This is a genomic window from Nonomuraea sp. NPDC049141 (assembly GCF_040648415.1).
Lineage (GTDB): Bacteria > Actinomycetota > Actinomycetes > Streptosporangiales > Streptosporangiaceae > Nonomuraea.
This window is the reverse complement of sequence record NZ_JBEZDR010000004.1, coordinates 672,901-728,032: the sequence shown is the minus strand read 5'-3', so window position 1 is coordinate 728,032 and position 55,132 is coordinate 672,901. Positions and strand designations below refer to the sequence as shown.

Annotated in this window: 64 protein-coding genes and 1 pseudogene (2 of these 65 running past the window's edge); 24 read left to right on the top strand and 41 right to left on the bottom strand. The window is 66.7% G+C overall.

The window, feature by feature from the left end; translation table 11 throughout:
• Positions 1–1,101: the 3' portion of a pentapeptide repeat-containing protein gene (locus AB0B91_RS15855; protein WP_358319096.1), read on the top strand. 171 nt of this gene lie to the left of the window's left edge; only the last 1,101 of its 1,272 coding nucleotides appear in the window; its start codon lies off the left edge, out of view; its stop codon occupies positions 1,099–1,101.
• 13 nt (positions 1,102–1,114) lie between these two features.
• Here the strand turns inward: AB0B91_RS15855 and AB0B91_RS15850 are convergent, their stop codons facing one another.
• The 22 genes from AB0B91_RS15850 to AB0B91_RS15745 all read right to left on the bottom strand — a co-directional run bounded on the left by AB0B91_RS15850 (position 1,115) and on the right by AB0B91_RS15745 (position 20,583).
• Positions 1,115–2,266: a hypothetical protein gene (locus AB0B91_RS15850; RefSeq protein WP_358319093.1), complete on the bottom strand. Its 1,152-nt coding sequence runs from the start codon at positions 2,264–2,266 to the stop codon at positions 1,115–1,117.
• Positions 2,267–2,876: 610 nt separating this feature from the next.
• Complete coding sequence (locus tag AB0B91_RS15845; protein WP_358319090.1) at positions 2,877–3,758, bottom strand: hypothetical protein; 882 nt, start codon at positions 3,756–3,758, stop codon at positions 2,877–2,879.
• 2 nt (positions 3,759–3,760) lie between these two features.
• Positions 3,761–6,004: a hypothetical protein gene (locus AB0B91_RS15840; RefSeq protein WP_358319087.1), complete on the bottom strand. Its 2,244-nt coding sequence runs from the start codon at positions 6,002–6,004 to the stop codon at positions 3,761–3,763.
• 244 nt (positions 6,005–6,248) lie between these two features.
• Complete coding sequence (locus tag AB0B91_RS15835; protein ID WP_358319084.1) at positions 6,249–6,764, bottom strand: hypothetical protein; 516 nt, start codon at positions 6,762–6,764, stop codon at positions 6,249–6,251.
• Positions 6,764–7,243, bottom strand: coding sequence for a hypothetical protein (locus AB0B91_RS15830; protein ID WP_358319081.1), 480 nt, complete (start codon positions 7,241–7,243; stop codon positions 6,764–6,766). Before AB0B91_RS15830 ends, AB0B91_RS15835 begins: the two co-directional genes overlap by 1 nt.
• Before the next feature lie 76 nt (positions 7,244–7,319).
• Entirely contained in the window at positions 7,320–7,778 is a 459-nt protein-coding gene (locus tag AB0B91_RS15825) for a minor capsid protein (protein WP_358319078.1), read from the bottom strand.
• Complete coding sequence (locus AB0B91_RS15820; protein WP_358319075.1) at positions 7,775–8,149, bottom strand: hypothetical protein; 375 nt, start codon at positions 8,147–8,149, stop codon at positions 7,775–7,777. Before AB0B91_RS15820 ends, AB0B91_RS15825 begins: the two co-directional genes overlap by 4 nt.
• On the bottom strand, positions 8,146–8,457 hold the full coding sequence (locus AB0B91_RS15815; protein WP_358319072.1) for a hypothetical protein: 312 nt from the start codon (positions 8,455–8,457) through the stop codon (positions 8,146–8,148). Before AB0B91_RS15815 ends, AB0B91_RS15820 begins: the two co-directional genes overlap by 4 nt.
• A 1-nt stretch (position 8,458) precedes the next feature.
• On the bottom strand, positions 8,459–8,857 hold the full coding sequence (locus AB0B91_RS15810) for a hypothetical protein (protein WP_358319069.1): 399 nt from the start codon (positions 8,855–8,857) through the stop codon (positions 8,459–8,461).
• Positions 8,858–8,868: 11 nt separating this feature from the next.
• Positions 8,869–9,216, bottom strand: coding sequence for a hypothetical protein (locus AB0B91_RS15805; protein WP_358319066.1), 348 nt, complete (start codon positions 9,214–9,216; stop codon positions 8,869–8,871).
• The gene (locus AB0B91_RS15800) at positions 9,203–9,547 is read right to left on the bottom strand and encodes a hypothetical protein (protein ID WP_358319063.1); all 345 of its coding nucleotides are present in this window, start codon (positions 9,545–9,547) and stop codon (positions 9,203–9,205) included. Before AB0B91_RS15800 ends, AB0B91_RS15805 begins: the two co-directional genes overlap by 14 nt.
• Positions 9,544–10,482 carry a P22 phage major capsid protein family protein gene (locus AB0B91_RS15795; protein ID WP_358319061.1) on the bottom strand — a complete coding sequence of 313 codons (939 nt, stop codon included), beginning with the start codon at positions 10,480–10,482 and terminating at the stop codon, positions 9,544–9,546. Before AB0B91_RS15795 ends, AB0B91_RS15800 begins: the two co-directional genes overlap by 4 nt.
• Positions 10,483–10,531: 49 nt before the next feature.
• A complete protein-coding gene (locus AB0B91_RS15790; RefSeq protein ID WP_358319059.1) occupies positions 10,532–11,410 on the bottom strand; it encodes a hypothetical protein in 879 nt (292 codons plus the stop codon).
• 82 nt (positions 11,411–11,492) lie between these two features.
• Positions 11,493–11,663 (bottom strand): hypothetical protein, encoded by a 171-nt coding sequence (locus AB0B91_RS15785; RefSeq protein ID WP_358319056.1) that lies wholly within the window; start codon positions 11,661–11,663, stop codon positions 11,493–11,495.
• On the bottom strand, positions 11,660–13,537 hold the full coding sequence (locus AB0B91_RS15780; protein ID WP_358319053.1) for a phage minor capsid protein: 1,878 nt from the start codon (positions 13,535–13,537) through the stop codon (positions 11,660–11,662). Before AB0B91_RS15780 ends, AB0B91_RS15785 begins: the two co-directional genes overlap by 4 nt.
• Before the next feature lie 3 nt (positions 13,538–13,540).
• Positions 13,541–15,112, bottom strand: a complete 1,572-nt coding sequence (locus tag AB0B91_RS15775; protein WP_358319050.1) for a phage portal protein — start codon at positions 15,110–15,112, stop codon at positions 13,541–13,543.
• Between the two features lie 71 nt (positions 15,113–15,183).
• Positions 15,184–15,480 carry a hypothetical protein gene (locus AB0B91_RS15770; protein ID WP_358319047.1) on the bottom strand — a complete coding sequence of 99 codons (297 nt, stop codon included), beginning with the start codon at positions 15,478–15,480 and terminating at the stop codon, positions 15,184–15,186.
• Between the two features lie 10 nt (positions 15,481–15,490).
• A complete protein-coding gene (locus tag AB0B91_RS15765) occupies positions 15,491–16,783 on the bottom strand; it encodes a hypothetical protein (protein ID WP_358319044.1) in 1,293 nt (430 codons plus the stop codon).
• 9 nt (positions 16,784–16,792) lie between these two features.
• Positions 16,793–17,275 (bottom strand): hypothetical protein, encoded by a 483-nt coding sequence (locus AB0B91_RS15760; RefSeq protein ID WP_358319041.1) that lies wholly within the window; start codon positions 17,273–17,275, stop codon positions 16,793–16,795.
• Positions 17,276–18,445: 1,170 nt separating this feature from the next.
• Entirely contained in the window at positions 18,446–19,732 is a 1,287-nt protein-coding gene (locus tag AB0B91_RS15755) for a PBSX family phage terminase large subunit (protein WP_358319038.1), read from the bottom strand.
• The gene (locus tag AB0B91_RS15750) at positions 19,733–20,227 is read right to left on the bottom strand and encodes a hypothetical protein (protein ID WP_358319035.1); all 495 of its coding nucleotides are present in this window, start codon (positions 20,225–20,227) and stop codon (positions 19,733–19,735) included.
• A gap of 47 nt (positions 20,228–20,274) precedes the next feature.
• The gene (locus tag AB0B91_RS15745) at positions 20,275–20,583 is read right to left on the bottom strand and encodes a hypothetical protein (RefSeq protein WP_358319032.1); all 309 of its coding nucleotides are present in this window, start codon (positions 20,581–20,583) and stop codon (positions 20,275–20,277) included.
• A gap of 244 nt (positions 20,584–20,827) precedes the next feature.
• Here AB0B91_RS15745 and AB0B91_RS15740 point away from each other — a divergent pair, with 244 nt between their 5' ends.
• Together AB0B91_RS15740 and AB0B91_RS15735 are read left to right on the top strand one after the other, a co-directional pair.
• Positions 20,828–21,088, top strand: a complete 261-nt coding sequence (locus AB0B91_RS15740; protein WP_358319029.1) for a hypothetical protein — start codon at positions 20,828–20,830, stop codon at positions 21,086–21,088.
• An 8-nt stretch (positions 21,089–21,096) separates the two neighbouring features.
• A complete protein-coding gene (locus AB0B91_RS15735) occupies positions 21,097–22,131 on the top strand; it encodes a hypothetical protein (protein ID WP_358319027.1) in 1,035 nt (344 codons plus the stop codon).
• A 287-nt stretch (positions 22,132–22,418) separates the two neighbouring features.
• Here the strand turns inward: AB0B91_RS15735 and AB0B91_RS15730 are convergent, their stop codons facing one another.
• A complete protein-coding gene (locus AB0B91_RS15730; RefSeq protein ID WP_358319024.1) occupies positions 22,419–22,562 on the bottom strand; it encodes a hypothetical protein in 144 nt (47 codons plus the stop codon).
• A gap of 411 nt (positions 22,563–22,973) precedes the next feature.
• On the opposite strand from AB0B91_RS15730, the gene AB0B91_RS15725 reads away from it, so the two are divergent.
• Positions 22,974–23,708 carry an HNH endonuclease family protein gene (locus tag AB0B91_RS15725; RefSeq protein WP_358319021.1) on the top strand — a complete coding sequence of 245 codons (735 nt, stop codon included), beginning with the start codon at positions 22,974–22,976 and terminating at the stop codon, positions 23,706–23,708.
• A 111-nt stretch (positions 23,709–23,819) separates the two neighbouring features.
• Here the strand turns inward: AB0B91_RS15725 and AB0B91_RS15720 are convergent, their stop codons facing one another.
• The gene (locus AB0B91_RS15720) at positions 23,820–24,971 is read right to left on the bottom strand and encodes a GNAT family N-acetyltransferase (RefSeq protein ID WP_358319018.1); all 1,152 of its coding nucleotides are present in this window, start codon (positions 24,969–24,971) and stop codon (positions 23,820–23,822) included.
• An 81-nt stretch (positions 24,972–25,052) separates the two neighbouring features.
• Here AB0B91_RS15720 and AB0B91_RS15715 point away from each other — a divergent pair, with 81 nt between their 5' ends.
• Together AB0B91_RS15715 and AB0B91_RS15710 are read left to right on the top strand one after the other, a co-directional pair.
• Positions 25,053–26,054 carry a hypothetical protein gene (locus AB0B91_RS15715; RefSeq protein WP_358319015.1) on the top strand — a complete coding sequence of 334 codons (1,002 nt, stop codon included), beginning with the start codon at positions 25,053–25,055 and terminating at the stop codon, positions 26,052–26,054.
• A gap of 50 nt (positions 26,055–26,104) precedes the next feature.
• Positions 26,105–27,568 carry a pentapeptide repeat-containing protein gene (locus AB0B91_RS15710; protein ID WP_358319012.1) on the top strand — a complete coding sequence of 488 codons (1,464 nt, stop codon included), beginning with the start codon at positions 26,105–26,107 and terminating at the stop codon, positions 27,566–27,568.
• Between the two features lie 19 nt (positions 27,569–27,587).
• Here the strand turns inward: AB0B91_RS15710 and AB0B91_RS15705 are convergent, their stop codons facing one another.
• Entirely contained in the window at positions 27,588–28,211 is a 624-nt protein-coding gene (locus AB0B91_RS15705) for a hypothetical protein (RefSeq protein ID WP_358319010.1), read from the bottom strand.
• Positions 28,212–28,839: 628 nt separating this feature from the next.
• Between AB0B91_RS15705 and AB0B91_RS15700 the strand changes: the two genes are divergently transcribed.
• On the top strand, positions 28,840–29,388 hold the full coding sequence (locus AB0B91_RS15700) for a hypothetical protein (protein ID WP_358319008.1): 549 nt from the start codon (positions 28,840–28,842) through the stop codon (positions 29,386–29,388).
• A 142-nt stretch (positions 29,389–29,530) separates the two neighbouring features.
• On the opposite strand, the gene AB0B91_RS15695 is transcribed toward AB0B91_RS15700, so the two are convergent.
• From AB0B91_RS15695 to AB0B91_RS15685, 3 genes are read right to left on the bottom strand one after another with little or no spacing between them, the layout of a single operon-like run.
• Positions 29,531–30,190 carry a hypothetical protein gene (locus AB0B91_RS15695; protein ID WP_358319005.1) on the bottom strand — a complete coding sequence of 220 codons (660 nt, stop codon included), beginning with the start codon at positions 30,188–30,190 and terminating at the stop codon, positions 29,531–29,533.
• Positions 30,187–30,453 carry a hypothetical protein gene (locus AB0B91_RS15690; protein ID WP_358319002.1) on the bottom strand — a complete coding sequence of 89 codons (267 nt, stop codon included), beginning with the start codon at positions 30,451–30,453 and terminating at the stop codon, positions 30,187–30,189. Before AB0B91_RS15690 ends, AB0B91_RS15695 begins: the two co-directional genes overlap by 4 nt.
• Positions 30,450–30,683: a hypothetical protein gene (locus AB0B91_RS15685; protein WP_358318999.1), complete on the bottom strand. Its 234-nt coding sequence runs from the start codon at positions 30,681–30,683 to the stop codon at positions 30,450–30,452. Before AB0B91_RS15685 ends, AB0B91_RS15690 begins: the two co-directional genes overlap by 4 nt.
• A 150-nt stretch (positions 30,684–30,833) precedes the next feature.
• Between AB0B91_RS15685 and AB0B91_RS15680 the strand changes: the two genes are divergently transcribed.
• From AB0B91_RS15680 to AB0B91_RS15625, 12 genes are all read left to right on the top strand, one after another.
• A complete protein-coding gene (locus AB0B91_RS15680; protein WP_358318996.1) occupies positions 30,834–31,868 on the top strand; it encodes a tyrosine-type recombinase/integrase in 1,035 nt (344 codons plus the stop codon).
• A complete protein-coding gene (locus tag AB0B91_RS15675) occupies positions 31,865–32,614 on the top strand; it encodes an endonuclease domain-containing protein (RefSeq protein ID WP_358318993.1) in 750 nt (249 codons plus the stop codon). The genes AB0B91_RS15680 and AB0B91_RS15675 overlap by 4 nt, the downstream gene beginning before the upstream one ends.
• A 357-nt stretch (positions 32,615–32,971) precedes the next feature.
• On the top strand, positions 32,972–33,409 hold the full coding sequence (locus AB0B91_RS15670; RefSeq protein ID WP_358318990.1) for a hypothetical protein: 438 nt from the start codon (positions 32,972–32,974) through the stop codon (positions 33,407–33,409).
• A gap of 131 nt (positions 33,410–33,540) precedes the next feature.
• The gene (locus AB0B91_RS15665; protein ID WP_358318987.1) at positions 33,541–33,729 is read left to right on the top strand and encodes a hypothetical protein; all 189 of its coding nucleotides are present in this window, start codon (positions 33,541–33,543) and stop codon (positions 33,727–33,729) included.
• 136 nt (positions 33,730–33,865) lie between these two features.
• Complete coding sequence (locus AB0B91_RS15660; RefSeq protein ID WP_358318985.1) at positions 33,866–34,027, top strand: hypothetical protein; 162 nt, start codon at positions 33,866–33,868, stop codon at positions 34,025–34,027.
• Positions 34,020–34,403 (top strand): hypothetical protein, encoded by a 384-nt coding sequence (locus tag AB0B91_RS15655; RefSeq protein WP_358318982.1) that lies wholly within the window; start codon positions 34,020–34,022, stop codon positions 34,401–34,403. The genes AB0B91_RS15660 and AB0B91_RS15655 overlap by 8 nt, the downstream gene beginning before the upstream one ends.
• Positions 34,396–34,848 carry a hypothetical protein gene (locus tag AB0B91_RS15650; RefSeq protein WP_358318979.1) on the top strand — a complete coding sequence of 151 codons (453 nt, stop codon included), beginning with the start codon at positions 34,396–34,398 and terminating at the stop codon, positions 34,846–34,848. The genes AB0B91_RS15655 and AB0B91_RS15650 overlap by 8 nt, the downstream gene beginning before the upstream one ends.
• Positions 34,841–35,140 carry a hypothetical protein gene (locus AB0B91_RS15645; RefSeq protein ID WP_358318977.1) on the top strand — a complete coding sequence of 100 codons (300 nt, stop codon included), beginning with the start codon at positions 34,841–34,843 and terminating at the stop codon, positions 35,138–35,140. The genes AB0B91_RS15650 and AB0B91_RS15645 overlap by 8 nt, the downstream gene beginning before the upstream one ends.
• Entirely contained in the window at positions 35,133–35,477 is a 345-nt protein-coding gene (locus tag AB0B91_RS15640) for a hypothetical protein (protein WP_358318974.1), read from the top strand. Before AB0B91_RS15645 ends, AB0B91_RS15640 begins: the two co-directional genes overlap by 8 nt.
• Positions 35,470–35,850 carry a hypothetical protein gene (locus tag AB0B91_RS15635; protein ID WP_358318971.1) on the top strand — a complete coding sequence of 127 codons (381 nt, stop codon included), beginning with the start codon at positions 35,470–35,472 and terminating at the stop codon, positions 35,848–35,850. The genes AB0B91_RS15640 and AB0B91_RS15635 overlap by 8 nt, the downstream gene beginning before the upstream one ends.
• On the top strand, positions 35,847–36,143 hold the full coding sequence (locus tag AB0B91_RS15630; protein ID WP_358318968.1) for a hypothetical protein: 297 nt from the start codon (positions 35,847–35,849) through the stop codon (positions 36,141–36,143). Before AB0B91_RS15635 ends, AB0B91_RS15630 begins: the two co-directional genes overlap by 4 nt.
• The gene (locus tag AB0B91_RS15625; protein WP_358318966.1) at positions 36,140–36,379 is read left to right on the top strand and encodes a hypothetical protein; all 240 of its coding nucleotides are present in this window, start codon (positions 36,140–36,142) and stop codon (positions 36,377–36,379) included. Before AB0B91_RS15630 ends, AB0B91_RS15625 begins: the two co-directional genes overlap by 4 nt.
• Positions 36,380–36,476: 97 nt before the next feature.
• Here the strand turns inward: AB0B91_RS15625 and AB0B91_RS15620 are convergent, their stop codons facing one another.
• The 6 genes from AB0B91_RS15620 to AB0B91_RS15595 form a co-directional block, all read right to left on the bottom strand.
• Entirely contained in the window at positions 36,477–36,941 is a 465-nt protein-coding gene (locus AB0B91_RS15620; RefSeq protein ID WP_358318964.1) for a hypothetical protein, read from the bottom strand.
• A 119-nt stretch (positions 36,942–37,060) separates the two neighbouring features.
• Positions 37,061–37,285, bottom strand: coding sequence for a helix-turn-helix domain-containing protein (locus tag AB0B91_RS15615; RefSeq protein WP_358318962.1), 225 nt, complete (start codon positions 37,283–37,285; stop codon positions 37,061–37,063).
• Positions 37,286–37,502: 217 nt separating this feature from the next.
• Positions 37,503–38,063: a hypothetical protein gene (locus AB0B91_RS15610; RefSeq protein WP_358318960.1), complete on the bottom strand. Its 561-nt coding sequence runs from the start codon at positions 38,061–38,063 to the stop codon at positions 37,503–37,505.
• Between the two features lie 155 nt (positions 38,064–38,218).
• On the bottom strand, positions 38,219–38,443 hold the full coding sequence (locus tag AB0B91_RS15605; protein WP_358318959.1) for a hypothetical protein: 225 nt from the start codon (positions 38,441–38,443) through the stop codon (positions 38,219–38,221).
• 848 nt (positions 38,444–39,291) lie between these two features.
• On the bottom strand, positions 39,292–40,488 hold the full coding sequence (locus AB0B91_RS15600; RefSeq protein ID WP_358318957.1) for an IS4 family transposase: 1,197 nt from the start codon (positions 40,486–40,488) through the stop codon (positions 39,292–39,294).
• Between the two features lie 32 nt (positions 40,489–40,520).
• Positions 40,521–40,757: a hypothetical protein gene (locus AB0B91_RS15595; RefSeq protein ID WP_358318955.1), complete on the bottom strand. Its 237-nt coding sequence runs from the start codon at positions 40,755–40,757 to the stop codon at positions 40,521–40,523.
• Positions 40,758–40,993: 236 nt separating this feature from the next.
• Between AB0B91_RS15595 and AB0B91_RS15590 the strand changes: the two genes are divergently transcribed.
• On the top strand, positions 40,994–41,257 hold the full coding sequence (locus AB0B91_RS15590; RefSeq protein WP_358318954.1) for a hypothetical protein: 264 nt from the start codon (positions 40,994–40,996) through the stop codon (positions 41,255–41,257).
• 179 nt (positions 41,258–41,436) lie between these two features.
• Here AB0B91_RS15590 and AB0B91_RS15585 read toward each other — a convergent pair whose 3' ends face one another.
• The gene (locus tag AB0B91_RS15585) at positions 41,437–41,799 is read right to left on the bottom strand and encodes a peptidase inhibitor family I36 protein (protein ID WP_358318952.1); all 363 of its coding nucleotides are present in this window, start codon (positions 41,797–41,799) and stop codon (positions 41,437–41,439) included.
• 96 nt (positions 41,800–41,895) lie between these two features.
• The gene (locus AB0B91_RS15580) at positions 41,896–42,957 is read right to left on the bottom strand and encodes a helix-turn-helix domain-containing protein (protein WP_358318950.1); all 1,062 of its coding nucleotides are present in this window, start codon (positions 42,955–42,957) and stop codon (positions 41,896–41,898) included.
• Positions 42,958–43,028: 71 nt separating this feature from the next.
• Here AB0B91_RS15580 and AB0B91_RS15575 point away from each other — a divergent pair.
• From AB0B91_RS15575 to AB0B91_RS15560, 4 genes and pseudogenes are all read left to right on the top strand, one after another.
• Positions 43,029–43,223 (top strand): annotated as a pseudogene (locus AB0B91_RS15575) (DUF6221 family protein); the annotation flags it as partial.
• 105 nt (positions 43,224–43,328) lie between these two features.
• Positions 43,329–43,559, top strand: coding sequence for a hypothetical protein (locus tag AB0B91_RS15570; RefSeq protein ID WP_358318948.1), 231 nt, complete (start codon positions 43,329–43,331; stop codon positions 43,557–43,559).
• A gap of 161 nt (positions 43,560–43,720) precedes the next feature.
• Positions 43,721–43,984 (top strand): hypothetical protein, encoded by a 264-nt coding sequence (locus tag AB0B91_RS15565; protein ID WP_358318946.1) that lies wholly within the window; start codon positions 43,721–43,723, stop codon positions 43,982–43,984.
• A 158-nt stretch (positions 43,985–44,142) separates the two neighbouring features.
• On the top strand, positions 44,143–44,544 hold the full coding sequence (locus AB0B91_RS15560; protein ID WP_358318944.1) for a hypothetical protein: 402 nt from the start codon (positions 44,143–44,145) through the stop codon (positions 44,542–44,544).
• Between the two features lie 539 nt (positions 44,545–45,083).
• Here AB0B91_RS15560 and AB0B91_RS15555 read toward each other — a convergent pair.
• The 5 genes from AB0B91_RS15555 to AB0B91_RS15535 all read right to left on the bottom strand — a co-directional run.
• Positions 45,084–45,365, bottom strand: a complete 282-nt coding sequence (locus tag AB0B91_RS15555; protein WP_358319220.1) for a transposase — start codon at positions 45,363–45,365, stop codon at positions 45,084–45,086.
• A gap of 71 nt (positions 45,366–45,436) precedes the next feature.
• Positions 45,437–45,943: a hypothetical protein gene (locus tag AB0B91_RS15550; protein WP_358318942.1), complete on the bottom strand. Its 507-nt coding sequence runs from the start codon at positions 45,941–45,943 to the stop codon at positions 45,437–45,439.
• A 46-nt stretch (positions 45,944–45,989) separates the two neighbouring features.
• Complete coding sequence (locus AB0B91_RS15545) at positions 45,990–53,114, bottom strand: LamG-like jellyroll fold domain-containing protein (RefSeq protein ID WP_358318940.1); 7,125 nt, start codon at positions 53,112–53,114, stop codon at positions 45,990–45,992.
• 1,065 nt (positions 53,115–54,179) lie between these two features.
• Positions 54,180–54,875, bottom strand: coding sequence for a hypothetical protein (locus AB0B91_RS15540; RefSeq protein WP_358318938.1), 696 nt, complete (start codon positions 54,873–54,875; stop codon positions 54,180–54,182).
• A gap of 255 nt (positions 54,876–55,130) precedes the next feature.
• Positions 55,131–55,132, bottom strand: partial view of a hypothetical protein gene (locus tag AB0B91_RS15535; RefSeq protein WP_358318937.1) — a 2-nt sliver only. 694 nt of this gene lie beyond the right edge of the window; only 2 of the gene's 696 nt are visible here; its start codon lies off the right edge, out of view — the gene reads right to left on this strand; the stop codon is cut by the window's right edge — 2 of its three bases fall inside, at positions 55,131–55,132.

Below are 55,132 nucleotides of genomic sequence, written 5' to 3'. Positions count from 1 at the left end.
CGTCAGCAGATGACCGCGACCGAGCGTGTCGAGGCCGTCAACGCCGCCCGGCACACTCTAATCCAGGCCGCTACTGGTCTGGTCGTGATCGGCGGGGTCGTGTTCACGGGGCAAGGCTTGTGGTACACGGCGCAATCGCTCGACGCCTCACGTCAGGCTCAACGAACCGCCGAACAGGGCCAGATCGCCGACCGCTACACCAAGGCCGTGGAACAGATCGGCTCCGGCACACTGGACGTCCGATTGGGCGGCATGTATGCGCTCGAACGGCTCGCGCAAGACTCGCCGCGTGACCACCAGACTGTCTACGACGTACTGGCCGCATTCATCCGTGAGCACGACCCCAAACCCACCATCAAAGCGGCAAAGCTATCCGCTCAGCCTGCTACCGACGTTCAGGCCGCCCTCACCATCATCGGCCGCCGAAACACCCGGTTAGACGCCCACATGCCTGACCTGAGCAACATCCGTGCCCCCGGAGCGAACCTGACCCGCGCGACCCTGACCGACACGAACCTGAGCGACGCGACCCTGACCGACACGAACCTGACTGGCGCGAACCTGACCGGCGCGGACCTGTTCAGGGCGGACGTGCGCGACGCGAACCTGAGCGACGCGAACCTGTTCAGCGCGGACGTGCGCGGCGCGAACCTGAGCGACGCGTACCTGACCGGCGCGTACCTGAGCGACGCGAACCTGACCGGCGCGACCCTGACCGACACGAACCTGACCGGCGCGAACCTGACCGGCGCGGACCTGTTCAGGGCGGACCTGCGCGGCGCGACCCTGACCTACGCGAACGTGCGCGGCGCGAAGCTGACCTACGCGGACCTGACCGGCGCGAAGCTGACCGACACGAACCTGCGCGGCGCGGACCTGACCGACACGAACCTGAGCGACGCGACCCTGAGCGGCGCGGACCTGACCGGCGCGGACCTGAGCGGCGCGACTCTGACCGGCGCGTACCTGAGCGGCGCGAACCTGACTGGCGCGACCCTGACTGGCGCGACCCTGACCGGCGCGAACCTGACCGGCATAAGCGGAATGACACAGAAGGCGATCAGAGCTGTAGCCATCGTCGATGACAAGACCAAGTTCTGATGCATCCCTCTCGTCAGCGTGCCGCCAGAGCGGCGATCTTCCGCGCGATCCGTACATCCTGATCGGCCAGCCGATCATTCAAGATCAGGTTGCCGCCGATGACGCCCCGGTCGGTGCGGGTGAGGGTGATTTGCCGGACGCGCAGCGCCACTCGTCTCCCGGCCTCGCCCGGCGCGTAGATCCGGTCGCCGGGTAGGTAGTCTCGCAGCGGCAGCCATCGAGTGTTGGGCGCGAACAGGAGCTCCCGCGTGCGCTGCACCCGCTCCACCGCGCCGCGCACCAGCAGCGAGTCCCCCACGAGGGTCGCCGCGGTCGCCTCTGTCACCCCGACCTGGCGGACGCCGACTTCCCACCGCCCCCACGGCAGCGGCGTGCCGACGTTTACTCGCTCAGTGCGGAAGGAGTTGTCGCCGACGACGTAGGCGGCGCTGGCCAGGTCTTCTAGGGTGCCGACGTCGGGGGCGGCGCTGATGTCCCGGCCGCCGGCCAGTTCCACGGGCGTCGTCGTGGTGGTGAGGTCGCGCAAGGTGGCGGTGCCGGGTCGCCACGCCGACAGGGTGCGGGGGCCGGTCATGCGGATGTCGATGAGCCCGGCGTCCACGAGCGTGAGGAGGACGGCAAGTACGTCGGTGCCGAGCGGTATCCCCAGGCCGAGCGTCTGATTCCAGGAGAGCCCGGCGGTGTCGAGGCTGCCGGTGAACGTCCACGAGAACCCTGACAGGGCGCCGCGCGCCTGCGCTTCGGTCAGCAGTGAGTTCGTGATGAAGCCGCTGGTGGCGTTCGGGCTGGGCGATCCGTAGACGCGCTGGCCGTTGACGGGGGCGATGGTGGCGTGCGCGTACGTGACGGCCTTCTTGAGCACCCACAGGTAGGACGGGCAGTCGAACCGCCAGGTGCCGGACGGGTCGAGCTGGTCGCCCTCGCGGCGGGCAAGGAGGAACCGGCCGTCGCCGTTCTCCGTCCAGACCGCGCCGTCCGACGACCATTGGACGCCGATCTCGCACGGCTGGGCGATGAGTTCGGCGCCGACCGCGTGCGCCGAGTAGGCGAACTTCAGCGACGGCACGTCGTTGAGCGGCCAGGCGACCTGGATGGACAGAGGGTGGGGGAGGATGCCGAGACGGAGCCCGTTCGGCTGGTAGGCGACGAGGCGGAGGTCGAACATGACGCCCTCCGTCCGTCCCCCATATCACCGCGATTAGACGCGAAAAGCTCTCAGGCAATTACGCATTGTGGCGTGTTTCCCTCGAAAACATTATCCGAATATTGACTGAATTAACGGACATAACCGTCCCAAACGGCGCAAAAATCGTTCCGGAATGGGGCATAGAAAATCTCCGAGGTGACGCCATTGCCACTACGATTCAGAGTCATGGGAGTCACTGCACACTTTCGTCACCCAGTCGGTCAGCACATCCCGCGGGGTTGACCGACACGGACCGGGTCCACCCCTACGGTGCCGTCGGTCCGGGAATGGAGAGAAAAGTGTTGAGTGGCCTCCACGAGGGGCCAGGCGACAAGGAAGAGGCACTGTTGCTGCTGCAACTGGCGCTGATCCTCCTCGACTGGGCCCTCAAGCACGGAGGGCTCAGCTAGCCACCACGCCGTGATGGCCGAGCTGAGCCCTCGCACACGGGGCCCCGGTTCGAGTTTGCCGCGAGGATCGGGGCCTCGTTGTATTTCTCGTTCAGAGTAACCGACTCGTCGTCGCGTTTGTATGCCATCCGATGGCATTCTCTACACAGCACGTCATGGCATTCCCGCTACCACTCGCGTCACAAGTAGGAACGGCGAGCCCTGACCTCCAGTTTGGATACGGCGGTGACGCCGGAACCGGAGCAGGAGATGAGCACCGTGCGGGAGAACGGGTCGCCGACCGCGACGGCAGGCGTGAGGTGCAGCCAGCGGGACGCCGAGCCCGGCCCGAACACGGAGATGACGCCGGTCCGGTCAGCCCCGGCCGCGAGGTCCCACGTGTCCGTCGTGACGACGGCGGCGCGCATGGCAGCGGCGTCGAGGATCAGCCGCTCGGCGGCGGTCAGCGTGTTGAAGCCCGCGGTGAGCAGCCCGAGCTTGCCCTGAGTGGCCACGTCGGTCACGGTCATCGAGGAGATGGGGCCGGTGACGCGGATCAGCGCATCCGTGATGGGCGCGGTCGAGCCGGCCAGCGTGGTGATGGGCTGGTTGTCGAGGTTGACGTTCCCAGCCCACGTGCTGACCGCCTCGTCCCTCCAGTACACCGAGGGCACCTCGACGACCGCGGTCAGCTTGGCGCGGGCGGCGCCGACCCACAGCTCCGGCTCGGAGGCGGCGATAACGGTCACGTCGGCGACGCGCACGATGCCACCTGCCTGGTAGCGCATGGTCATGAGCCGGTGCCGCACCCCCAGCAGCGAAGACAGAGCCTCCAGGTTGGCTTCGAGCTGGGGGAAGCCACCGTCTCCTCCGCCGGGGGTGGCTCCGGACACGGTGAACACGAGCGAGAAGCTGGTGATCTCGTGGTCGAGGCCCGTGATCGGCAGTTCCCCCGCGCGGCCAGGCACGGTAACCCGAACGGCGCGAGCGCCCGGCAGCGGACGCCTCTGGGTGCCCTTCTTGAGTCGCCAGCAGCCTGCGGGGTGGTCGAGCGGCACACCGTCGAGCGTGTACTGCGGCACGGTTAGATCACCCCCAGGGCGCCCGCGAGCTGGAGCCCGCGGTTGACGGACGTCGAGGTCGGCTCACTTTGCGGGTAGTAGTTCGTCTGGTGGACGACCACCCGCGACATGCCGCCGAGCCCTCCGTTCGCGCCGCCTGACAGCGCGAGTCCGGGCGTGGGCATGTCGGGGATGCCCGCGCCGGCCACGATCCCGGCCATGCGTTGGACGGCGGTGCGGACCAGTCCTCCGGCTTGGGTGATGCCGAGGGCGAGTCCGGCGGGGACTTCGCGGCCCATCTTCGCGAACATCGTGCTGGGGCTGTGGATGCCAAGGAAGTCGAGCACGGGCTGTGGGAGGATGGATCGGAGGAAGCCGACGATCTTGGATTTGATCTGGTTTCCGGCGGCGACGATGCCGTTCCACAGGCCCTCCATGAGCGCGCGTCCGGCGCCCGTGATGGTGTCGCCGAAGCCCTTGATCGCTGAGATGATCGATTGGAAGGCGCCCTTGAAGTCGCCGTTGAGTAGCTTGACGACGGCGGTTATGATCTTGATCCAGAAGGGCAGGAGCACGGTCCCGATCTGCACCAACGGCCCGATGATCGGCTGGATCACGCCCAGGATCTTGGACAGCTCGCCAACCCAGGAAGTGATCATGGGAATGAGGGCTTTGACCAGCTCCAACGTGGGTGGCAGCAGGTCCATCGCGAGCTGGATCAAGGGTGGAAGGACCGTTTTTAGCGCTTGTGCGAGGAATTGCCCGAATTGGGCCGCCAGTGGGGCCGTCGCCGCCGCGAGCTGGGACACCGCGCTCGACAAAACCGGAAGAAGCGGCTGCAAACTGGACGAAAGCGCCTGAATGACCGGGGCGAGCAGCGCCGCCAGATTGCCGAGCGCGGCACCCAAGATCTGGCCCAGGATCCCGGCGAGTTGCCCGATCACCGGCAGCAGCGGAGCCGCCGCCGACAGCACCGCCGAGATCCCTTGACCAAGCGCGAGCAGCCCCGCCTGGAGCGCCGGGTCGGCGAACGCCTTGCTCAGCATCTGAGCGACGAGCGTCAGTCCAGGCCCGAGCGCGGCCAGGGCAGGACCGAGCGCCGAGGCGGCGGCGGCCAGTCCGGGCCCGAGCGCGACCGCGATGGCGGCCACATGGGGCGCGACGAGCGCCAGGGATCCGGCTAGCGCCGCGAAGATCGGGAACAGGGCGCTTCCGACCTGCGACAACGACCGGAAGATCGCGACGAGGACTTCCTGCCCCCGCGCGCTGTTCACGAACGCGTTCACCTGGCCGAGAAGTTGCCCGATCACGCCCAGCGCGCCGGACCCGCCGGTCTGCATCGCGGCGAAGACGCCGCGCACGATGCCGATGACGTTGCCCAGGATGCCGCCGAGCTGCCGGAACACCGCCAGCGCGCCCTGCATCCAGCCCAGCGCCTGGCCCGACCGGGCCGCGTTCGACAGGAACTCGCCGAACCGGGCCGCCGCGGCGGCGATGCCGGGAACGAGCCCGGCCGAGAAGCCGGCGCCGACGACGGCCAGGTCACGAAACCCGGCCAGCAGCGGCACGATGGCGGGCTGGATCGCGGCGACCGCTGACCGCACCGCCGCGAAGATCGCCGTCACGGCGGCGCTGGTCTGCGCCGATGCGGCGAACCGAGCCACCGCCGCCGCCGCCAGCCCCATCTGGGAGGCGACACCCGACATGCCCGCCGTCAGCGGCCCGGACAGGGCCGCCGACACGGCGGTGATGTGGCCGGCGAGCGGGGCGAAGAACGCGTCCTGAACGCTGCTCTTGAGGCCGTCGATGGTGGGCTTCGCGGCGCGCAGTTCCAGTGCGGCGGCCCGCGCCGCAGGTGACAGCCCCGCGAGCGACTTGGCGAACTTCGCTGGATCATCGCCGAGCGCGGCCCTGAAGGCGTCGCCCACCCCCATCAAGGCGAGCTTCAGCGTGACCAGCGCCCCGCCGCCGAGCGCGATAGCTCCGGGCAGCGCGGCGACGATGCCGATGGCCGGGGCGAGCGCGGCCACCAGGCCGATAGCGCTCTGCGCCGCCGCGGCCAGACCGGCGGCGGCGGTCGCGCCCGCCACGGCGGTCGCCGCCAGTCGGGCGCCCATCTGCACCGAGCTGGACGCGATCGATCCGGCGTGTGCGCAGAACTCCTCCGCCTTGGCGCGGAAGAAGGCGATCGCGCGGCCAGCCGGTTTCGTGAGCTGGTCGTGCAGTTTTATCTTGCCGACAAGTTCGCCGATGTTCACCGCTGCCACCGCCCTTCACCAGGCCCAAATGCGCTTCGTTGGCGGTAGCGACAACGAATAGGGAGTCAGTGTCGGCGCGGGGAAGGCTGGTCGTCGCCGGGGTCAAGAGCTCGGGCGATCCGCGTGTCCGCCACCAGCAGCCCCGCGATACGGGTCCGCAGCCACCGCCACGACCGGCCTCGCAGCGCCGACGACCGGTCGAGGTCGATGCCGTACGTCTGGTGCAGGTCCGCCTCGACGAGCTCCCAGCGGGTCAGGAGGTTGAGCCAGGAGACTCCCGCTCCGCCGAACCCGCCCCCGTCGTCCGGGTCGTACCACTCCGCGAGCCCCGTGACCGGGTCGATCGGGCCTGTGCCGCTGCCGCCCGGCGAGCCTTCCGGTTCGGGGCCTCTGCTTCCCCCGCGCCGGCCTCCCAGTGGCGGGCGGCGGCATCCACCCCGGCCGCGACCCACAGCAACGCGGTCTCGCCGACGTGCTGGATGATGGGCCAGTCCACCTTGTCGGCGAACAACTCGTCCCACACGCCGCCGAGCAGCCGCTGGTAGAGGTCGGTGTCCTTGCTCTCGTTGGTGAGCACGGACTCGGCCAGCTCGTTGAGCCCGGCCTGGTCCACCTCCTGCCCGGCTTCGGCTGCGATCCCGGCGTGCATGAGCCGCTGCACCAGCAATCCCACCTCCGCGTCCGGAGGCGGGATCACGTACGTCTTACCGCCGACCGGCAGGCGCAGCGACGGATCGAAGAACTCGTCCAGATCCCTGAATGTCGCCATCACGGTGCCACCAGCGGGTTGTCGATCTCCTCGTCTTCGCCCTGCCCGAGCAGCGTAAAAGAGAAGGGTTCGAGGTCGGTCTTCTCGCCGCCGACTGTGTACTCCGACACCTGGCACACACCTCGGTACGCCTCGTCGGAGCCGTCGCGCCGGTACCAGCGGAACTCGGCGTTGGCCGCGTACCCGACCTTCCGAGCCGCCTTCCGCACGTACTCCTGACCAGCGTCGGGGACGAACACGCCGCCGTCGTTCCGCTTACGGCGCCCCTCGGCCTCGATCTTCCACTTCCGTTCAGTGATGACGTCCCCGCCGTATCCGGCCTCGTCGTCGAAGTCTCCGTCGTCCTCCACGTTGTCGTCCGTGGACTTTTCGAACTTGGACAGGCCGTGCACGGGCGTCCACGTGGCCGTGGGAGCGCCCACCCCCGCAGTGTTCACGTCGAGTTTCCAGTCCTTGGCGAGCATGCTGCGCAGAGCCATGATCGTGTCTCCGTATTCGTGCGCACGCGACCGCCCCGGCCGCGCAGAGAAGAAGGAAGGGGAGGTTGGCCGGGAGCTACTCGTCCCGCAGGGCAGTGGGCCAGTGCACCATCAGCTCGTAGCTGTCGGCCCGCTCCCACCGGCCGGAAGAGTCGCGGCCCGGCGGCGCCACCACCGTCCGCCGCGCCAGCAGCACCAGCACCCCGGACGCGAGCCGCGTCTCCGACAGGCCGTGCAGCACCGAGAAGACGGCGTCGGCGTAGTCGCCGACGTCACGCGGGTCGCCTTTCGCCCGCATCCGCAGCTGCACCAGGACGGTGGAGTCGCCGCTGTCTAGGCCGTCGCCAGCCGTCCCATACACCGCCAACGAGATGGCCGTGTCCGGAGTCGCGGGCAGACCACCGATCGTCAACGCGAGCTGGTGCGCCGAGTACGCGCCCACCGGCGACCACACGCCGACCCCGCTCGAAGCGAGGAGCTCGGCCAGCCCGTTCAGCAGAGCGCGCGAGAACTGGCCGGGCATGGGTGTGGTCATCCTCCGAGCGCCTTCCGCACCGCCTTGGCCACGATCGCCCGGACGACCTCGGCCTCCTCGTACAGGGTGGTCTCCAGGAATTTCGGCTCGCCCTTGAGCGGGTGGTCCCAGTCGAGGTTTTCGTGCTGGGCGACCGCGTACGGCTGGTCGAACGAGATCACACCGTCCAGGTTCGACCGGTCTACCTGGGCGCTGCCCGACCGCTCCAGATCGCCGGTCTGCCACGGCACCTTCGGCTCGGTGCTGGTCAGCACGTGCTCGGCCGCCTGCTTGAGACCCCTCTCGATCGCCGCGCGTGCGCGGGCCTCCAGAGCGTCCGGGTTGACGTGCATGTCCAGGCGAACGTCCACGTCGATCGCGCGTTGCGTCATCGGCACACCACCTCCGTGTGGTCGGGCGTCGGTAGGCCACCGCCGGTGCGGTCGTGGGACGCGATGACCGTGGTCGTCCGGCCGTTCACGGTCACCCGCGATCCTTCTGGGCAGTGCGTCTGGGGCGGGAAGAAGATCGTCGTATCGCTCACGGTCTCCGAGCCCTCTGCGTTGCGGACCAGCCGCCGCTCGTCGTCTACCAGACACCGTTCAGTGAACGGGGCACCGTGGACAGGCCCATATGCGCCCTCTCCCTCGAACGGCTCGATAACCGCCTCATGCGTGAACACCCACTCGGGGATCAGCACGTCACCACGCGCCCTGGTCGATCACGAAGCCGGGCAGCAACCCGGCGGTCCGCAGGATCGACGCCGCGTCCGGCGCGTGCCGCGCCGGCCCCGCGTCTCCCCCGCCGCTCGCGCGGTCGAGCTTCACCGACCCGATCTGCACCGACTTGAAGGCCGCGGCCACGCCGTACGGGTCGCCGACCGCTAGCGACCAAGCGGCCTGCGCGCACGTAGCCCGAGCGATGGCCTCGGCCTCCTTCCGGTCGGTCGGCAGCTCCGTCACCGGATCCACCCGGTAGACTGCCGTCACCAGCAGCTCGTCGATCCGCTCCGACGCGCGGGCCAGCACCGCCTCGATCCCGGCCGGGGCCGACTGCCCGGTGTAGGCCGCGTAGTCGGCCGCGCTCGCGTACACCACCACCCTCGGCCTCCCTAGGGCAGCTCGTACACGTCGACCGTCAGCCCGGACGGGTCGGCCGGGTAGTCGAGGTACACCTTGCCGTCGCTCTGCCGGTACACGTCCGTGAACGGCGGAATCAGCACGTCGCCGGTCGTGGCCGGGATGACGTAGGGGCGGTCGGTGAGCGGCTGCCCCTCGACCTCGCCGGGGATGACCGCGTTCACCGTTTTGGGAGTGCTGCTGCTGTTCTTCACCCGCACCAGCCGTTTGCCGGAATGGTCGAAGGCGTGGCCGTCCACGGTCGCCGCAGTGGGCAGCGCGCCCGTCAGGCTCAGCCCGCCGCGCGGCATCGGCGTGATGGGGAGGTCAGTCCTGGCCATCGCCGTTTCCCTCCTCTTCGTCCTCGTTGTTGTCGGAGTTCTCGCCGAACTCCTGGATCAGCGCGTCCTTGCGCAGGGCCTTGGCGTCGGCCTCCGCCATGCCGCGCGAGGTCGCGTAGGCGACCCATACGGCCTTGTTGGCGGACTCGGACGGCCGGACCCCCGCCTTGGCCGCGGTGATCGGGTCGGCCATCGGCGGGAGAGCCGGGGCTTCAGCGGCGGCGGTGTCGATCGGGGTGGCCGACCAGTTCGGCAGCATGTCCAGGCACGCGTCCCGCTGCTCCAGGTCCGCCACCTGGCCGGTGTTGGCGTTCCTGTAGCGCCACATCACGCCGCGACCCCGTGGATCAGCACCGCGCGGTTCGGGTCGAGCGTCTTGACGCCGTATAAGGTGTCGATGCTCACGACGTCCTGTTTCTTGGTCTGGTCGTAGCCCATGACGACCCTCAACGCGAACCCCTTGTACGACTCGACGTGCGCGTTCGCGGCGCCTTGAGGAAGAACCAAGGGTCTGGTCACCAAAGCGAAAGCGGTCTTATGGAAGGCGACGCCGATCTCAGTGTTCGGCTGGCCGGTCGTCGGCGTGGTCGCCGGGCCCTTGATGTTCTGCGTCTGGTAGGCGTCGTGGCCGAAGATCCTGCGGCCCAGGTTGGCCTCGCGCAGCCCTTCCGTGTCGCCTCTGGAGTCCGCCTGGTGAAACAGCGGGTCGCCGAGCCACTGCGCCTCGATCTCCGGCCCGACTACGACGTTCCGGTCGGTCGGCGGCACGTTCCTCTGGTTCAACACGCGCCTGGCGTCGATGACGACGCGCGGGTTGTCCCACGCCCACTCATTGGTGCCGGTCACGCCGGTCACCGTGGTTCCGGCCTTGCCGACGCGCTGCATGATGTCGCCGCGCAGAGTCAGGATGTCGCGGTCGATGCGCTGCGCGATGGCCTCCACCGCCGGTGCGAGCAGCTGGGCGTTGAAGTCCTCAATGTTCAACGTCAAATCCTCGCTGGTCACGGCGAAGGAGACGTCCACGAACTTGTCCAGCCGGATCGGGATGCTGCCCTCGGTCGCGTTCTGGATCACGATGCCCGTGGTGCGGTTGAACGGGGTCGCCTCGAACTTCGCGGGCGTCCGGATAGTGATCGTGTCACCGATCCGGTTCACGAACTCCTCTTCATAATCACGGTGCACCAACTGGCTCATGACCGTGGTTTCGTACAGGTTCGCCAACGCCTGCCTGGCGATGACGGTCGGCGTGATGAACGTGTTCGGCATCGGGCCTACTCCTCTGGAGAATCCGTTGGCGGAACCGCTAACAGATCGGTCAAGGCGACTTCTCCTTCGCAGCCGCTGCAGCGCGGCTCTTGCGGAAGTCGTCGATGGTGGGCTCGGAGCCCGAAGGACGCGCGCCAGGCCCGCCGGCGAACTCCCCTCCGCTCCGCGTGGGCGTCGCCGCCAGGGCAGTCGCCTTGTACTTGGGGTTTTCGTCGATCGCGAGCTGGATGACGTCGCCGAGCTTCGCCGCGAAGTCGTCGCCGTCCGGGTCCAGGTCGCGGATCTTCTTCACGAACGACCGCGAGTCGAGAAGGGCGTCCGGGTCGGCGCCCATCTTGAGGCCCTGCCGGTGCACGGCCAGCTCGACGAGGGCGCGGCGGTGCCGCTCCTGCTCCTGGTCGCGTTCCTTCGCGGTCTGGTCCTTCTCGGTGGTGAGCTTCTCGATCACCTGCTCGGGCGTCAGCTTCTCCGCCTGCTCGTCGGCCACCAAGCCCAGCGCTTTGCCGATCTGCGCCGCGAACTCGGACCGCACATGCGCGGTGACCTCCTCCGCCGTGGGTGCCGTGGTTTTGGCTTCTTCGGCGGCCTTCTGTGCCTCTTTGGCCTGGGCGCGGTAGTCGCCCGCTTCTTTCCGCGCGTCTCGGACGATCTTCTGCGCCCAGTCGGGCAGTTGATCGACCTTGATGGCGTCGGGGTTGACCTTCTGCTCGGCCGCTTTCGCCGCGGCGAACGGGTCGGGCGGGCTGGGCCGCTGGTCGGTCGGCGTGACCCCGGCCTCGAGAGCTCCGCTCTGCTGCGGTTCGCCCTGCGGCTGGCCTTCGCCTCCCCCTTCGCCCTCGGCTCCTCCAGCGATGAGCCGGATCGGGGTCCCGGACGTGCGGTAGCCGATGATCGCGCCAGGCGTCGTCGGCAGCATGTGATCGAACACAGTGGCCCTCCCGGAGCCGGAAATGACGAAGGCCCGCGCCAGGCGGGCCGGAACAACAGACAGGCAGACGTGCCACGCGGTGTCAGGCCGGGGGCAGGTAGCTGCGGTAAGTGCGCACCCACAGCAGCGCGAGCGCCCGGTTGCGGGCGTCACCTGCGGGGTCGTAGGGGCATTCCGTGATCGGGCGGTCGCGGGTGACCGCCCACCGCGCCGTCGTGATCGCCGCCCGCCGGTCGAGGTCGGACAGGCTCACCGGCGCTGCTCCCTCGCTCGTTGAGCGGCCTTGCGGTCGCTCGTGCGTCCGAGCAGCTGCGCCCTGAACTCCACCAGCGTCATCCGGGGGTGCTGCTCCCACCAGGCGCGTAGCTCGTCGCTGGCGTACTTGTCGGCGCGCGATTGCGGCCCGGACAGCAGCGCGCGGCCATCGATCCCGGCTGTCCGCCCTGCCCGGTTGGTGAGGATTCCGCGTGTGTAGCGCTCGGCGGCGATGAACTGCGCCTCCAGCCACTCGTCATAGAGGCGGCGCGCGACATGGTCGAGCGCCTCCCCCGGCAGCCGCTGGGATTCGGCGTGCGCGCGTGACTCCTGCCGCCGCATCACCTCCGGGTCATGCCCGTACACGATCGCGTACGCCTCCAGCGGGTCAGCGCCGTCGTCGATGAGGCCGGTGACGGCGCGGTCCTCGGCGGTGTCGTCGGCCCGCCATGTCCAGGTGGGGTTCTGCTCGCGGGCGTCGAGCTCGCCGAGCAGCTTCTCCAGCGCGACCGTGTCCCCCGCGTCGGAGAAGCGCCGCACGAGGTCGAGCACCTGGTCGTCGGAGGCGTTGGCGAACTCGGCGGGCAACTCGGCGACCGCCGTACGTACCTGCTCGTCCCGGTCGCGTTCGCGGTCGTTGTCGCGCCGCTCCAACTCGCTCGTGATGCGGGCGACCGCGGGCTCGTCGCCGGCCCACCGGCCAAGCAGCGCGGCCAGGTCCTCGTCCGGCAGCTTGTCGAGGCCGCGGGGGATGGCGTCCTGGCGTTGCCGGTCGGTGCGGGCCGGGATGCCCGACTGGCGGGCGTGGTCGCGGATCTGCTGGGTGAGCCGGTCGGTGCGGGCCGCCGCCTTGCGCCGCTGCTCCGGCTCCAGGGCGACCGCCGCCTGCCGCGTCGCCGAGCGGAGGTCGGATTCGAGGCGGCGCATCTTCTGCGCCGCCTTGTAGTCGCCGCGATGCCGGATCAACGGCGGCGGCCGGGTCGCGCCCGGCAGGTAGCCGCCGAGCGTGTGACCACAGCCCGGATGCAGCAGACCGGCGGCGCGGGCCTGCGCCACCGTGCCCTCCACGAGCACGTCCAGCACGTCGTCGGAGACGGCGGACTCGACCTGCCGCCAGCCGATCGGCCCCAACTGGGAGAGGATCTTCCCCTCCCACAGGGCGCACCGTTCGCACGTGTACGGCAGCCGGGAGACGACGACGAGGTCGATCCCGTAGACGGCGAGGGTGGCCAGGTGACCGTCCGTCGCGGCCTGCGCCATCGCCGTCCTCGTCGCCATCTCGGCGTACGCCGCCACCGACCAGACGCGGCCGGAGGTGTCGGTGAACCCGGTGATGCCGCGGCCGGCGATCCGGTCCAGTGCGCGGGCCTGGGCCTGGCGGCGGGAGATCGCGCCCGTCAGCGCCTGCGCGGACACTTCGTTGACGATCTGCTGAAACATGAACGCCGGCGCCGACCTCATGCCGGGCTGGGTGGAGGCGACCAGCCGCACTGACCGGCGGGCGATCTCGATGACGCCCTGCCCCTGCGAGATGCCACGCCGCGAGCCGAGCTTTTCCAGATCAGCGGAAGCCCGCTGGGCACCGCGCCGCCAGGCGGCGTTCACGCCGGTCGTCACCAGGTTCTCCGACAGGCGTTCCAGCCGCCGCACCACCCTGTCGGCTTCTTTGCGGAGCTGCCGCAGTTCGGCGAAACGCGGCCCCGCGTACTCCGGCTCCCCCTCCCGCCGGGCGAGTGCCTCCGACACGACCATCAACAGTTCACGCTCGGCGTCCCAGTAGATCGCGGCGACGGCTCGGGCGTGGTCGAGCGCGGCTTCGATCTGGGCGGCTTCCTGCGGCGCGGCCGGGAGCGCGAGCGTCGGCACGCTCATCAGCTACTCGTCCGGGCCGGCGCCGGGCACGAGCACGTCGTCCATCCGGTCCGGGTCGGGCACGTTCAGGCCGAGCTCGTCGCGGATGCGTTCGGTCTCCTCGTGCACTTGGTGGTCGTCCCAGTCCGTGTGCACCATGCGGATCTTCGTCTCCAGGCTCACGGCCTGGGCGCGGTTGAACAGTTCCACGGTCCGGCCGAGCGCTTCGGGGTCTGGCTGGACGCCGTCCGGCCAGTGCACCTCCACCTTGTCCGCGCTGACTTTCTGCCCGAACACCTCGCGGTCGATGGACAGCAGCACGTCCGGTGCCCACCGGAGCGTGGGCGTCCAGTAGCCGATCTTCCGGCCGCGTGTCGAAAAGCTTTTACGTTCGCGGGAGTGGACTTCGGTGGCGGTGATGGCCTGCCCTGAACCGTCCGCCTCCCCGAAACTCTGCGCGCTGTAGCCCGCGCCCCTCAAGATTTGGGCGGTGAGCGCCTTCCCCGCGTCCACGTGCTCCTGCACCCTGATGGCGAACTGCATGATCGTCAACATGCTGTTGGCGGACGCTCCGGGCTGCGGCAGCATGCCCAGCCCGGAATAGATTTCGCGGTCCGGATCCCAAGCGGCTCCGGAGCCGCGGCCGAGCGTGTCGAGGTAGATGTCGGGGACGATGACGCGGCCCTTGCCGAGCCGGATGTCCCGCATCAGGCTCGTCCACACCTCGTCCAGGGCATCCATCCAGTGTTCGACGCCCTGGTAGTCGGAGCGGCCCAGGCTCGTGCCTCTGATCAGCCTGTGGGGGCGCATGTTCGGGATGTAGCTCGCGAGCAGGCCACGCGGGTAGCGCGAGTCGAACCCGCCGTCCTCGTCCACCTGGTCGGTGTACACCTCCGTCTCCGGGTGATCGGCGAGCGGCACCTGGTCGCCGAGCCGGTCCGCCGTCCCCAGGTACAAGGCGTGAAAGACCCGGCCTTTCTCATGCCGCTCCAGGTGCCGCCACACCTGCCGGTCGCCGTCCTCGGCCAGCACCCGCCAGAACGTCACCGCGCGCAGCTTGCCGTAGGAGAATTCCGGCACGGCGGCGTCGGGCGGCAACACGCTCATGACCGGGTGCTCGAAGTCGGTGTCCCACCCGGCACGCAGGTACGCGCCGCCGTACGCGCTGCCGATTTCGGCGGCCTCCAGCAAGGACCCGTAGACGCCCGCCTCATGCATGATCTTGTCGAGGCGGCTCTGACTTTTCTTGCCCGCGACCTTCAATGTTGGCGGTTCCGCGAACAAAAGGTCCGCGCTCGTGGTGGAGATGTCTCCAGCGATCGGCACGTGTAGCTTCGTACTCCGGACCTGCCCGGGAGGGACCTGCGTCCCCCAGAACCAGCGGGCCGCGCGCTGGATCCAGCCCGTGAAACCTTTCGATGGCCGGTCCCAGCTCTTGGCGTCCAGGCCGATGCCGTGCACCATGCCGGTTGCGCCGTACACATCGGCCAGCCGCTCAGGGTCGCCGGTGTACCAGGCGCCCCATTCCTCATACAGCCGCATCTCGCGCCGGATGTGCGGCGGCGGCCACTCCTGGTCGTGGTCCGGAAGCGGCATGATCGCCCTCACTCTGTTCTCGTACGGACGCAAGGTCATGTGCGGCGGCGAGGCGCGCGAAGAAAGAAGGGTCAGATGACGTCGATCAGGCCGGCGGGCAGCACCGGAAGCTGCGGCGGCGCGGTGATGCGCACCCACGCCTGCCAAGTGCCTTCCGGCCGGGACGTCGTCCCACCTGGGCCGAACAGGATGCGCGCGGTCGCGCCCTTCGCGGTGACGGACAGGGGATCCCACTCGGCGCCGGCCCAGTCGTTCTCGACCGGCTCCACGCACGGCACGGTGAACGCGATCTCCACCTGCTCGCTGCCCACCGCTCCGCGAATCCAGAACGGCAGCCACTCCCGCGACAGCGACGAGATCGTCTCCACTGGAGGCTCCTTACGCGCGTGAGGTGGACCAGGTCCGGCGAGGTGGATCGGCGCTCCAGCCGCGCCGCGCCGAGGTGGCGCTCCACGTCCGGTGTGGCCCGGTGGCGCCGGTGATGTCGCGGCCGAGGAGCGTCACCGGCCGGGCCTGGTCGCGCTCGAACGCGACGGCGACGAGGCGGATCTTGCGGCGGCCGACCTCCTGCGCCAGGCCGGATTCGGTGGCCGGGCCGATCATCCGGGCGCGACCTGGACGGACTGCGGCGGCCGCGCTGGCGTCCAGGGCTCGCCCGAGGTGCCGCATCTTGCGCGGCGTGATCGGCAACGCCTCATCAGCTTCGGTAGCCGTGCCGATGAACGTGCCGTTGGAGACCTCGAACGCCTGGTCGGCTTCGGCCGCCTGCCCGACCTGGCGGCGATGCGCGGGCGTCACCGGCAGCGCGCCGCCGCTCTCGTGCGCAGCGCCGACACTGCGCACCTTCCGCGCCACAACCGCAACCGCCGTATCGGCTTCGATCGGCTGGCCGAGAGTTCCCCGTTTGACCGGCCGGATCGCCGCTGCGGTCTCCAGCGACGTGGACTGCCCGGTCGTACGCCGCTTGCGCCGGGCCATGGCCTGCGCCTGCTCGGCGCTGCCCGCCTGTTGCACGACGACGGCCGGGTTGGCCGGGTAGGCGGGGCCGAGCTTGCCCTGGTCGCTGATGGCGACGTCGTCGTACGTCAACGTGATGCCCGGCAGGTACACGAACCCGACCTCGTTCGGCACCACCGTGCCGGTGTTGACGCCGGTGGCGCTGGCTTGCAGCGTGGTGGTGGCGGTTTCGACGGACGGGTACACCCACAGATCGACGGCGCCGTTCGAGGTGGTGGTACCGGTCAGCACCCGCAGTTCGAGCCGCACCCACTGGCCCGCCGTGACCGCTGACGGGACCGAGACCAGCGTGGCGGTGGTCGTGGTTCGCCGGTAGAAGATCGTCCCCGTGGGTCCGACCATCAACCGGCCCGCGCTGCTGATCCCTCCGCTGAGTATGTTCAGTTCAAGGAACCAGTCGTCTGCGCTGGGCAGCGACGCGAAGCGCACGTACGCCCGGATCCAGAGTTCACGCCCGGTCAGGACCCAGTTTCGCCACGCGACCGAATCGTCATCGCCGATCTCCGCCGCGAGCGGAGCCCGCGTCCCGGTCGCCGCCACGTACGTGGGCGTGCCGGTGATCGAGTTGAACGCGTCCCCGGATCCGCCGCCCGAGTTCGCGGTGGTGATGACGGTCCCGGCCGTGCCCGCGTTGAAGGAGTTCCGAAACAGCATGGCGCGGGCTTAGACCGGGGTGGCGCGGAAGAACCCGGTGGCGGCGATCTGCGCCACGATGTCGGTGCCGTCCGGAGTGATCGCGAAATCGTGGCAGGTCAGCGGCGCAATCTGCGCGTCGGTCGAACCGGAGGAAGGCTTGTAGCAGATGACGAGCTTGGACCAGCCGCCCGACGCCGTCAGGACGCTCGTCCACGTCTGATCGGGGATGTCGAGGTCGAGCCGGTCGTTGGCGTCGTCCGGGGCGACAACGTTCAGATCGGCCGCCACCAGCGTCTTGCGCGCGTAGCCGTTGCCGACCGGCACCTCGTTGGTGGCCCCCGCCACCACGTCGGTCAGGGTGTCCTTGTCGCGTAGCACCGCGTCGGTTTCCAGGCCCGCCGTGGAGAGCGCGGCGATGACGAGCGTGGACCCGGCTGGGTCGCCGTTCTTCACCCGGTGGTACAGCTCGGCGACCCTGCCAAGCGCGACGTTGAACGTGAAGTCGGCCATGATCGTTCTCCCTCAAGGTCCAGGGGGTGGTGAGGTCCAGCAGCGCGGGCCGGCCTTCGTGCTGCCCCTCAACAGCCGAAGTGACGGCCCGCGCTGGGTGCTCGACGCGCGTACGGGGAAGTCGCGCGGAGCGACGCACCTCCGGGCGGCCAAGCCGCCACAACTGGCCGGGTATCCGGGGTGCGCGTCTAAATACGAAAGGTTCCTTGCCGACCTTCTTTTCGTCCCCGCCGGCATGACCAGCACGGGGTACGTGCTGGGCCGCTGGGCGCCCGGCCAGATCGCGATCGAATACGACAAACACGGCACGAGACGAGGGCGGGCGGGAGGGAGGAACGCACCACCTCGCCGCTGCGTGAACGGCATGAGTGGATCAACTCTGCTTCGCCGGAGTCGGGCCCTCCGACCGATCTGCAGCCTCTACGAAAGAGGCCTGCGTCAGCTTGTACAGCGCGCTATCCGAAGCGCGCACTCCGGACGACGTGATCCGGATAGCCGCTGTTGCACTCATCACCTACGTTCGTTCCCAGGTGCGGCGACGAGAGTGAGTAAGGAAAGCGTAAGGGCCACGCAAGAGCGCGTAAGTCCACCTCGATAGGTTCTGGATCGACGGCGCCGGTCGATCTAGAACCCGCGCTCGCCACGGCAGGCGCAGCACGCACAACTCTGATCACGAGAGGCATGACATGGGCAAGAAACTTCGCACGGTACCGGTGGCAATAGCCCTGTTTGTCATCGGTGCCTCTCCCAGTGCTGCTTTCGCGACTCCAAAGGTCGGTACTACCGCAAACGGCCAGCAGCCGACGCAGGCCACGTATTCAATTCAGTCCACGTACTGGGTGCTGCGCTACAACCCAACAGGCCAGATTGTGACAAAGTACAAGGTGTACGCCGACCTTCAGGACTACAAAAGGAACAACACTGGATGTAGTGAGGCCTGGGCGAAGCTCCCCTCTCTTCCACGATATTATTCGCCTATTGCGCTCGGTGGCTGTTAGGCCGAAGTTGATTGATCTTCGTGGGTGACCCCCCTTGGCGTTGTTAGCGAAGAGTCTGCTTGGCTTCGGGGGTGACCCGCAACGGAACCGTTTCGTACGCTAACGACCCCGCACAGGCCCCGTCCGGCGCCAGCCCTGGCCTGCAGAAAGCCCTTACAGTACGAAACGGTTCCTAAAGACGGGGGACGGGTTCGAGCAGCCTCCACCACACCGCCTGCGTGGTGTGTAAGGCATAGCGGAGCGCATCGACACTGTGGTCGTGTTCCTTGACCGGGGCGTCCTCGCCCGCCGCCGCTTTCTTGTCGTCCCAGGCGTAGCCGACGATCTCATCGACGAGGTCGCGGCAGGACGCGTGCACCCGCAGATGGTCGGCTGCCATGAGGTTGGAGACGGTGCGGATCCCGTCCAAGACAGAGTTGTCCCCCTGCTGTGGCCGGAACCCGTCATGGTGCAGCTGGAGCACGAACGACGCGGCGCTGGGGTCCACGATCAGCCAGGCGGGCCGGACGCCTCCCGTTCCCGGTCCGTAGGTGTCGGGGATGCCGTCGAGCCAGTCGGCCAGCCGCACCGAGTACTCGGCGTCGGTGAGCTGCCGCCGCTGCTGGCGGGAGTCCCACCGCCACTCGTTGGTCACATAGATGCGGCGCTGCCCGTACTCGTCCGGGACGGACACACCGACGAGGACGGCGTCGAACGGGTTCGCGGTGCCGTAGTCGATGCCGCAAGCGAGCCACTTCTCCATCAACGGCAGGGTGGTGACGACGTGCTTGTCCTCATCCCACATATCGAAGATCGCGCCCTCAGCGAGCACCCACAACCCGAGGATGAACCGCTTATACCAGAGCCCCGTGTACTCGGCCTTCAACGCCCGGACATAGGCAGGGTCGAGGGAGTGATTGTCGTCGAGGCGGAAATGCCAGCTCTTGAGGTCAAGTTCGTGACGCCGATCGAGGAAGTCCCGCTTCAACCAGTGGCTGGGCGCGTCCGGGTTCGTCGAGCCGAACAGCTTCGCCCCTGGCACACTCAGCCTGCTCAGCAGCATGTCCCAGAACGGCCTGTCCACCAAAGTGATCTCATCCACGTACGCACCCGCGCACGTCATGCCCCGCAGCCGGGTTTCAGCGCGAGCATCCGCACACGAGATGATCTCCACCTTGCGACCGAGGATGCTCGCGGTCGGCGCCCCGCGCGTGTAGGAGGTGCGCTTGGCGAGCGGCCCCATGATGGCCGGGTCCATGAGCGGATCGAACACGTTGCGGCTGATGGTGTCGGCGGTCTTACCCGCCACCACGAGGGAGCCACCGCGGGGCGCGTTCGCCACGAAGATGACCCAGCGGAGCAGGGAGGCGATGGTCTTTCCCGACCGGATCGCGCCTTCCCATATGTTCAACCGGGCCGTGGCCTCGGCGATGCTGCGCTCCTGCTTGGGCGACGGCCGGATGGCCAGGGCTAAGCTCATCTACGCCTCGCCCCCGGTGTCGTCGTAGAGGATCTCTCCCGCGACGATCTCGGCCTGGACAATCGTGTCGGTGTCCGGGTCCGGCACCTCGTACCGCTGCTGGAGCTGGGCCAGCATGGTGCCGAGCAGGGACGCCATATCGGTGTCGGGCACGCCGTTGCGGTTCAGCTCGGAAACGCCCGTCAGCGACGCATACTTATTGATGATCTTCAGGCTGATGTCGGTGGCCTGCACCTCACCCTTGAGGACTTTCGGCCATAACGCGGCCAGCATCCGATCCAGCCTGCTGAGTAGCAGGTGCAGCAGGTGCTCGGCCGCCATGCCCTCCGCCTTGGCGGCCCGCTTGAGCGCCGCGGTGATGTCAGCGGACGCGGCCTGCGGGCTGTTGTAGTCGAGCCGCTGCGCGATTAGCGTCGGCGACACTCCGGCGATCCGCATCTGAAGGGCCTGGTTCCGCCGCTGGGCGAGCTCCAACTTGCGCCGGTCATCAGCCATCGCGCGAACCCCACCCCCTTCCCAGGGTTGTCGGTTCCGCCAATGATCTAAAGATCGGCGCCTTCGGCCTTGCCGATCGGCAGGTGATCCACGATTTCCGGCAGGTGCGGCTCCACGATCTCCACCGTGTGCCCGGTCACGAACACGCCGCGGGCGCCGATCTGCTCGGCGAACACCGCCAGCGACGGCATCCACCAGCCGTCCCCCTCGTCCGGGGCCTGGTCCACGATGAGCGCGAACGGCTCCTCGCTGACCCCGCCGAGCTCATACAGCGGCCGAGGAACGCAGCAACGACCGGCAGGGACCTGCGCTACCGCCGGATCTCGTTCCGAATCACTTCCCGGCCGCGCCAGCATCGGGCGGTCATCGGCGCCGCTGATGAGCCTGACTGCGATTGGTGGTTTCCGCCGTGAGAAGCCTGCCGCAGGATCGGGTCATCGTCCACCCGCTTGGCCGGTCCACGTTGGGGGCTGCGCGGCTCGTGTGTCATGTTCCACTTCACTGGTCAGGGACGGCATGGACGCAAGTCGCATCGTCGCCCGTACCAGTGCGAGGGAGGTACGTCCTAGGCAACTCCACCAACCAAGTAGGGAAAGAACTATGAACGAGCTGGTACCAGTGGCATTCGGATTAGCTAGCGGCCTCCTGCTCGGAGTGCTCACAGCGCGACGCCGCACAGTCGTCTGGATCGTCACCTCGGTCGTACTAGGTGCCACCGCCACCTTCTTGACCGGTGAGTGGCGAGTGAGCTGGGCGTTCTTGCTCATCGACATTCCCATAGTGGCGGGTACGGCAGTCCTCGCGTACGTGGCTGCCCGACGTCTGACCATCCGCTGGCTGACCGCGCACAATCGCATCTAGGGGGAGGCATGGGGTTTCCAGACTTTGGGCAACCAGAGGTTGCGGCACCTGGCAACGCGGGAGTGCAGCAACCGCCGCCCCCGTTCGACCACCAGCGCTGGGAGAAACTCCGCCGGGAACAGTTAGGTGTCGCCGTAATCGACCCGCAAGGCCACAAGATCGGCTTCGCGGTGGGCGCGGGCAAGTACGCGCCGGTAGATGGACTCAAACACGTTCTGGTGGGCGAGCTCGATGACTACGGGTGGTTCAACCCACCCGGCAGCGGCGACGAGGCGGACTTCAATCTCTTCATCACGCCAGCTCCACCCTTCCAGTTCATTCTAGATGATGTAGTCAAGCTGATGACGGCTGACGAGCGAGGCAGTCTCCATACGCGAAAGCGCGGCCAGGGATTCTGCCTCGAGGCTGAGATCACGCCAGACGAAGGCTTCTATCACAACGAGTTCTTCCCAACCGAAGACCCGATCGTCAGTCCTCTGGTCGGACGCAAGATCGGGGTCTATGGGCCATGGGTACGTGACGACGGGCACGGTGGCCGGCCCGAGATTCATCCCTGCGAGGTGATCTGGTGGGAAGCACCCACCAACAGGCCGGGTGTGCGACTTACCAGATTCCTGCTCCTGCTTCAGGACGACTCAAATCGCTTTGACCGGCCCGGTGATTTCAACGGTCCCCTTCCACGGCCATGGTCGGCTTTCCCCCGGCAGGCCCACATCACCATCGCCCTGCAGCTCCGGAGCCAGGCGCACAATCAGTACGATCTCAGGCTCCTTCGAAGCCGCGAGATCGCCGACATGCCCAATCCGGGAGCTGCCAGCACAATGAGAAGCTTCGGCGGCCAACCAGCAGTAACGATCCACAAACGGACCGCTACGCCGAATAAAGTCCAGGTTGCTCTCAGCGCTGTTGAGGCCGATCCAGATGGCAGGTACCTTCGATGCTTTCTCGGTATCGGCCTGCAAGTGGGCACCGGCGATCGCGGCGACGAAGGCTACGCCCTACTTCGCCTCGAGACCCTGAGCAATGAGGAACCAGGGGGATAGCCGATGTAGACGCGAGCGTTGAGCGGTGCTCGCTGGCGTGAAGCTTTGAGAACCCCGCTGGCCACCTGGGCGGCCAGCCGACGCCGCAGCGCAAACATGGATATGAGGAAGTCACGGAGGTACAAGCTGGCGACCAGGGTCAGTGGCCCTACTACCCTGTCGGTCTCACTCCGCAGCAAAAGATCCAGTCGCACGCTTCAGATCGGTGACTGGTTCAGAGTCGGTTGACCAGCACAACCGCGCCCAAGGTCAACTCATGGCCGGCTTTCGCCAGTGCTGAACCCGCACTACTCCCCCTCGCCGCCGCTGGCGGGGACCGGCGCGTAGCTGCGGTGGAAGACGCTGCGGGACACCTTCCAGAACGAGCCCGCCCCGTCGTGCACCACGTAGTCACCCAGGACGGCGCGCAGCATCCCCTCGGGCGTCTGCAAGTCGATGTACTCCGCCGACCGGCCACGCAGGGCGGTCTGCCCGACGATGCCCTTGAGCTTCGACTGCTCGTTGATCTAGACGACGACGTCGTCGAGGTCGAGCCCGTTCACCTCGACCGCCTCCACGACGGTGTCGATGGGCTCGTACTGGCGGATGTCCACAGCCATGATCATTTCTCCGTTCGTTGACACTTCTGGCGCCGGGCGAGCATGCTCCTGACGCGGTCGAGGTGGGCGCAGGCGGTTCGACTCCGGCCCACTGGCCAGAAGCGACGCGATCGTGCGTACGGGGTGACGCGAGGGCTACATCCCGAACCGAATCGTCACCGCGACGGTAGAGGCCACCCTCACGAAAACAACTACAGTGAGTAGCTAATAATTTTCTCTTAGTAGTCATGCAAGAGGACCGGCATGCCCCACCCCCCACGGCGCCACTCCCTGATCAACACCACCCTCACCGGCGCAACCCTCCTGGCCAGCATGACCCTGATGGCCGCCGCCCCCGATCTCGCGACCGCGGCCACGCGCCCAGCCCAGCACGCACCCCAAGCCGCAGCGCAGCGCGCGGAGGGACCGCTGCTAGCCGACGCGCTCACCACCCTGCCGGTGGCCACCGAGCGGCGCGAGGGCTACCAACGCTCCTCCTTCCGCCACTGGATCGATGCCGATCATGATGGCTGCTCAACCCGCGCCGAAGTCCTCATCGACGAGGCCGACACCCCGCCCCAGGCCGATGCCGCCTGTCGCCTGTCCGGCGGCTCCTGGTACTCGTACTACGACAACCAGCAAGTCAACGACGCCACCGGCCTCGACGTGGACCACCTGGTCCCGCTGGCTGAAGCGTGGGACTCCGGCGCCTACGCCTGGGACGCGGCCCAGCGCCAGGCATACGCCAACGACCTAGACGAGCCCTGGCACCTGGTCGCGGTCACCGCCCGCTCAAACAGGCAGAAGGCCGACCAGGACGTGGCCACCTGGCAACCGCCATACGAACCAGCGCGCTGCCGGTACGCCGCCGAGTGGACCGCGATCAAGACCCGCTGGAAGCTGTCCATCGACACCGCCGAACAGCAGGCCCTCACCGACCTCGCGGACGCCTGCCCGACGCAACGCCTGCCTGCGATAGACGATCAGCGCGCCCGCTGAGCCGGGTTGGTTTTCTGTCGCGAAAACGGTGAGCGCGTGTGACCCGAGGTTGCGGAGCTGGTGCGGGCCGTGATGTACGCGAGATCCCCGACTCGTTCCGGCCTGAGCCGCTCATCGCTGTCGCGGCACGGGCGGTGAGATGTACTCGAAGCTGACCAGCCCGAGCCGGCGCGGGTCCAGCGTGTTGGCGTGCTGATTCCGCCGCTTACTGCTGGTGTGAAGCTTGGTGGCGCGGCCCTGCCGCTGCCACCGCGAGCTGCGCTCCATGTACGCGATCAACGCCGGGTGCGACGTCACATTCCGGTACCGGAACCCCTGCTCATGCAAGTACCGGCCAATCCAGTCCTCCAGGAGCCCACCGATAGACAGTCCCTGGAAATCCGGCAGCACCACCAGGCGGTGACCCAGTTTGATGTCACGCACCTTCGGATGCTGGAAATGCCTGTAGGCAGCGAAAGCCACCGGTTTGCCGTCGATACACCCGGCGAAGCAATGCGCAGCGTTGCTGATGTCGCTGCTCAGATAGTGATGGTGGCGAAATATGTGCCACAAGGACCTGTCGGCCGCGTGGATGTCGAGCTGGAACGTTGGCCGGGGTTGAACCGACCTCCAAGTGAAGGTCGCGGTGGCAACGTCATACACCCAGTCCGGCTGCAACCAGTCCACCACGTCGTAGTGACAGGTGACCGCGACGAGTTGCCGCCCGTCGCGGCGGACGGATTTCGCGACCGCGTGTGAGGCGACCTTCGCCACCTGCCGGTCCACCACGGACGTAAATTCATCGACCACGATCAGCCCGTCCTGCTCGGCCAGCGCCCGCGCCATCGACGCGCGGAACGCCTCCCCGTTGCTGAGCGTCCTGTACGGCCGGAGCCACGCGGGCGGGCTCGAGAGTCCCACCGCGGTCAGCAGGCCCACGATGTCCTTGATGCCCATTCGCTTGGGGAAGTCGTCCACAAGCGCCTTGCCGGACCAGGCTTGCGCCTCGACCATTCGGCCCGGCCACAGTTCGCGGGCGAGCGTGCTCTTACCGGCGCCGGACGGGCCGACGAGCAGGCCGACGCTCCACTGCCGGTCCTCGACGGGCAGGTGCGCCGACCACGAGTTGGTCAGCTTCTCCTCCAGCGGCACGTCGAACATGCCTTGCAACTGGAGGACGCGGCCGGTGCGGTGTACGGGGGTGGCGAGGGTGATGTCTGCGCGCACAATGCTCTCCAATCCGAGGACCCCCATATCAGGCGCGATAGTGAGGATCACGTACACCACAGACCTCTTGATCATGTCCTGGGCGCCGCGCAAGCTGAAACAGCTATCCGTTTCCGCAGACGACATCCGGGAGCCGATATGTCGATCACCCGTCAAGCGTCAGATCCAGGAAGTACGTTGTGCGCCTTCTTGGACGCCCGCCTACCGCAGCGTGATCTCATCACCCAGGAATGGTCCAGCCGATTACGGCAGCCGAACTGGACCGGAATCGAGGTGCAAACCGACCGTCGCCACCTGGGCCATGCGTTCGAAGTCAGGCTGGGGCTCGATCTTGCCGATACGCCTGGCCACTGGAACCTCCTGTCTTTTCTCCCTCTCGAGCAATGCGATGGCCTCCTGCGCGCTGCGGGGTTCCGCCCGGCTGAATATGATCATCTTCCCGACAGTCAGACCAGCGATCCTCTCCTGCTGGCCTGGGAACGCATCAGCCGTTCCGAGCCCGACATCGCGCATCCCAAGCAGCAGGCCGCCTTGGCCGCCTGCCTGGACGCCACGGCGATGGACCAGCTCAGTCACAAACTGGGCGACGAGACTCCCGTCCAAACCCGTCGCGCCTTGTTCCTCCACCTGCACCAGATGTCCGTCTCCGGCTCTACCAGCAGCGTCGAAGATCCGGCTCTACGTGGGCTGCTTGAGCTGTGGAATGCCTACCTGCGGTACGGCCAGGAGCCTGTTGTCCGGCTCGGCAAGCGAGTGGTTCTCGCCCCAGAACTGGCAGCAGGATTCGCCACCGCGGATCTCGTGCTCGGCCAGACCCTGGTCGAAATCAAGACCGTCCTTGAGCCCGCCGCATATCTCGATCAGTGGCTCCGTCAGATTCTCGGCTACGTCCTACTCGATCGGTTCAACGCCCTGTGGCTGGATCAGATCGCGCTCTACCTTGGCTGGCAGGCGCTGCTACTGCCGGTCTCCATCGAGGATCTGCTGTCCACGGCCACCTCCGGCCCCACCCCCGGCCTGGAGACGCTGCGAGAGGACTTTCATGAAGCGATCCGTCCCGAATTAGATCAGGTTGTGGGCTACCTACAGAGAAGGCGGTACCCGCCGCCTGCCCAAGCGTCGTCTTCACGACCGCTTTGATCCGAGCATTCTCCCATTGGTTCGGGCCGGCCGCTTGAAGGTTTGCCGAGATGACGATGGCGGGTGACCTTGCGTCGCTCGTGACCGGTCTGGCGGCGCCTCACCCGCAGCGTCAGGCTGTCTCGGTCTGCGGGCCTCCACCTGGCTTCAGTCCGATGTTTCCGGGCCCGGTCACGATCCCATCACTCGCCGTCCACCAGGCGAGCTGCGGCAGCATCATCGGCGCCATGAAGCCTTCGTCGATCGTCGTGCTGGTGCTGGTGCTGGTGGCAGTCCCGACGCTGGCGTGGATGCTCGGCCCAGGAGCCACGTGGGTACTGGAGAACATCGACGGCGTCACCCTCAACAACGACGTCCCGCCACCAGCGACCTTGCCCTCGGACGAGCTGACCGCCAAGGACTGGGCGTCTGCCATCGCCGCCGTACGCGGCAACGTCCTGGCCGTAGCCACCGGCCTGGCCGCCCTCTTGGCGGTATTTTACACCGCGCGCAACGCTGACACCGCGCGCCGCATGTTCCGACTCGGCGAACGCGGTCACGACACCGACCGCTTCAGCAAGGCGGTCGAGCAGTTGGGCAGCGACCAGGCCCCGGTGCGGCTCGGCGGCCTGTACGCACTGGAGCAGCTCGCCCAGAGTAACCCCGCGCTACGCCAGACCGTCGTGGACGTCACCTGCGCCTATCTGCGGATGCCGTGGACGCCGCCGCGCGAGGAAGATCGGCAGCAGCAGATCCGCGCCGCCCAACGCGCCGCCCGCACCCGGTCACCTGGCCGTGCCGAGGCTCAGGCCGTCCGTAACCCGGACGAAGAAGGGCTGGTCCGGCTCACCGCACAGAGTCTCCTCGCCGATCACCTGCGCTGGCGCAAACCCCGCTGGTGGCAACGCCCCACAGCCGCCAACCCACGTTTCTGGCCCGGCATCCGACTGGACCTGACCGGCGCCACCTTGCTCAACTTTGCTTTTAGTGACTGCCGTATCGATACGGCAGTTTTCATTGGGGCGACCTTCACCGACAACGCCTGGTTCGACGATACGACCTTCATGGACAGCGCCTGGTTCTACAATGCGACCTTCGTCGGCTATGCCCAGTTCGACAGGGCGAACTTCAGCAGCATCGCCTCGTTCAGTAAGGCAACCTTCGCCAGCACCGCCTCGTTCGACGAGGCGACCTTCGCCGACGAGACCCAATTTAACAAAGCAGCCTTCACCGGCAAGGCCAGCTTCCGCAGAACAGCCTTCATCGGCGACGCTTGGTTCTACGGAGTGACCTTCGTCCGCGACGCCAGGTTCGATCAGGCAACCTTCACCCGCGACTCCTCGTTCAGCGACACGCAAGGCATGCTCATCGAGTTGACAATGGCGCGAGTGCGGCCAGACCGCGCGCACGACTGGCCGCCGGGCTGGCATGTGGAGACCAGACCCGACGGAGCGGTGCTGGAGCGGTACTCCCCGCCGCCCGAAGACGGCGCGAAGGACGAGCAGGCAGACGGGGAACCGACCTCCTCAACGTAGCGGGGCGTGGACGATCGGTCTACATGAGGGCTCGGACGGAGTGGCCTGCTTCGGTGAGTCGTTCCAGGAGTTCGACCTGTTCGGCCTCCGAGGAGCAGGTGACGATGACGCCCCACACGGTCGGCGGCTCCACTCGCTCGGCCGGCCCCGAGGAGGGGACGGGGTCCGGCATCGGCTGGTCGGAGTTGGCGGGCAGCAGATCGCTCAGGTCCGCCAGGTCGTCGGCCGTGTAACCGGCCGCGGCCAGCAGTTCTTCGTCGGCCGCACCGATGTCGGTCAGCATGTCGGCGAGCAGGTGGCGGTCCCACCCGCCGCGCTCCGGGATCGCGTTGTTGGCCACGAGGTAACCTTCGGCGTCCGCGTCGGAGCGGGACGTCCAGCCGCGCAGGATGGGGACCAGCCACACGCCGTCATCGCCGAGGTCCACGCCTTCGGGTGGCGACTTGCCTTCGGCGGCCATCTCTTCTAGGACGAGCAACCGTCCGTGCCCGGCGACGAGGCGTTCGGTGCGCTCGTCGAGCTCGCCAGCGAGCGTACATCCGAATTTCTGGATCGCTATGCGGATGGTGGGGAGGTCGTGTTCCTTCGGGTTGCGGACGGCTCGGGCGATCTCGGGGAGGGGCATGTGTTCGATACGGCGCATGGGGTCCTCGCTAGGTGACGAGTCGTGAACACCAGGCATCCGAACCCGTATGACGAGGACGCGTTCCCGGTGCCGATCCCGCCGCTGGTGACGTACGCGCCGGAGGACGAGTTCGACGACCGGGCGGTGTTGATGCTGGCGTGACGGCAGACTGGCGGCACTCTAAGCACTTGTTGCGCAGAAAGTGACAACCATGCGGTGCGGCTTGCAGGGAATCGAGGAATCGCCGCGTCGAGCTTTGCTTCGCAGTTGTCAGCCTTGGTCGTCGTTTGTCACCTTTGTGCAATCTTGGCGGGCCTACAGACGGCTCAAGTCCGATACCGAAGCTCCATAGGCGGTAACGCTGCACCATCGGCATCAGACGAACTAGTGAGGCGTTGCCCCGGAGGGAAAGACATCACGGGCGCCAACCTGCACACGCTGTAGAAGCACGGCTAGAGGTGCCCGTTGAGTGTTGCAGCCGTCGCTGCGATTGGGAGATGGTCGTGGCCGGTGCCACAGGATGAACTCAAGGAGGTGGGTCGGGCGCGAGCGGGGCCCCATTAGGGACGGTTGCCGACTGGCGCGGTGATTGGCGGATAGGCAGGTACAGGGCGCGTCCCGTTACGAATGGAGCAACCCCTGGTCTTTGGAGGAGGAAGTTTTGTCGCCACAGGTCGATGCAGCGCTCGTGTCAGGGACTGTCGCAATTACCATAGCCACAATATCCGCGATCATAACATGGAGCCAAGTTCGCAGAGAGCGACGTAAATGGCTGACGGATACAAAAGTAGCGATCGCACTTGAACTCTACAAAGCCCGAATCTCGTCATACCCTCAGGTATTTGAGGCCATCGAACCACTTTCAACACACAACATCAGCGAATTGACTCCGGATGGCGCAGGCGATGTCGCGCTGCACTTAAATAGGTGGCTCTACTCGATCGGTGGAGCTTGTGCAGGCGCCAAAGCCAGAGGTGCACTGCTTGGCTTAAGGCAATGCTGTGACCGCTGGGCTAGTGATGGCGCGAAACCGGCAGAACTGTACAAATTTCGCAATCTATTGATTGCTTTCCTGCGGCGCGACTTAGATGTAGGCGGGCTGGAGTCATATGACTTTACCTCCACTTCTACGTTGCTCGATGAGCTCCACGAGGACCTAAGAAGAATCGAGAGCCAGCGTCGCCCCCGCGCCTGATCTGCGACTACAGGGTTAGGTCGCGAGCATCCACCATAATGAGTATTCCGCGCGTGCTGGCAGGTGCGCATTCTGCCAGCACGCGAAGATCATTCTTCTTGGTCGGGATCGCGGTCGGGCGCGGTCTTGTAGACGACGAGGCTCATCCGGCCTCCGACAGGATTCGGATCCGCACACGGTAGTTGCCCGGCGCCGACGGGTCACAGTCGGCGTCCTCGACTCGGTAGCCCGCGCGCTTGAGCGCATTCCGGCACTCGATCGCGAGCAAGGCCGAGTTGACATGCAGGAGCACGGCCCCCGCGGTGTCGGGATCGCGCTCACACGAGAGGATCGCCTCGGGGGCGTCATGCCCCAGGCGCTCACGGATGGCCGCCGTGGCGTGCTTCCGAACCTGGTGTGCCTGCACGAGTCCTTCGAGCGCGACGCGGAGCGGTGCCACTGCGTCGTACCCCAACCTGATCGAGTTCCAGCCCCAGCCGTCCTTAACCCGTTCGACCGGCCGAGCTGGCCCGGACAGCACAGCTTGCACACCGTCCACGGACGCGGGGTAGTCGCCGTAAAGTCGGGCCACCTCACCGTTGTAGGGCCGGCCTCTCGCCTCCCACGCAACATAGCTCCGAAAGGGTGGGTTGGACAGTTGGTCCAACGCGGCCAGCAGGCACAGCCCATCCTCGATGGGGATACTCCAGGTAGTGGCGGTGTTGGTGAGCCGGTCCTTGGGGGCGCTGAGATAGAACGACTCGCGGTGTGGTTGGACGGTGTACGGCCCCATCGAGGCCCTGAGCTCTTCGGCTCGGCTCATTCGGTCACCTGCCGGAAAACCACCGTCGCCTTGTAGGCGTCGGCCAGCGGGTCGATGTTGCTGTCGTCCTTCACCACGTCGGCGCTCACGACGTAGACGCCGGTCTCCTCCATCGCCTGGCCGTAGAAGTCGTGGGCCGCGAGGAGAGCCTTCGATCGGATGTCCTGAGGCGAGTCGCCCGTGATGGTGGCGTGGAAGTCCAGCGGGAACTCCCTCGGGTTGTCTAGGAACGCGTGCACGTTGTGGGGGTAGCGCTCGCTCATGCCTGGCCCACCCCTGCGACCTTGCCCCACGCCATGTAATCGTCGTCGCTGTAGTCGGCCTCGATCGACAGCGGGGCGAGAAGTGCGGTGGCGGCCGCGTGCGCGAGCGTCGCGTGTGCCTGCGCGGCCAGGATCAGCTTGAGCCGATCTTCGTGGTTGGCCACGCGGTTGGGATCCTCGGCGTCCGCGAGGAGTTCTTCTGCCTTCCGGTAGTGCTCCGGTCCGGTCATGATCATCTCTTTCGCGAGGAGACTGATTCACTCGCGATAGTAGACGCCATACAAGATCGATATTGCTACATAAGAATGTCTCTTATCATGTAGCAGTCGCTGGTAGCCTGCGCGAGCAGTGGATCTCCTCGCGAAAGAAGATCGAATGTGATGGAAGGCACCACCGCCGCACTCGCCCCAACCGGCGACGCGCTACCGCTCCGGGGCCGCCCGCCCACCCGTCACGATCACGACCTCGTGGCGCTGCTGGGCGAGACCGGCATGAGCCCGCTCGCCGCTGCCTCCACGGCGGCCTGGCTTGACGGCGAGAAGCGCGCCTCCCCACGCACTCGCGCCAGCTACGTGATCGACCTCGGCTGGTGGCTCGCCTATCTCCGCGCCCGCGGCCTCGACCCGGCCGACGTGCACCCGGTCGAAGCCGACCGCTACGCCGCGGCGCTCCGAGCGGCCGGGCTCGCCGACGCCACTCGCGCCCGGCGTCTCGCGTCGGTCTCCTCCTGGTACCGCTACCTCGTGCGCGCCGGCGTCGCCGCCCGCAACCCGCTGCTCGACATGGACCGGCCCACCGTCGAGGAGGTCTCCAAAACGCACGGCCTGTCCAAGGACGAACTGGACCGGATGCTCGCCCACGCCCACCAGCACGAGACCACCCGCACGTACGCGCTGCTATGCCTGCTCGTCGTCACCGCCTGCCGCGTCGGCGGCATCGTCCACGCCCAGATGGACGCGCTCGGCTACGACAAGGGACACCGGATCATCGACCTGCCGGTCAAGGGCAAGGGCGGCACTCGTACCAAGCGATTCATCGTCCCCCCGTTCGCAACTGCCGCACTCGACGCCTACCTCGCCGAGCGAGCCACCGAACCCGGTCCGCTGTTCCGCACCAAGACCAGCAAGCCGATCGATCAGCCGTACATCTACCGCCTCGTCCGCCGCCTCGCGAAAGCAGCAAGCGTGCCGCAGTGCGACAAGCTCTCCCCGCACTCAATCCGGCACTCCATCGCCACCTACCTGCTCGAGAAGTACCCGCTGCACGTCGTGCAGGACCTCCTCGGCCACGCCGACCCGCGCACCACCCGCCGCTACGACAGAGCGCGCGGCCAACTCGACCGCTCCCCCGCCTACGCGCTCGGTGCCGAGTTCGCCCAGGGCGAGGCTCGCCACCTCCGACAGGAGACCTCATGATCTCGATCTCCTACCTGCGCTGGCGGAACAGCCTGCCCGACCTGCGGGGCATGCCCGCCGAGGACGCCTGGTTCGCCTTCCGCAATGCCCATCACGGGCGCTGCGCCATCTGCCAGGAAGATCGTGGCCAGCTCGTCATCGACCATGACCACACCACCGGCCTGGTGCGTGGCTTGTTATGCAAGGGCTGCAACCGGCTCGCGCCGTCAAGCATCGCTCACAGACGTCTGTCGGCCTTCACATCGTCGCCGAGCGTGGTCTTGTACTGCCAGTGGCCACCCGCTGACGTGGTCGGGATCCGGGAACGCTATGTCTCCCCATTCCGCCCCGACCCCGCTGAGTCGGTGTACGAGGTGCTGTGGCACGCCGGGCCGGACGGGATCGAGCACGACCGGGTTCACCGCATGGAGCTTATGCAGCGCGCCATCAACTCACACACCGTGCTGCGCGACCCGCGCGACGAAGGCAAACTCGCTCGCCACGCACACCAGGCCGCTGGACAGCTACAACTTTTGCTGGAGCGCCTGGACCGAATGGAGTACGTGCTGGGCGGCGATGCTCGCGAGCACATGGAGACGTGTCTCAGCGATCTGCGCGATCTCGCCCGAGGGGCAGCAATCTGCAGCGATGACCCCGCCATCATGGATGAGATCATCGGACCCGAGCCTGAGACCGTACGCCGTTACACCCTGCCCACCGACGCCGACCGCCAGGCCGCCATCGACTCACTCACGGTGGACGAATGAAGGGCGGTCGTCAGCGCCCGAACACCGCCCACAGCAAGAAGGCGATCAGCGCTACCGTGAGGATGCCGCTCCAGGTGATCGCTGTACGGGCCCGTCTCTTGTGTCCTTGAACCGGAACTCTCTTGCCGCTCCGCGTGGTCCGGAAGTGGGGTCGTACGTCGCGCTTTGCCATGGAGTCCCTCGCTCTCCTCGGAGAGCGTCAACATAAAGCGAGCCTGCGGCGCCGCCTATGGACGCCGTAGGCACACAATCCGTGCTCGGGGCCCCGCAGACCTATCCGGCCAGCCTCTTCACTTGCCAGGTCGCAGGTTGGTGACAAGCTGTGCCCTCGCGATCGTCTCGCGATCGAATAGCTCCATGGACGATGTGGATAGTGCAGTCCTTTTGGCCCTGCTTGGCGTTGCGCTCTTGGCCCTGATGGCATTCGCTCTCTTATACCTCTGGGTCCGAGATCGACGACGAATCGAGCGGGCTGACGAAGATCCCGGTAAGGCGCTCAAGGGCCGCATCGACCGGGTCAACCGAGCCTTCGCTGAAGCGGCGTCCCTCATGAACGACCTCCGGCGTGATCTCGAAGCGCAGCAGATAGCCCGTGAAGCACTCGTCGCCCAGGCCGAGGAGCAGCAGCGACTGCTGGAGGTGAATGAGGAGCAGGCCGAGAAGATCCGGCACATTCTCGTGGGGGAGACGAAGGCGACCATCCGCATGGAGCGGCGGCAGCAGTGGATGTTCTTCGCTCTGGGCCTCGCGGCGTCCATCCCGATCGGCGTGCTGATCAATCTGCTCGTACCCTGAGCGGGCTGTCGTACCTGAGCTGCACAAGATCCGCCCGGCGGCGTGGGAATCGACGATTTCGCGCGGATGCCCGACAGGCGTTAGGTGCCGGTCGTACGGTGTGTCCGATTCCTCGCGAAAGGACCACCATCATGATCCACAACATCGCCACGTTCAAGGTGACCGGCCACCCGTACACCGTGGCGTACGACACCCGCCAGCCGAGCAACTACACAATCTTCCACGAGGACAACGCGATCGGCACGTTCACGCACCTGCCGTACACCCCAGCCCTGGAGCAGGAGGTAGAGGACCTGGCTCGGAAGCAGATCGTCGGCTGACTAATGCCCACGTCACTGGAGGAGCCCGCCACGCAACGCGGCGGGCTTCTGCATGTACGGAGGCTGATGCCGCGTTCTGGCGATTTCGAGCTGATGCCCGACAAAGGGTGTGTGCCGGTCGTACGGTGGCGTCCGATTGTTCTCCTCGCGAAAGGACACCACCATGCGCTGCCTGTGCGCCTACGACTGCGCCGCCGACCCGGCTACGGCTTGCGGCCTGTCCGGCACCTACCACCTGCACTCCGAGCACGGCTCCTGCCCGACCCATCCGAACGCGGTGGTGGTCTGGGATGCCTGAGACCGCCACCGCACCGTTCGCTAGCACCGCGCTCTACGTCGCGCTGGACGGCTCGTACTTCGATGTGATCGACGCTCTCCCGGACGCTCCGCCCGGCTCGGTCATCGTCAATGTGTCCGGCCTGTTGTTCGGTCTGGAGCCGGACGACCTCGACCTTCTCCTCGGCATGCTCGGCCCGGACGCCGAACATGGCCAGGTGACGATCCTGCTCAAGGATCCGGACGGCGCGGTGTGGCTGACCGCCAACTCGAGTCCGAATGGTCTGGAACTGTCGCTGGGCTTCCCGGCCTGCGGGAGAAACGCCACGGTGATCCTTCCGCACGACCAGTCCGCCGCGGTCCGGGCGGCGATCGAGGAGGCGACCCGCGGTGAGTGACGCAGGGAGGCCCATCTACATAGGCGACGACGGCTGGATGGCCGTGCTCACCCCACCCGCCGGATCCCCCGAGGGCGCGATCCTGCTCAGCGTGTCAGGAGGGGTCATCTACCTCGCAGGTGAGTGCATCGCCAAGATCGTGGACCTGTTCGCCGCGCCCATCCCGGGCGTCGGCATCACTGCCTCGTGCGGGGACCGCGAAGGTTGCCCGGTGCTGGATCTGCTCGGCCAGGAGGACAGTGTCCGTGTGAGCATGCTCCGCTCGGGCGTCGTCACGCACCAGGTGAACATCCCCCACGACCAGGCGTTCATGGTCGCGTGCGAGATCGGCGTCAAGGTAGGTGGGGCGCTCTGCCAATGCGGCAAGCTGTATGCCCAGCACACGCCCGACGAGATTAGCGCCTGCGCGGGCTACGACCTCGGGGAGATGGTCGTCAGTGAGTGAGACGATCAAATCGACCGTCACGGACGCCGTCATCCGAGCTATCACGGACCAGCCCGACGACCAGTTGCGCGACTACACCCGGGCATACGCCCGGTGGGCGCTCGAATCGGAAGGGGAGATGCGGGACGTCCAGCTCGGCCGTCTCAAGTTCACCGTGATCGCCACCTCACATCCGATCCAGACCGACGACCCGATCGGACAGTTGTGGGTGTCGTTCACACGGCACGACGTGGAGATGGCGGACTGGCTGACGATCGCACAAACGCTCGCGAAAGAGGCCGGCGATGCCTGACTTTCCCAGCCAGGACGACTATAACGAGCCCGGCTCGATCGAGATGGACGTGCACGAGCTGGTCATGCGGTTCGCCTCGGGCGGCCGGTTCCGGCTGGTCGCCATGCTCTACAGGCTGCCGTCTGAGCCGCCGAAGGTGGACGGGCAGTGGCCGCGCATCCTTTTCGCCGAGTACGCCAACGACGACCACGAGGTGCCGATCCTGTTCGGAACCGAGGCACTGCCGGGTGAGGCGTACGAGGCTTTCCCGGACGATCAGGTCGTCGTCATCCCGATACCGCCTGCTCAGGCGGCGCGGGAGCTGGAACTGGCGGCGAGGGGCCGGATCGATGGCTAGCTTCGCGCACCTCGCGCACGTCCTGGAGCGGGCGGCCGACATCATGCTCGGCGACCATGACCTCGACCCGGGCGAGGCACTGCGCCGTGCACTCTGGGGCGAGCGACCGGTGAACAGCACGGACCCGGAGATGGCCGTGTGGCTCGTCACGGCGCGGGTCGTCGAGCTCCAGTACGGCGAGACCGTTGGCAACTACCTTGCCAACACGCCCATCGCCTACATCCCCCACTGGCAGGCCCGGAGCGCGGCCCGGCACATGGCCTGCCTGTTCCAGCAGTTCGGCTCAGGCCGTGTCGAGGACCATGACCTCGACAAGGTGGCGCGGCTGATGTGGGAGCACGCGCGCGACGTCGAGTCGGCGAGGTGCCCATGACCAGCAGGTGGGACACGGCGAGCACACCCGAGTACGAGCGGTGGGTTGACGAGCAGATCGGCCCCCGCCAGGTCGGCGGACGCTACGACCACGGATACGAAGACAGCACCTACGACGTGCTCGCCATCGAGCGCGGCCCCCGCGACACCTGGCCCATCTGGCGAATCCAGGTCCGGGACCAGGCCGGGGAGCGCTGGCACTGCACGGCGTGGGATCCCCGGTGGGACAGGGTGGTGTCCACCGCCGTCAAGATCCCTGAGTGGTGGCCAGTGAGTGAGGGCGGACGACCATGAGCACCGTTACGGAGGAGATAATCACACGCGCGGCAGCCCAGGCCAGCGTCGAGCTGGGCGACTCGGCCGGCCGGGTCGCCGACCTGGTTCAGGGCAGTCTGCCTGAGGTCGAGGACGAGGGTTACACCCGAGACGACATCGCCTACGAGCTGGATGCCGCGCTGACCGAGGTGGGCGTCACCTTCAGCACCGACCAGATGTGGGAGATGGCCGCCGTGGTGTGCAACTTGATCTGACCTCGCACGCAAGAGAGCCCGCCGACTGTGTCAGCGGGCTCCGTTATGTTCGGAATTGTCCGCCCCGGGATGCGGCACGCGTCACTTTGCCCGACCGTCAGCCGTAGTTCTGCATCCAGGCCATCACAGTGTGGGACTTGGGGCTGAGCCAGAGGTTTACGCGGTAGACGGTGCCGATCCTCGCAGAGGAGACGCGGTAGTACTTCTTCGTGCCATCGCAGGGGAAGGTACGGGGCTTACTCGCCCTGTAGTAGACGCCTAAGCGCCTCCGGTCGAACCGCACCGTCGCCCGCGTGCCGTCGCCGCCACTCCAGCACTGGATAACGGCTTGCAGGACGCGGGCCTTGTTGTTTCGACCCGGGCCTATCAGCGTCTTGCCCTTGGTCTGCCCGGACCAGAGGGTGAACCACCGGTCAGCGGCGGCTGGCGCCTTGATGTTCACACCGACTGAGGTTCCCGCAGACGCGAGCGCGAGTTCGGGGGTGGACGCTTGGGCCGCCGGGGCGAGAAGACCTGCGGTGATCGCACCGGTGGCGATGGTGTAAATGAGCTTTCTCATCATGCTGCCTTTCCCTTTGTGGTCAAGCGCTGTCGAGCGCTCAACCGGAAGGTAGGCCAGGGCATGTTGAGTTGATGTTGAGGACTTGTTGAGGGGCGCCGAAGCGGGAGACGCGGCGGCCGTCAGTTCGATGCCTCGGTCTTGACTCGGCGGGTGCGGTAGTCGCCGCCGCGGTGGCGCAGCTCGACGCCCGCCTCCTCCAGCAGCGCGTGGACGAACCCGTACGACCGGCCGATCGACAGCGCGAGCACGCGGATGGACTCGCCCGACCGGTAGCGGCCGGCGAGCGCCTGGGAGAGTTGGTGGCGTTCGGCGCCGACGATGCGGACGCGGGGCTTGATCTGCACGAGGGTGGCCTTTCTACGCGGCAGGGGCGGCGGTGGGACGCTCGGACCGAGCAAGGAGCGTGTGCCGGATGAGCGACATTGAGGTGCGGCGTACGACGACCGTGCCGTGGGACACCGTCACCGACACCAAGTGCCGTCACGCCTGAACGGCAGACCCAACCCATCTCCGGACCTACCGATGCGGAATTCAAGGCACAAAAGCCGCGATCGACTAGCTTCAGCCTCTCGTCAAGATCCCATGGCGGTCGCGGCTCCACGTTTGGCCAGAAGCGTCATCGAAGGTCACTTCCACCTGCCAGTCATCCACATGGGGCAGGTGGAAGACCTGAAGGTGTTGCGCATCCAAGGGGACGTGACACTCCCCGGGCGGGATGATCGAAACGTCTGGACCACGGGCATCGGGGTGAACCCCGACCCCGAAGGGATCATCCTCGGCAGGCGGGTTGAGGATGCGGTCGATCTCTTCGAACTCACCGTCTGCGTAGCTACACGTGTGGCGAACATGAACGTTGTAGATCGGAAGATCAGAAGCGTTTCTGATCAGCGCGCCTGGCACGAACTCCTCACCACCGTCAGGGCTGTCAGCGAACCAGGCAGCAACTTTCACCGCTTGGGCTCGCCGGGCTTCCTCGCGCGCTTTCTCATCACGCCCGGACTCGATCTTAAAGAGTCGGTAGGCGACCCAGCCAGCGACGAGAGCGAGCACCGCGGCACACCATGTGGGGATGTCGCCCCAGTCGGGCTGGTATGAGCCTAGGTGAAGGTAGGCGAGGGGCATGCGACCATCCTGCCCGTCCGCCAAGCCCCGCAAGCCGCGGGTGAGGAAGGTCTGGCGTAAGGAGAGAGCAGGGCGCTAACACAGAACCAGCACGTCTACCGAGGTGAGGGGTGTCACCCCCTCGGCCCGCATCCGGATCAACCCCGAAGAGTAGTTCACGCTGCGGCGCGACGGGTCACGCGGAGTTGGTCGCGTTCCTGCGGCGTGGCGGGTACGGGGCGGCCGGCCCAGATGCACCACTCAATCGTGGCCAGGTCGTCGTAGTCGTACACGGTCTCCCGCCCGGCGCGGCCGAGGACACGCGCCCGGTAGCGGCTCGCCCATTTGCGGATGGTGCACGGCTCCCGCTCCAGCCGACGGGCGGCCTCGCGGGCGGTCACGGGAGCATGCGGGGTCACGTTCACCCCGCTTTCGGCGCTTCGTCCCGGAATGATCGAGCCGCTGAGATCGCCGCAGACGCGCAAACGCGCAACGGCGCATAGGAGCCCGGGTGGGGGCGGCACACGCACCGTCAGAAACGCGTCCAGTCCCGCGCTCTGCTTCGGCCCAGCTCAGAAAGGGGGTCCGGTGGGCATAGGGGTGCCGCCCGCACGAAGTGTGACACAGAAGATCGCGTGGGCGCAACCGTTGGCGGCACCGCCAACGCTCGAGGCCAGCGGGCCCCGGCCGCACCGAAGCAGAACCGGGGCCCCACGACAACGAAACGGTCTACTCAACATCGCATTGGATAACGGAGTTGCTCGACGCCTGCCGGCACGTAGCCTTCTGGCTATCCGTCAAGCGGGTGTAGTGGAACCAGTCAACGGAATTCCACGGGCCCCACCCGATGAGCTTTTTGAACCGCACCTCGTACTGCGATCCGGGATAACTCAGGGCCGGCCTGAATCCGTCCAGGTCCAGCCAACTACCCGAGGTGGTACCAGCCCCGATGTTGTATCGCTGGCACGTGGTGAAGGTGTAGGGCTCCTGCCGGTAAGGCCCGCCGTCCAATGCCGTTTAGATAAATAATGATCATGGTCTCGGCTAGGCGGCCGATGGCGTGGGCAAGAGTGCGACGGTCGGCGGGCCTGTGTACTTGATGCCCTTGTCGGAGGGACGTCGTTCGCGGTAGCTGCTCCTGCGAGAGCGTTTGACTGCTCGTGGGTAGGAGCGGTGGCGGCGACGCGGGTTCAGGTTCCGTCGGTGCGCGACTTGGTGGAGGACGCGGGTCCAGGAGGCTTCAGGTGGCTCAGGGGGAAAAGGCCGCGCGGTCGGTGACCGAGCGGCGCACGATGCGGACGGTGCCCAGGAACTTGATCCGGTCAGGGTCGATCCCGGCCGCGGTGGCGGCGGTGCAGATCAGCGTGCATAACGCCCAGTGCGTGAGCAGGTAGGCCCAGATCTCCTGATAGACCAGCTCGGGGATGCGTGAGCGAAGAATACGGCCCTGCCCGCGCAGGTGAGTCTTCATCTGAGCGATGCCGGTCTCGGCCTCCCAGCGATCATGGTAGCAACGAGCCAACTCCTCGGCGGTGACCTCGGCCGGGTCGAGAATGCTGGTGATCAGCCGGATGTGCTCACCCTTGCGGTCGGGCACCGTGTAGTCGACCACCCGCACGATCACCGCGTCGTCGGGATCGAGATGGTGGCCCTGGCGGGCCGCCTCGCGCAGCCGATCCTTCTGCGATCGGCGCAGGCCGGCGGGTTTGGTGATGACGGCGAGCCAGGACCCGTCTTCCAGGTCACGCAGCCAGTACGGGCGCAGCCCGGCCTGGACACGCCAGAGCAGGTGAGCACCGCTGTGACGAGCCTGGTTCCAGGCGGGGAAGCTGTAGAAGCCGCGGTCGGCGGTGAGCAGCATCTCCTCGGTCACCTGCTCATAGAGAGAGAAGGCAAGGGTCTGCTCGCCGGCCCAGCAACCCGCCACGTCGGCGGCCACGATGGCGTGGCTGGCGCACTCGCTGATGGCGACCACCCGGGCCTGCGGAAAGGCGGTCTCATACCCGCCCGCGCTATCGCGGCCGAACTCGGCGACATTGGCCTCGGTGTCGGGCAGGTCCACGACGAACCCGTCGATCGCCATCACCCGCCGGCCCTTCAGCCATGCTCCCGGCGTCGCTTTGGTCGCAGCGGGCCGGGCGATCTGCTGGAACACCTCTTTGACCGCCTCGGATCCCAAGCGCTGGCGGGCTTGGGTGATCGCCCCACGGGTCGGCGCCTCCCAGCGCGTCCCCGGCACCAGAGAGAGCATGCCCGTCAGCTTCTCGGCGACCTCCTCGTAGTCGTCGTCGGGGTAGAGGCACAGCGCGATCAGCAGGTAGACGACCACATGCGCGGGGAGCTTGCGAACACGCCGCTCCCGGCATCCGTGTGTGGCGATGGCCGCGTCCAGGACCTGGCGAGGGATCAGCGATGTCAGCGCGCCGACCGCTACCAGATCCGTCAACCGACCCGAACCGCCTGCGTAACCCGACATGATCACCAGGCGAAGGTACCAGCAAGATCGCTATCTAAACGGCATTGGGGCCCGCCGTCCCTGCCGTTCCAGACAGTGCAGTCCTCATGATCGATACTTGTGTTGAATCGTACGGCGGTGATGTCGTAAAAGGTCTGGTTGCTGACCCGCCCTAAGAAGCCGGTCATTCCCGTGCCCCGCGACGTTGCCTGCCCCGCGTGCGTGCCCACTACCAAGCCGGACACGGCGACGATGAACACTACGAAGATGCGAACGACTCTTTTGACCATGCGCGGCCCCCCGTTCGATTGGGATGATGACCGGAGTCTCGTCGGGGCAGGCATGCTCCGTCCATAACATTCGATTGTGGTCGAAAGTCCAAGGCCACGGCCCCAGGCTGCGGCTGGGGCGCTTCTGTTTCAGGGAACGTAGGCGGAACCGCCAACGAGCCCGGCATGATGACGAGGACAGGTAACTCCTCGCGAAAGGCACAACCATGACCGAGTACGCCAACGACCATGGGCACAACGACCACCCCGTGGACACCACCGTCACCGCCGACCCGAGGCCGCCGCCGCGCTGCCCGACATCATCCGCACGCAAGACGATCACGGACATGCACGACAACGACGACACCCTCGCCGCGGCCGACATCAGCACGGCGCTGGCCGAGCAGAGGATCGAGGTGACGGCCGAGGCGGTGCAGGCGGTCCTCCAGGGCGACGCCTCGATCGCTGAGGCCGTCGAGGCGGTCGAGTAGCCAGGTAGACCCGAACCCCCAGGGGAGAAAGGCCCGTCGCGTACCAGCGCGGCGGGCCTTTCTTTATGCCTGGGAGTCAGCTGTCGGATGTGCTCGGCGACCTTCGCCTGCAACGCCTCCACCGCTTCCTCTCACCGGCTCGCGCTCGAATGCAGAACGTCATGCTTCCCCGTTGCATGCTACGAATCGATGCAGATGCGGTCGGTCGTGTTGTTCCGGCCCAGGTACAAGTTCAGCTTGTCGCCGGGCGCGACGGTGATGAGGTGTTCCCAGGAGCCGACCCAGTTGTACAGGTGGACGAAGGCAGTGCCGTGGCCGCGGTTGTAGACGGAGCTGATGTTGTCTTGAAACCCGGACGGCAGGGGATGGTGGCAGCCGCCACTTGGAGCTACCCACCTGGAGCCGTCTCCGCCGTGTTCGGTGTAGTAGCACGAGTATCCCGGGTCGCATGCCCAGGATGCCGCCTGCGCTGGCGTACTGGCGAGGAACGGGGTGGCGGCGATGACGAACACGACGACGATGCGAGCGATCCTCTTGACCATGAACTTCCCCCTTTCGTTCGACGGTGATGATGAGCACAGCATCATTCGGAAGCCCGAGGGCAGCCATGAGATTCGATCCCAGTCAAAAGTCCCTGGTCACCGGTGCATATGCTCGGCGACCTTCGCCTGGAACGTCTCCCACCCCCGCCATGTCCCGGGCGAGCGGTCACCCTCTTCTTCGGCAGTTGGCCCGAGCAGGAGATCCGTGCCCAGAGGGCTGAGGGTGTGCAGCATGGTGTTAGCGCTGCGGCTACTGATGATCAGGCCCGCGTCGCGCAAGATCGCGGTGTGATGGCTGATCGTAGCCGGTGACACCCCGACCCGCTCGGCCAGGTCGCTCGTGGTGCCACCCGCTGCCACGGCGCGCAGGACCGCGGCACGGGTGTCGCCGAGCAACCGATCCAGGGCGGCGCCGCGGCGGACTGTGGCGGAGCCAGGAGAATGCTCAACGGGGTAGACGACGACCTGCGGGAGTTCGGGGTTGAAGATGGTCGCGGGATGCAGGCGGGCGAAGTAGGAGGGGATCAGCAGCAGTCCGCGTCCGTGCAGGTGGACGTCTCGGCTGGAGGGGTGGGCGGGGATGTTCAGGGTGGGGAAGTGCCATCGCATCATGGGGCGGAAGCTGTCGAGCAACCCATCGACGCCGCCCGCGCGAAGTGCCTGGCGCCGCAGCGCGATGTCGGAGTCTACGCAGGTGCGGATCGTCGGCCAGTACGGGGCGACCGAGACGCGATGGTAGGCGCGCATGGTGTCGCCGAGTTCGGCCAGCGCTCGGTATCTGGATGCGCGCAGGTCGTCCAGCCAGGCGCCATGGCCGGGGCCGCCGCTGAGTAGGCCGATCTCGTCGCATAATCGGCGCCGCGATGTACTCAGGATCGCCTCCAGCGCCTCCTCCAGGCCGAGCGCACCCTCGGGCGGGGTAAGCAGGTCGGGATAGTAGGCGGCGTGGGGCGCAACGGGAAACAGGCGAGCACGAACCAGGGATGCCAGGTTGGTCTGGTGCAGATCGTGGCGAACGCGTCGGCGCCACCCTCCGAGGTCCCTCTTGCCGTACGTAGCCTGTAGTGCTTGAAGGCTGTTGGCCACCTCCCACATGACGTCCGCCCCGTTCGCCACATAGGTACGCGCTAGATCAGCGCGGGTGAAATGAATACGCACCCGACCTCCAAGACCTTGGGCCCGGTCCCCTTCTCCCATGTTGCGCCTATGAGCCCGTTCGTTCCAAGAAGAACATCGTCCGCCAGCATCCGGCCCGTGTGCTCCGCCGAGTCGAGGCCGAACGCCGCAGGCTGAACCATGCCGAAGCGGTGTGGAAGCACTCGCCGAATCCGGTCGAGGCGCGAGCCTGGCACGACGGCGCACGGTACGTAGCCCAATGGGACGATCATGAGGACTACCAGGAGGGATGGCGGCCCTGCGCGTGAGTCCACCGCGAGTCGCGAGTCCGTTTGGCGGAACGTGTGCGGAACCGCCAACGAGGGCGTCATCCTGTGTGGGACACAGAACCTCCTCGCGAAAGGCAGGCCACCATGCCCGAGTCCAACGACCACACGCCGGACCCGGTTGTCCATTCCGACGCTGAGGCGGCGGCCGAGCTGTCCGACGACGTCCGCCAGTTCATCACCGACATGGCCGCCGCCGACCCTACCCTCACCGCCGAGCAGATCAGCGAGGTGCTGGACGCCCAGACCAAGGAGGCGGTGACGCCCGGGGCCGTGCAGTCGGTGCTCCTGGCCGCCGCCGTCGAGGTCGTCGAGTAGACCCGAACCCCCTGGAGAAGAGAGGCCCGCCGCGTGACAAGCGCGGCGGGCCTCTCTTCATGCTCGGGTCACCGTTGACGTGCTCAACCTTCGAGGACCGCCGCCGGACCCACACCACCGACAACCACTGGATACTCGACAACATTGGGAGAATGACAGCCATGCCCACCACCGACCCACTGGAGCGGCGCCTCTACGTCAACGAACACGCCCGGCTCCGCCGCCACCTGGCCGAAGCACTCACCGACGTCCGCAATGCCCTGAACGAGCTAGAAAGTACCGCCGACGGCTCCGGCCACCAAGACGTCCTCGCCAACGCGGCCGAGCGACTCACCACCACGACCGGCCGGGCCGCCGTCGCAGCTGGCGGCCTCACCGCTCTGCATGCTGTCGCCGAGCTCGTGGACGACCCCGAGGGCGAGTAGCGCCGGCTGCTCGGATCACGCAAGAAGGCCCTATGCCTCCGGCAAGAGGTGACAAGGAATCGGCCTCATCAGAACCAACACCATCAGATGGTGAACACACCAGCAGGCGGACTTCCCCTACGATCACTCGCGCAGCCACAGCGACCACAGGGGAATGAATGCTGAAGGTGGTACACGAGGACTTGCTGAGGGCAGCAAGAGAGGCCGGAGCTGAAACTGCAACAGCTCCTTGTTACCTGCCGACCGACATCGCATCGGTGGCCGTGATGCTTGGCCTGATAGACCGCGAGACCTTCTACATCATGAACGCCTGTCACAGGGCCTTCGAGCAGGCCAGGGCCGAAGTGGAGGGACGGCGCTCATGGAGGTTGAAGAGGTCCATGATGAAGCGGAAGATGACCACCCTCGGTCGTCAGGACTATCTGGACGGCCGGGCTGGAGTCCGGCAGGAGCGGGAGCTGGCGGAGCACTTCGGTCTGATGGACAGTTGCACGCTCGATGAGCTGGCGGACTATCACTACGCCTATCTGCAGGGCTTCAACGGCGCACGCAAGAGCTAACACCCGGTCAGATCGAAAACACCTGACGCTCACAGCCGGGCGTGGCGCCGGTACATGTCGGCCAGGTGCAGCACTCCCGGCTCCAGGACGGAGACGTCACGGTTGGCCCGCTCCCGCTCGTCCAGGTCACCGGCCGCCGACTGCCCGCCGGTCTCGCAAATCCGGGCCGCCGCCTCGTCCTGGATGCGGACCGTCTCCTCGAGCTCGTCCCGCGTCTCACCGCGACCTCGCCCAGTACGCTGGCCGGGTCGTGCAGGGCGACGTGCTCGGCGTGCGCGTCCATGTCCCGCATGACGCGGATGCGCTCCCAGCAGTCCAACGGCTGCTCCGCATGGGCATCGATCACGCGGTCGTTCTCGGGCCGGCCACCTGCCAGACGCGCTCACCTTCCGGCCACGTGAGCGCGGCGCGTTCCTCCTTATCCAGACAACCGCGCACGAACTCCATATCCGAGATCACCCCGCCTCCACCGCCCTATCCGTCTCCTCGACGGCCGGCTCAGGCATACCGGCTCTTCGAAGTTATGCGGGATTGAGATGTCAGCGGCCTTTTCGGAAGGCGGCGCAGCGGGTGCGTAGTCGTTGGTTTGCGGAGTTGCGGAAGCGGCAGGCGTCGCGGGCGACGGTTTTGATGACGCGGTTGGTGCCCTCGGAGCCGGCGTTGGTGATGCCGGTCTGGAGGAAGGCCAGGATTTCGGGCCACCAGGTCTCGATCGTGGTGGCCTGGCGTTCGAGTTCAGGCAGGCCGGAGGCGGCGCAGCGGTCGTAGAAGCGAAACAGCCGCTCGGCGATCACGCTCCTGTTCGGGTGGGTGCGGGCCAGGGCGGGCAGGTCCAGCGGGTCTTCCTTGGCGTTCCATGCCGCCAGGATCGGCTTACCCAGCCGTGCAGGCCTTATTCTTTATAAGGAGACAAAGCGACAATAACATATGTATCGGACTTAGCCGAGTCACCGTGGAGGACTTTGTCGATCTTTGGTTCAAGCGTCGCACCGTATTCCTCAAAATCCCTGAATCTTCCGATCTTTAATATCACATCTTTCCATTTTGCTGATTTCATCAGCGCCGAATCGGTGTCTCCCCCGGAGGCCGTCGTCCAACCACGCTGTCGCAGGCGATTAAGCGCCACGTCATGCGCTTCTTGGAAGCGTCCCGCCCCTACATCCATTATTAGGATAGCCGTAACCTCGACAGTCCCCTCATATATGGGATCTGCAATAGTCTGCGTCACGACATTACCGATACCGCGCACCTCATCAACAGTGGCTGTATCCACTTCGACTCTTCGAGTGAACCATTGCGTGCCGCACCCAGCTAGAACTAGCGGCACACACAAGGCAGCAATAATTAGCTTGGTCGCCGGGAGGATGCGTCTCAGACCATCGGCGCGACCACGGAACATCGCAGCGCCACCTCTCTCGTTGTTGTGGGCGCTTGCAGCGCATAACTTAACAAGCCTTGGAAGCACAAACCCAATACTGCGACGCGGCTTGCATTGCCCACCCATTAGACATCATAGCATTAAAGCGATTTATCGCCTCTTTTTTGTTGGCCGGATCGTCGGTTACCAGAGTCCCGCCTCCCATCCAATCGGAAAATCTCTTCGAGCCCCATAGTCCAGTACTTACACTCATCGTGACGCCGGCACATCCACAGTACGCTACGGCCGCTTCCGCCCACGATATACCACGGGTTTGGTATCCTCCTTCGTCGCTGGTCGTTTTTACTTTAATGTTATCTTTCAAGTACATCAGATACATTGCGGCGATATCAATTGCGTATTTGGGTTTTATGAGCAGCGCCACAATCTGCACGTTTCCCTTTATGTCTTCACTGAACCACATGCCCTTGTATCTCTGCAGCACCATCCTTGCCTTATATACTTCGAGTTGCGCTATGCCATAAGAGCCAGTTGCTCCACGTTTGGCATAAAGCGCAGGCGCTTCAAGACCTCCGGTCTCCTCACTAAACTTCGCTTCCGGATCCATCATCTCGTAGATGAGAACAGCTGTCAGGGTGTTCTTGTCCACATGCCAGCGCCTTGCCGACGTTTCTATTAAATCTTTATATTTAAGCAGCCGCTCGAAGGAGCTATAGTATGAGGGCGGCCCATTCTTACCCCCAGCGTTCGACCTTCCTCCAGTGCCGAGCAACTCCTCTTGCGTGATTGAAGGATCGAGGAAGTTTGCCCATGAGGCGATCTTCGTGAAGTCCGCGCGCTCTTCGGCGCTCATGTTCCAGAAGCCGCCAGGAGCCGGCATTCCGTTCGGCATCACACCGGCGCGCTTCGCTTCTTCATCACTGAAAAGGGGATTGCCTCGCAGGACGTAGTTTTCGAAGTACCATTCGGCGGCTCCTGGTTCAGAGAGGTCCAGACTCGCTCCGCCTGCGCCGATACAGGCGATACAGCCGCCGATCATGTCGCCGGAGCTTCCTGCGCCTCCGCCCGACACGATGCCGTGCTGGGCGTAGTAGTCGACGGCTGTTTGGTAGTCGATGCCTGGCGTGTAGGGCGAGTTCCAGGTGCCGCCGACCGCGTCACCGGAGACGACGATGCTTTGGTGGCCGGTGGGGTCGGTGCCGGTCAGGGGTGAGGCGTTGGCGTAGGTGTAGCGGTTAGCTTGGACGGATGGGCTGGGGTTGAGGGTGGCAGTGTCGCGGCTGGTGAAGTTGCCGGTGCCGGGTTGGTACCAGCGGGCGTGCATGTTGACCTTGCCAGTGTCCGGGTCGGTGTATGCGCCCTGGTAGCCGAGCTGGTTCTTGGTGCCGGTTTGGGCGATGACCGTGCCGAAGGGGTCGTAGGCGGTGGAGGTTTGCAGGGTGGTGGTGTAGGTGGCGACCAGGTCGCCGTGCAGGTCGCTGAACGCCGCGGTTGCCGCGCTGGTGCCTTCCTTGAGGCCGAGCAGGGCGCCGCCGGAGTCGCGGCCGTACGTGGCCTGGATGGCGCCGCCGCTGTCGGTGATGGCGGCCAGGTCGTTGCCGAGCCCGGAGTAGGCGAAGGTCTGCTTAGCGGTGCCGCGGATGCGGGAGGTGAGGCGGTCGAGGCCGTCGTAGCTGTAGAGGCTGTCGCCGTCGGCGATGAGCCGGTCGAAGGCGTCGAAGGTGTAGTTGGTGGTGGCGCCGGCCTTGGTCTGGCTGGCCAGGGTGCCGCGTGGGGTGTAGGTGTAGTCGGTGCCGTCGCCGGTAGTCAGGCGGTTGCGTTCGTCGTAGGTGAACGTCGCGGCGCCGGCCTTGGTGCGGTTGCCCGCCTTGTCCCATTCGTAGGCGGTGACAGCGCCGCCGGGTGCGGTCCAGGACGTTAAGCGTCCGGCGTGGTCGTAGCCGTAGGTGTTGGTGCCCGCCCCGGCGGTGCCCGCAGTGATCTTGCTGGTGAGGTTGTCGTCCTTGTCCCACCCGTAGGTGATCTTCGCGAGTTGGGTGCCGGTGCTGGTGCCCTTGCGCAAGGTCTGGGTTTCTGGCCGGTTCAGCTTGTCGTAGGTGAAGACCTGGGTGTCGACCGTGGTGGTGCCGGTGGTGGCGGTCAGCGAGGCCAGGTTGTACTTGTCATAGCCGTAGGTGATCTTCCGGCCGGTGACCGGGTCGGTGGCGGTGGCCGGGCGGTTGCTCTTGTCCCAGGTGAAGGTGGCCGTCCCAGCCGCGTCGACACGTTGGAGGGGATTGCCGAGCTCGTCGTAGCTGTAGCCGGTCTGCTGAGTGGCGCCACGCTTGATGGACAAGGGCAGGCTGCGGTCGTTGTAGTCGACGCTCAGGTCGCCGGCAGTGGTGCGGCGGCCGGCCAGGTCGTAGCCGAAGGTGCGCTCGGCAGTGGCGGCGCCGCCGCCCGCTCCGGTCTCGTTGGTGAGGCGGCCGAGGTGGTCGAAGGTGCGGTCGGTGCGCATGCCGCCGGGCTGGATGGTGGCTTTCTGGTTGCCGGCCGCGTCGTATATCTGGGTCCAGGTACGGTCGGCCAGGTCCGGGTGCGCGGTGGTGGCCGGTTCGGTCACCGTCTCGGCCAGGCCGAGGCTGTTGTAGCTGGTCCAGGTGGCGTTGCCGCGTCCGTCGGTGAGCCGGGTGCGGGCGCCAGTGGCGTCGTAGCCGAAGCTGGTGGTGATCTGATCGCCGGCCGAGACCGGTTCGATGAGCGAGGTAGCGCGGTTCAGCGCGTCGAAGGTCTGCTTGGTGATGCGGCCTTCGGGGGAGGTGGTGCTGGTCGGGTTGCCCGCGAGGTCGTAGCCGTAGCCGTAGGTGCGCTGCACGACTCCGGCGTTCAGGTCTTTGACGGTGGTCTTGCGGCCGGCCAGGTCGTACTCGGCGGTGCTGACGTTGAGGTTCGGATCGGTGACCGTGGTCGGGCGGCCGGCCAGGTCGTAGTCCGTGGTGGTGGTGTTGGTCAGCGGATCGGTGACCGTGGTGGTTTCACCGGCCGCGTTGACCGTGAAGCTGGTGACCTTGTTGCCCGAGCCCGGAGCGGTCTGCTTGACCAGCCGGCCCGCGTCGTCGTACTCCATCGTGGTGACGTAGCTGGCGGTGGCGGGCTTGCGCTCGATCTGCGTGGCGGTGATCTGCCGGCCCAGGTCGTCATAGGTGGCCTGGCTGCGCGCGCCGGTCGGATCGATGCCGGCCAGCTTTTCCCCGGCCATGTCGTACTCTCTCACCCAGGTCCCCGCGCTCTGGCCATCGGGGGCGGGGTCGGTGACGCGGACCTGGCGGCCGAGCTGGTCATAGTCGTAGGAGGTGACGTAGCCGCGCGGGTCGGTGGTGGTCTTGCGCTGCCCCGCCGCATCGTAGGCGTGCCGGATGGTCGAGGTGATCGCGCTGCCGCCCGGTGGGGTGTACGCCGGCGCGCTGGCGCTGGTCACCCGGCCCACCTTGTCGAAAGTGGAGACGAGGGTGCGTCCCTCGGCGTCGCGTTGGTGCGTCTGGTTGCCCACCACGTCATAGCCGACCATGGTAGACGGGCGCGCCTGGACAGCGGTGCCGTTTTTGTCCACCTGCACCTGCGGGGCGGTGGTCTCCACCAGCCGGTCCAGCGCGTCGTAGCGCAACGTGGTGGTGTAGTCGGCGGCGTTGGCCCCGTCGGCGTTGCCACGCGGGTCGGTGGTGGAGGTGACCAGGCCCCGATCGTCGTAGCCGGTGGTGGAGATGATGTCCTGGGTGCCGTTCTCCACGGTCTGCTTGGTGGGCTGGTTGAGCTTGTTGTAGGCGTAGCTGGTCGTCTCGCTACGGCTGTCACCGGCGGCCGTCCGGGTCGACTTGGTGATGTTGCCGTTGGCGTCGTAGCCGAAATCGGTGGCGCGGCCCAGCTTGTCCGGGTCCAGCACCTGGGTGGTGAGCCTGCTGGCCGCGTCGTACTCGAAAATCGTGACAATGAGGTCGCCGCCGGTCACCTGCGTGACCATATTGCCGGCCGGGTCGTATTCTTCGGCCTTGACCACCACATCGCGAGGCGTGGCAGTGGGGCTGTTCAGCCTGGCGCCGACCGCGATCTGCTCTTGGAGCCGGTTGTCCATCCAGTACTTGTTGGTGGTCTTGCGGCCCATCACGTCCACACTGGTCTGCAGGCGCCCGCCCGGGTCGTAGCCGCGGGTCTCCAGCAGCACGTCCTTGGCCGTCTGCGGGTTGACCGGGCTGTCGGTCCAGCCCTTCAACGTGCTGGAGATCAGCTCACCACGCTCGCTATAGCCCGACTCGATCACCGTGCCGCGCGCATCAGTGGTACGGATGGTCTGGCCGAGCTGGTTCCAGTCCTGCCGGAGAACGCCACCCTCGGGGTTGGTGATGGAGTCCTGGCGGCCGTGCGTGTCGTAGGTGTAGGTGGTGACGCGGTCCGGATCGCCTCCGGTCAGGTCGGCGATCGTCTGCGTCAGCGTGTTGCCGTCCGGGTCGTAGGTGGTGCTGGTCTGCGCGGTGTGCGTGACGCCGCTGAGCTCATTCTTCACTGCGGGGGCGGTGCTGGTGAGCAGGCGGCCGCGATTGTCGTAGGTGAAGGTCGCCTTGGCGCCGTTCGGGACCGCCTGGGAGATGCGGGTGCTGGCAATCGCGCGGCCCAGCGGGTCGTAGTCCAGCTTGGTGACCAGGCCTTGAGGATCCGTCTGCTCGGCGAGGTCACCTGCCGCGGTGTAGCGGTAGCTCCACTGGCTGCCGCGCGCGTCGGTCTTGGTCTTCACCAGACCGGCCGGGGTGGTGCCGCCGCCGATCGCGGGCTCGCTGCCGTCGGTGTAGGCGGTGCTGATCGAGCGGCCCTGCGGGAAGTCCGCGGTGGCCGGGGTGGTCTGCTTGGTCTGCTCTCCGAAGGTGTTGTACTCGGACTTTGTGGCGTAGGTGTTGTCGGTGTCGCCGCCCGAGCGGCCATCCCGGTAGGCCGTCACCTGGTCGTTGCGCGGATCGAACGAGTCGTTCGGGTTGAGGTAGTAGGACCAGAACTCGATCGCACACTCACCCGGCGCCCGGCAGTACTGCCGGCCCAGGGTGTTACCGCGCTTGTCCTGGTAGATCTCGTTGGCGATGTCGTTGCGGTCGATCACCTTGTTGAGGAAACCCGCCTGGTCGTACTCGTGCCAGGTGGTGTAGTTGCGCTGGTCGGTCTCACCCCGGATCCGGTAACCGCGCCAGGCATCGTAGAGGTAGACGAGCGGCTTGTTGTTCGGGTCGGTGACCGTCACCTGCGCCTCGCCGGACTGCTGTTCGGTGGCGATAGCGCCGATCTTCCAGGTGCCGCCGTTGTTGTCGACGTGGGTGGCGATCCGGTCGCTCTTGTCATCATAGGTGTTGCTCGCCCAAATGCGGCCGGACGGCAGCGTGACCTTGGAGAGCTTGAACGGCGCACCGGTGCGGGCGGCGTAGTGGCCCGCCACCTCGGCCGCGGTGAGCGGCTGGCCATACAGGGCGACCTCATCCAACTGGCCCTGGAACGGGAACGCCTGCACCGTGGCGGGTACGGCCGGGGATTTGGCCGGGTCGGTGAAGCCGTTGCCGATGGTGGCGAACGTCCGCCAGCCGGTCGCCGTCCCGGTCATGGTGCCGACCTGCTGGCCGTCCAGGTACAGCGTCTGGTCCTGCCCGGCCACCGTCAGCGCCACGTGATGCCACTGACCCTCGTTCACCACTGCGGTGGAGGTGATCGGGGTCATCACCGCATCCAGGGAGCCGCGCAGCTTGCCATCGGTGCCTACGTACAGCATCGCCCCGCGGGCCAGGCTGCTGGTTTCGGTGGTGCCCGCGGCCATGATCACGCCGGACTGGGTGGTCTTGAACCACGCCTCCACCGACAACTGATCGCCCAGGTGCGGGATCGTGCTGGAGGGGAGCTTCACCACCGAGCCCGCCTGGAACGTGGCCGAGGTGTCGGTGGTGCCAGTCAGCGCGCCCTGCTGGGCCAAGGTGATGCCCTGGTAGGTCAGGTCCCCGGCGCCGGTGCCCAGGTCCTCCCCGCTCGTGCCCGACGCCTCGCCGAGCCGCCAGTAGCCGAACGGGTCGGAGTTGAGCACGCTGCTGCGATACAGCGACCCGCCACCGTACTCATACGAGGTGCAGTTCGGCGCCGCCACCGGCGCGCACACCTGCGTCAACCTACCGCCGTCATAACCATACGACCAGGTCAACGCCTTCCCGTCCACCGGATCGCTGGAGATCGACGCCACCTGGTTCCCCTGCCAGGCGAACGTCACCGACCGGCCCCCGACACCGGCCACCTTCGCCAGCTTCCCTGCCGTGTCGTACGTCAGCTCCTGGGCGCGGCCGCGCCCATCAGTGATCGACGTCAACCGGCCCGCGGCGTCGAAGCGGTAATTAGCGGCCACCTTGTCCATCAACCGCCACGTGCCTCCGCTCTGCTCGGCCAGCGTCGCGTACATGCCAGGCGGCGGCTGAAACGTGCCATCCCCATTCGCCCGGAACCGCACCTGCCGCCCGTCCGGGTAGGTCACCAGCGCCGACGTCGACCCGCCGCGCACCTCCTTGACGACCTTCATGTCCCAGCGCGTCGACCAGCCCGCACCGAACATCCCGTCCGTCCGCGGATCCATGCTGTTGTAGGTACGCGTCACCGACAACGGCGGCCCCGCCGTCGCCACCGTCAGATCTGTGGACGTGGTGGTGTAGTTGCCCGTCTGCTGATCGAACTCGTGCCCGTCGACACCGCGATTGGCCAGCCACGAGGTCACCGCCGGCTGCCGCACCCCCGTCACGAACGTCAACACCGGCGACACAGTGGTCGACGAATCCAGAGAATCCTTGACGGTGACCGTCCACCAGTACTGTTTACCCCACGCCAGCTTGCTCGCCGGAACCTTCCAGCTGTTGGCGTTGCCCGCCACGTACCCCGATGTCGTACACCCGGTGCCGGACATCGTCTCGACATCGCACACCTTGAACGAATATGACAACGCCGAGCCGCCGTTGTTGCTCTGCCCCCACGCCCGCAACGTCGGTGTCAGCGAATCGACCAGATATCCCTGCTTGGGATAGACATCCACCAACCCCGGCACGGCCAGCACGGAACGTTCCGCTGCCTCAGCCCTGGCCACCCCCGCCGGCAAGCTGTCCTGCTTGGCCTCGGCTGTCGCCGAATCCAGCGTCCGGTCTTCGCGTGGCACCGCCCCCTTGGGCGCCTGGACGTCAGATCGCCACCCATCCGCAGGAGCCAGCGCCGCAGGCACCTTCGTGGCGGGCAGCAGCGACGGCAATCCTGCGGCCGACCCAGCCATCTGCTCTGGCGCCCTCGATAAGGTGCTGCGGTCGCCCATGGCGCCGACCACGGACACGGCCGCAACTGGCGGCGCCTGCAAGACGAGCATGCCAGGCGCCAAACCCGCGAGCGCAAAAATCGTTCCAACCGAACGCCGCCATGACGAGACCAGACGCATGCGTCACCACACTCCGAACCACACGAAGGACGCCGGCAAGGCGCCAACCTTCGCTCTCCGCCGCGGCGAGACCCACGTTCCCCCCGCGCGGCTCGGAGCCGATCATCATCCGATGATCAACGTAAGGAATTCCGACCTATCAGACAAGAGGCGCGATCATCACAAAACGGAAACCAGCCCTATTGGGTACGCGACACTCCGTTACCTGGCAGAGTGTATGGGATCTGCTTAGTGGCCGAGCGGCCAAGCAGGTGCCCAGCTGCAACCGGGGCCTGACCGTGGATGTGCAGGGCTTGGTCGTCGCGGTGCTGCCTCGGTCCATGAGAACGCCGAGAACGCCGCCAGCATTGCGCTGCTGGACCGGGTCGCCGCGCAGAGCGACACCGTGCGCACCTCGCTGGTGGACAAGGATTCAAGAACGCGGTCGTCGCTCACCGCGCCTCGCTCGGCATCGGCGTGCAGGTCATCGAGCGCAACCCGGCCGACAAGAGATTCATCCCCCAACCCAAGCGGTGCTTGGTGGAGCAGACCTACGGCCCTCATGATGCACTGTCGTCTGGGTCCGCGACTCCGAGCACTGCCCACCAGCTCAGAATCGCGTGCGTACTGTGCGATGAGTGACGTGATGACCAGGCGGCTGACCGGAACCTCCAGCCCTACCTGGAGCGGCGTGACCGGATCAGACCCGGGCACATGGCTCCCGGACAGCATCGACGCACGCGAGGAAGTGCGCAAGTCGAAAGATGTCGTCAACGGAATACTGCCTTGCACCTGACATTCAACGGTCGCCGCCGCTCAACCGCCCACCTCGCCGCTGACCAGTTCCAGCGCCTCCTGCTCGCTGACGTGCCGTCCGCAGTTCTCGCACACGTAGTAGCCGGCCCGCGGGCTCCACTCCAGCCTCCGCAGCTCGCAGCCGGGGCAGCGCGCGAGCGTCTGGCCGGGCTCGTCGTCCACCAGCCGCCGCAACCTCGTCTCCCACGCGAGAGCCCACTCGACCACGCCGAGCTCGACCGGCTCCCGCTCCTCCCCCTCCACGCTGGAGACGACCGTCAGCCCGTCCAGCGCCAGCACCGGCTTCACCTTGTTCACCAGAAACGCCACCGCCCGCGACCGCGCCAAGCCGGACCGGTCGGCGGGCAGCCGCTCCGCCAGCTTCAGCCGGCGGGCAGCCTCCTTCTGCACAGCCAGCAGCTCCCCCGTCAGCGTGAGCACCACATCCCCCTCCCTCGACAAGCTGCCGTGCGGCCGAGTCCCCTTCACTCTCGACCAGCGCGTCTGCGCCTTCACCACGCCCGGCCGCGCCGCCAGCGTGTCGGCCAGCTCATCCACCACCAGCAGCGCACGCTCGCACGTCGCACGGCACAGCGCGCAGTGCAGCGGCTCCCCCGGCCGCCACTCGACGGTCGGCATGACGGGTTCCGGCGGCGGCTCTCCCCTGGTGCCATCCCGCACCCAGCGGTCCACCGCATCCGCGTGCGCCTCCCGCACCCGCAGGAACGCAGCCCACGCCGCGCGAGCCTCCCTATTGCACGGACCCCCACAAACCACCTCGGACATCCCGAACCTCCCGCCACGCAATGGGACAGACCCGGAGACTCTACAAACACCAGGCAAGATCAAAAACATTCCGGCGAAGTGCAACCGAGGTACGCCGGTGGGACCGCCGGGTGGGGGTACGGGGGGTGATCTTGGACGTGCAGAAACCCCCGCGCGATGGTCACGCGGGGGTGTCGGCGATTCGGGTC

Bases quoted from the DNA above. Each gene is read 5' to 3' on its own strand.
- AB0B91_RS15590 (WP_358318954.1), top strand. From the start codon at position 40,994: ATGACCGAGTACGCCAACGACCATGGGCACAACGACCACCCCGTGGAC.
- AB0B91_RS15690 (WP_358319002.1), bottom strand. From the start codon at position 30,453: ATGAGCGAGCGCTACCCCCACAACGTGCACGCGTTCCTAGACAACCCG.
- AB0B91_RS15570 (WP_358318948.1), top strand. From the start codon at position 43,329: ATGCCCGAGTCCAACGACCACACGCCGGACCCGGTTGTCCATTCCGAC.
- AB0B91_RS15765 (WP_358319044.1), bottom strand. From the start codon at position 16,783: ATGCTGTTTCGGAACTCCTTCAACGCGGGCACGGCCGGGACCGTCATC.
- AB0B91_RS15795 (WP_358319061.1), bottom strand. From the start codon at position 10,482: ATGCCGAACACGTTCATCACGCCGACCGTCATCGCCAGGCAGGCGTTG.
- AB0B91_RS15710 (WP_358319012.1), top strand. From the start codon at position 26,105: ATGACGATGGCGGGTGACCTTGCGTCGCTCGTGACCGGTCTGGCGGCG.
- AB0B91_RS15550 (WP_358318942.1), bottom strand. From the start codon at position 45,943: ATGTTCCGTGGTCGCGCCGATGGTCTGAGACGCATCCTCCCGGCGACC.
- AB0B91_RS15745 (WP_358319032.1), bottom strand. From the start codon at position 20,583: ATGCTGGCGCGGCCGGGAAGTGATTCGGAACGAGATCCGGCGGTAGCG.
- AB0B91_RS15725 (WP_358319021.1), top strand. From the start codon at position 22,974: ATGCCCCACCCCCCACGGCGCCACTCCCTGATCAACACCACCCTCACC.
- AB0B91_RS15735 (WP_358319027.1), top strand. From the start codon at position 21,097: ATGGGGTTTCCAGACTTTGGGCAACCAGAGGTTGCGGCACCTGGCAAC.
- AB0B91_RS15625 (WP_358318966.1), top strand. From the start codon at position 36,140: ATGAGCACCGTTACGGAGGAGATAATCACACGCGCGGCAGCCCAGGCC.
- AB0B91_RS15750 (WP_358319035.1), bottom strand. From the start codon at position 20,227: ATGGCTGATGACCGGCGCAAGTTGGAGCTCGCCCAGCGGCGGAACCAG.
- AB0B91_RS15805 (WP_358319066.1), bottom strand. From the start codon at position 9,216: ATGGCCAGGACTGACCTCCCCATCACGCCGATGCCGCGCGGCGGGCTG.
- AB0B91_RS15825 (WP_358319078.1), bottom strand. From the start codon at position 7,778: ATGACCACACCCATGCCCGGCCAGTTCTCGCGCGCTCTGCTGAACGGG.
- AB0B91_RS15670 (WP_358318990.1), top strand. From the start codon at position 32,972: ATGGACGATGTGGATAGTGCAGTCCTTTTGGCCCTGCTTGGCGTTGCG.
- AB0B91_RS15835 (WP_358319084.1), bottom strand. From the start codon at position 6,764: ATGGCGACATTCAGGGATCTGGACGAGTTCTTCGATCCGTCGCTGCGC.
- AB0B91_RS15685 (WP_358318999.1), bottom strand. From the start codon at position 30,683: ATGACCGGACCGGAGCACTACCGGAAGGCAGAAGAACTCCTCGCGGAC.
- AB0B91_RS15635 (WP_358318971.1), top strand. From the start codon at position 35,470: ATGGCTAGCTTCGCGCACCTCGCGCACGTCCTGGAGCGGGCGGCCGAC.
- AB0B91_RS15630 (WP_358318968.1), top strand. From the start codon at position 35,847: ATGACCAGCAGGTGGGACACGGCGAGCACACCCGAGTACGAGCGGTGG.
- AB0B91_RS15560 (WP_358318944.1), top strand. From the start codon at position 44,143: ATGCTGAAGGTGGTACACGAGGACTTGCTGAGGGCAGCAAGAGAGGCC.
- AB0B91_RS15565 (WP_358318946.1), top strand. From the start codon at position 43,721: ATGCCCACCACCGACCCACTGGAGCGGCGCCTCTACGTCAACGAACAC.
- AB0B91_RS15760 (WP_358319041.1), bottom strand. From the start codon at position 17,275: ATGGCCGACTTCACGTTCAACGTCGCGCTTGGCAGGGTCGCCGAGCTG.
- AB0B91_RS15585 (WP_358318952.1), bottom strand. From the start codon at position 41,799: ATGGTCAAGAGGATCGCTCGCATCGTCGTCGTGTTCGTCATCGCCGCC.
- AB0B91_RS15675 (WP_358318993.1), top strand. From the start codon at position 31,865: ATGATCTCGATCTCCTACCTGCGCTGGCGGAACAGCCTGCCCGACCTG.
- AB0B91_RS15850 (WP_358319093.1), bottom strand. From the start codon at position 2,266: ATGTTCGACCTCCGCCTCGTCGCCTACCAGCCGAACGGGCTCCGTCTC.
- AB0B91_RS15680 (WP_358318996.1), top strand. From the start codon at position 30,834: ATGGAAGGCACCACCGCCGCACTCGCCCCAACCGGCGACGCGCTACCG.
- AB0B91_RS15640 (WP_358318974.1), top strand. From the start codon at position 35,133: ATGCCTGACTTTCCCAGCCAGGACGACTATAACGAGCCCGGCTCGATC.
- AB0B91_RS15780 (WP_358319053.1), bottom strand. From the start codon at position 13,537: ATGAGCGTGCCGACGCTCGCGCTCCCGGCCGCGCCGCAGGAAGCCGCC.
- AB0B91_RS15740 (WP_358319029.1), top strand. From the start codon at position 20,828: ATGAACGAGCTGGTACCAGTGGCATTCGGATTAGCTAGCGGCCTCCTG.
- AB0B91_RS15620 (WP_358318964.1), bottom strand. From the start codon at position 36,941: ATGATGAGAAAGCTCATTTACACCATCGCCACCGGTGCGATCACCGCA.
- AB0B91_RS15755 (WP_358319038.1), bottom strand. From the start codon at position 19,732: ATGAGCTTAGCCCTGGCCATCCGGCCGTCGCCCAAGCAGGAGCGCAGC.
- AB0B91_RS15820 (WP_358319075.1), bottom strand. From the start codon at position 8,149: ATGACGCAACGCGCGATCGACGTGGACGTTCGCCTGGACATGCACGTC.
- AB0B91_RS15695 (WP_358319005.1), bottom strand. From the start codon at position 30,190: ATGAGCCGAGCCGAAGAGCTCAGGGCCTCGATGGGGCCGTACACCGTC.
- AB0B91_RS15705 (WP_358319010.1), bottom strand. From the start codon at position 28,211: ATGCGCCGTATCGAACACATGCCCCTCCCCGAGATCGCCCGAGCCGTC.
- AB0B91_RS15715 (WP_358319015.1), top strand. From the start codon at position 25,053: ATGTCGATCACCCGTCAAGCGTCAGATCCAGGAAGTACGTTGTGCGCC.
- AB0B91_RS15655 (WP_358318982.1), top strand. From the start codon at position 34,020: ATGCCTGAGACCGCCACCGCACCGTTCGCTAGCACCGCGCTCTACGTC.
- AB0B91_RS15775 (WP_358319050.1), bottom strand. From the start codon at position 15,112: ATGCCGCTTCCGGACCACGACCAGGAGTGGCCGCCGCCGCACATCCGG.
- AB0B91_RS15610 (WP_358318960.1), bottom strand. From the start codon at position 38,063: ATGCCCCTCGCCTACCTTCACCTAGGCTCATACCAGCCCGACTGGGGC.
- AB0B91_RS15830 (WP_358319081.1), bottom strand. From the start codon at position 7,243: ATGGCTCTGCGCAGCATGCTCGCCAAGGACTGGAAACTCGACGTGAAC.
- AB0B91_RS15665 (WP_358318987.1), top strand. From the start codon at position 33,541: ATGATCCACAACATCGCCACGTTCAAGGTGACCGGCCACCCGTACACC.